This window comes from Allorhodopirellula solitaria, from assembly GCF_007859855.1.
In the GTDB taxonomy this organism is placed as follows: Bacteria; Planctomycetota; Planctomycetia; order Pirellulales; family Pirellulaceae; genus Rhodopirellula; species Rhodopirellula solitaria.
This window is the reverse complement of the sequence record NZ_SJPK01000004.1, coordinates 1-57671: the sequence shown is the minus strand read 5'-3', so window position 1 is coordinate 57671 and position 57671 is coordinate 1. Positions and strand designations below refer to the sequence as shown.

The 57671-nt window shown below is 58.5% G+C and carries 42 protein-coding genes (1 of these 42 running past the window's edge); 18 read left to right on the top strand and 24 right to left on the bottom strand.

All coding sequences use genetic code 11. The features are described 5' to 3' along the window. Together CA85_RS09090 and CA85_RS09085 are read right to left on the bottom strand one after the other, a co-directional pair. Positions 1-480 carry the 5' portion of a DNA adenine methylase gene (locus CA85_RS09090; protein ID WP_146391039.1) on the bottom strand. Its footprint begins 390 nt before the window's first position, so only the first 480 of its 870 coding nucleotides appear in the window; it begins with the start codon at positions 478-480; its stop codon lies off the left edge, out of view. Positions 481-859: 379 nt separating this feature from the next. Further along, a complete protein-coding gene (locus CA85_RS09085) occupies positions 860-1492 on the bottom strand; it encodes a hypothetical protein (RefSeq protein WP_146391038.1) in 633 nt (210 codons plus the stop codon). A 227-nt stretch (positions 1493-1719) separates the two neighbouring features. On the opposite strand from CA85_RS09085, the gene ppnP reads away from it, so the two are divergent. The 5 genes from ppnP to CA85_RS09060 all read left to right on the top strand — a co-directional run bounded on the left by ppnP (position 1720) and on the right by CA85_RS09060 (position 7069). Beyond that, positions 1720-1998, top strand: coding sequence for a pyrimidine/purine nucleoside phosphorylase (gene ppnP, locus CA85_RS09080; RefSeq protein ID WP_146391037.1), 279 nt, complete (start codon positions 1720-1722; stop codon positions 1996-1998). A gap of 43 nt (positions 1999-2041) precedes the next feature. Beyond that, positions 2042-3526, top strand: a complete 1485-nt coding sequence (gene hemG, locus CA85_RS09075) for a protoporphyrinogen oxidase (protein WP_146391036.1) — start codon at positions 2042-2044, stop codon at positions 3524-3526. A 70-nt stretch (positions 3527-3596) separates the two neighbouring features. Continuing rightward, entirely contained in the window at positions 3597-4676 is a 1080-nt protein-coding gene (locus tag CA85_RS09070) for an NADH:flavin oxidoreductase/NADH oxidase (protein WP_146391035.1), read from the top strand. A 99-nt stretch (positions 4677-4775) separates the two neighbouring features. Continuing rightward, positions 4776-5150, top strand: coding sequence for a DUF488 domain-containing protein (locus CA85_RS09065; RefSeq protein ID WP_146391034.1), 375 nt, complete (start codon positions 4776-4778; stop codon positions 5148-5150). 104 nt (positions 5151-5254) lie between these two features. Further along, a complete protein-coding gene (locus CA85_RS09060; RefSeq protein ID WP_146391033.1) occupies positions 5255-7069 on the top strand; it encodes a rhamnogalacturonan lyase in 1815 nt (604 codons plus the stop codon). A gap of 128 nt (positions 7070-7197) precedes the next feature. Here CA85_RS09060 and mutY read toward each other — a convergent pair whose 3' ends face one another. Together mutY and CA85_RS09050 are read right to left on the bottom strand one after the other, a co-directional pair. Then, complete coding sequence (gene mutY / locus CA85_RS09055) at positions 7198-8388, bottom strand: A/G-specific adenine glycosylase (RefSeq protein ID WP_246112633.1); 1191 nt, start codon at positions 8386-8388, stop codon at positions 7198-7200. Beyond that, positions 8385-9644, bottom strand: coding sequence for a PDZ domain-containing protein (locus CA85_RS09050; RefSeq protein WP_246112632.1), 1260 nt, complete (start codon positions 9642-9644; stop codon positions 8385-8387). Before CA85_RS09050 ends, mutY begins: the two co-directional genes overlap by 4 nt. 162 nt (positions 9645-9806) lie before the next feature. Between CA85_RS09050 and CA85_RS09045 the strand changes: the two genes are divergently transcribed. Both CA85_RS09045 and CA85_RS09040 read left to right on the top strand, forming a co-directional pair. Then, positions 9807-11318: an ammonium transporter gene (locus tag CA85_RS09045; protein WP_246112631.1), complete on the top strand. Its 1512-nt coding sequence runs from the start codon at positions 9807-9809 to the stop codon at positions 11316-11318. 62 nt (positions 11319-11380) lie between these two features. Next, complete coding sequence (locus CA85_RS09040; RefSeq protein WP_222435422.1) at positions 11381-11827, top strand: hypothetical protein; 447 nt, start codon at positions 11381-11383, stop codon at positions 11825-11827. Positions 11828-12133: 306 nt separating this feature from the next. Here CA85_RS09040 and fusA read toward each other — a convergent pair whose 3' ends face one another. Continuing rightward, positions 12134-14221, bottom strand: a complete 2088-nt coding sequence (gene fusA / locus CA85_RS09035) for an elongation factor G (protein WP_146391031.1) — start codon at positions 14219-14221, stop codon at positions 12134-12136. Positions 14222-14288: 67 nt separating this feature from the next. After that, positions 14289-14498 carry a hypothetical protein gene (locus tag CA85_RS09030; RefSeq protein WP_146391030.1) on the bottom strand — a complete coding sequence of 70 codons (210 nt, stop codon included), beginning with the start codon at positions 14496-14498 and terminating at the stop codon, positions 14289-14291. 253 nt (positions 14499-14751) lie between these two features. Between CA85_RS09030 and CA85_RS09025 the strand changes: the two genes are divergently transcribed. The 3 genes from CA85_RS09025 to CA85_RS09015 all read left to right on the top strand — a co-directional run bounded on the left by CA85_RS09025 (position 14752) and on the right by CA85_RS09015 (position 18459). Further along, positions 14752-15618, top strand: a complete 867-nt coding sequence (locus CA85_RS09025; RefSeq protein WP_146391029.1) for a purine-nucleoside phosphorylase — start codon at positions 14752-14754, stop codon at positions 15616-15618. Then, a complete protein-coding gene (locus CA85_RS09020; RefSeq protein ID WP_146391028.1) occupies positions 15615-16367 on the top strand; it encodes a tributyrin esterase in 753 nt (250 codons plus the stop codon). The genes CA85_RS09025 and CA85_RS09020 overlap by 4 nt, the downstream gene beginning before the upstream one ends. Before the next feature lie 553 nt (positions 16368-16920). After that, the gene (locus tag CA85_RS09015) at positions 16921-18459 is read left to right on the top strand and encodes a trypsin-like peptidase domain-containing protein (protein WP_246112630.1); all 1539 of its coding nucleotides are present in this window, start codon (positions 16921-16923) and stop codon (positions 18457-18459) included. Between the two features lie 223 nt (positions 18460-18682). Here the strand turns inward: CA85_RS09015 and CA85_RS09010 are convergent, their stop codons facing one another. The 3 genes from CA85_RS09010 to CA85_RS09000 all read right to left on the bottom strand — a co-directional run bounded on the left by CA85_RS09010 (position 18683) and on the right by CA85_RS09000 (position 22484). Further along, complete coding sequence (locus tag CA85_RS09010) at positions 18683-19285, bottom strand: lipopolysaccharide kinase InaA family protein (protein WP_186774830.1); 603 nt, start codon at positions 19283-19285, stop codon at positions 18683-18685. A 452-nt stretch (positions 19286-19737) separates the two neighbouring features. Further along, entirely contained in the window at positions 19738-20616 is an 879-nt protein-coding gene (locus CA85_RS09005; protein ID WP_246112629.1) for a DMT family transporter, read from the bottom strand. Positions 20617-20696: 80 nt separating this feature from the next. Next, positions 20697-22484 (bottom strand): SulP family inorganic anion transporter, encoded by a 1788-nt coding sequence (locus CA85_RS09000; RefSeq protein WP_146391025.1) that lies wholly within the window; start codon positions 22482-22484, stop codon positions 20697-20699. Positions 22485-23003: 519 nt separating this feature from the next. Here CA85_RS09000 and hemQ point away from each other — a divergent pair. From hemQ to CA85_RS08985, 3 genes are all read left to right on the top strand, one after another. Further along, positions 23004-23930 carry a hydrogen peroxide-dependent heme synthase gene (hemQ, locus tag CA85_RS08995; protein ID WP_146391024.1) on the top strand — a complete coding sequence of 309 codons (927 nt, stop codon included), beginning with the start codon at positions 23004-23006 and terminating at the stop codon, positions 23928-23930. Between the two features lie 336 nt (positions 23931-24266). Further along, positions 24267-25133 (top strand): transporter, encoded by an 867-nt coding sequence (locus CA85_RS08990; protein ID WP_246112628.1) that lies wholly within the window; start codon positions 24267-24269, stop codon positions 25131-25133. Positions 25134-25398: 265 nt separating this feature from the next. Continuing rightward, positions 25399-27048 carry a DcaP family trimeric outer membrane transporter gene (locus tag CA85_RS08985; protein WP_146391023.1) on the top strand — a complete coding sequence of 550 codons (1650 nt, stop codon included), beginning with the start codon at positions 25399-25401 and terminating at the stop codon, positions 27046-27048. 30 nt (positions 27049-27078) lie between these two features. Here CA85_RS08985 and CA85_RS08980 read toward each other — a convergent pair whose 3' ends face one another. Together CA85_RS08980 and CA85_RS08975 are read right to left on the bottom strand one after the other, a co-directional pair. Beyond that, on the bottom strand, positions 27079-28743 hold the full coding sequence (locus tag CA85_RS08980; protein ID WP_146391022.1) for an ABC1 kinase family protein: 1665 nt from the start codon (positions 28741-28743) through the stop codon (positions 27079-27081). A gap of 38 nt (positions 28744-28781) precedes the next feature. Then, positions 28782-29060 (bottom strand): hypothetical protein, encoded by a 279-nt coding sequence (locus CA85_RS08975; RefSeq protein WP_146391021.1) that lies wholly within the window; start codon positions 29058-29060, stop codon positions 28782-28784. A 458-nt stretch (positions 29061-29518) separates the two neighbouring features. Between CA85_RS08975 and glsA the strand changes: the two genes are divergently transcribed. After that, complete coding sequence (gene glsA / locus CA85_RS08970; protein ID WP_146391020.1) at positions 29519-30622, top strand: glutaminase A; 1104 nt, start codon at positions 29519-29521, stop codon at positions 30620-30622. A gap of 109 nt (positions 30623-30731) precedes the next feature. On the opposite strand, the gene CA85_RS08965 is transcribed toward glsA, so the two are convergent. Further along, on the bottom strand, positions 30732-31856 hold the full coding sequence (locus CA85_RS08965) for an HlyD family secretion protein (RefSeq protein ID WP_146391019.1): 1125 nt from the start codon (positions 31854-31856) through the stop codon (positions 30732-30734). Then, positions 31853-32107, bottom strand: coding sequence for a DUF3302 domain-containing protein (locus CA85_RS08960; protein ID WP_146391018.1), 255 nt, complete (start codon positions 32105-32107; stop codon positions 31853-31855). Before CA85_RS08960 ends, CA85_RS08965 begins: the two co-directional genes overlap by 4 nt. A gap of 263 nt (positions 32108-32370) precedes the next feature. Between CA85_RS08960 and CA85_RS08955 the strand changes: the two genes are divergently transcribed. Then, positions 32371-33696, top strand: coding sequence for an SAM-dependent methyltransferase (locus CA85_RS08955; protein ID WP_146391017.1), 1326 nt, complete (start codon positions 32371-32373; stop codon positions 33694-33696). A 286-nt stretch (positions 33697-33982) separates the two neighbouring features. Here the strand turns inward: CA85_RS08955 and CA85_RS24805 are convergent, their stop codons facing one another. Both CA85_RS24805 and CA85_RS08950 read right to left on the bottom strand, forming a co-directional pair. After that, positions 33983-34144, bottom strand: a complete 162-nt coding sequence (locus tag CA85_RS24805) for a hypothetical protein (protein WP_186774829.1) — start codon at positions 34142-34144, stop codon at positions 33983-33985. A gap of 289 nt (positions 34145-34433) precedes the next feature. Continuing rightward, the gene (locus CA85_RS08950) at positions 34434-34709 is read right to left on the bottom strand and encodes a hypothetical protein (RefSeq protein ID WP_146391016.1); all 276 of its coding nucleotides are present in this window, start codon (positions 34707-34709) and stop codon (positions 34434-34436) included. A 351-nt stretch (positions 34710-35060) separates the two neighbouring features. On the opposite strand from CA85_RS08950, the gene CA85_RS08945 reads away from it, so the two are divergent. Then, complete coding sequence (locus tag CA85_RS08945; RefSeq protein ID WP_146391015.1) at positions 35061-38003, top strand: FAD-binding and (Fe-S)-binding domain-containing protein; 2943 nt, start codon at positions 35061-35063, stop codon at positions 38001-38003. Positions 38004-38115: 112 nt separating this feature from the next. Here the strand turns inward: CA85_RS08945 and CA85_RS08940 are convergent, their stop codons facing one another. From CA85_RS08940 to CA85_RS08910, 7 genes are all read right to left on the bottom strand, one after another. Beyond that, entirely contained in the window at positions 38116-40125 is a 2010-nt protein-coding gene (locus CA85_RS08940; protein WP_146391014.1) for a c-type cytochrome domain-containing protein, read from the bottom strand. Between the two features lie 11 nt (positions 40126-40136). Beyond that, complete coding sequence (locus CA85_RS08935; RefSeq protein ID WP_146391419.1) at positions 40137-42599, bottom strand: DUF1549 and DUF1553 domain-containing protein; 2463 nt, start codon at positions 42597-42599, stop codon at positions 40137-40139. Positions 42600-42700: 101 nt separating this feature from the next. Further along, on the bottom strand, positions 42701-45208 hold the full coding sequence (locus tag CA85_RS08930) for a PPC domain-containing protein (RefSeq protein ID WP_146391013.1): 2508 nt from the start codon (positions 45206-45208) through the stop codon (positions 42701-42703). A 49-nt stretch (positions 45209-45257) separates the two neighbouring features. Further along, complete coding sequence (locus tag CA85_RS08925; protein ID WP_146391012.1) at positions 45258-46577, bottom strand: DUF1501 domain-containing protein; 1320 nt, start codon at positions 46575-46577, stop codon at positions 45258-45260. 364 nt (positions 46578-46941) lie between these two features. Then, positions 46942-49164 (bottom strand): cation:dicarboxylate symporter family transporter, encoded by a 2223-nt coding sequence (locus tag CA85_RS08920; RefSeq protein ID WP_146391011.1) that lies wholly within the window; start codon positions 49162-49164, stop codon positions 46942-46944. A gap of 26 nt (positions 49165-49190) precedes the next feature. Continuing rightward, entirely contained in the window at positions 49191-49781 is a 591-nt protein-coding gene (locus CA85_RS08915; RefSeq protein ID WP_146391010.1) for a hypothetical protein, read from the bottom strand. 52 nt (positions 49782-49833) lie between these two features. Continuing rightward, positions 49834-51465: an OprO/OprP family phosphate-selective porin gene (locus tag CA85_RS08910; RefSeq protein WP_246112627.1), complete on the bottom strand. Its 1632-nt coding sequence runs from the start codon at positions 51463-51465 to the stop codon at positions 49834-49836. A gap of 535 nt (positions 51466-52000) precedes the next feature. Between CA85_RS08910 and CA85_RS08905 the strand changes: the two genes are divergently transcribed. Further along, entirely contained in the window at positions 52001-53992 is a 1992-nt protein-coding gene (locus CA85_RS08905) for an ABC transporter ATP-binding protein (protein WP_146391009.1), read from the top strand. A 7-nt stretch (positions 53993-53999) separates the two neighbouring features. On the opposite strand, the gene CA85_RS08900 is transcribed toward CA85_RS08905, so the two are convergent. Both CA85_RS08900 and CA85_RS08895 read right to left on the bottom strand, forming a co-directional pair. Then, complete coding sequence (locus CA85_RS08900) at positions 54000-55823, bottom strand: DNA polymerase Y family protein (protein WP_246112626.1); 1824 nt, start codon at positions 55821-55823, stop codon at positions 54000-54002. Next, a complete protein-coding gene (locus tag CA85_RS08895) occupies positions 55771-57099 on the bottom strand; it encodes a cell division inhibitor SulA (protein ID WP_146391008.1) in 1329 nt (442 codons plus the stop codon). Before CA85_RS08895 ends, CA85_RS08900 begins: the two co-directional genes overlap by 53 nt. 119 nt (positions 57100-57218) lie before the next feature. Here CA85_RS08895 and CA85_RS08890 point away from each other — a divergent pair, with 119 nt between their 5' ends. Continuing rightward, positions 57219-57533: a lipopolysaccharide assembly protein LapA domain-containing protein gene (locus CA85_RS08890; RefSeq protein WP_246112625.1), complete on the top strand. Its 315-nt coding sequence runs from the start codon at positions 57219-57221 to the stop codon at positions 57531-57533. Positions 57534-57671: the final 138 nt, after the last annotated feature.

Below are 57671 nucleotides of genomic sequence, written 5' to 3'. Positions count from 1 at the left end.
CTGCTCGTTGATCCGGCTCCGGGTGCGATTTCTCGACAGGGTCGCAAAATCCTTCATCAGCCCCTGGCGGGATTGACGGGCGAGAATGAAGAACTGGATCGCGCGATCCAGTGCCGTGGCATCGCTACTGTCAGTTTTCGAGAGTTCCAGAGCCCGTTCAAACTCGGCTTCACTAAACGGCGTCATCTCCATCCGCTGCCGGAACGCATCGAAGTCCGCAGGGTCTTGGAGCACTCGCCAGAAATTGATCAGCTCGCCATGCAGATCGTTAACAACCTCGCTGCTGCCCTTGAGGGCGGAGGGCAATTTCTCATCGCCAGTGGCCATCCAGTCGCGGCTCGGATCGCGGGCCAAGAAAATTCCGCCACCGCCGAAGAAAGGCTCGACATAGTGCAGATGCGGCGGCATCAATCCCACGATCCATTTCCGCAGGTAGTACTTCCCGCCGTGCCACTTTAAAGGCTGAGTCAATCTCGCCATCTATCCTTTTCGCCCGCAAAAATCCAGTGTGTCTCAATCGCTTCAGGAAAACGTTCCCAGTGGTACGCGGCCCACTCAATCCACGGGCTATTCTCTGAAACCGCTACGCGGTAGGAGAACCACTGCGAGGATCCCGACGGGGATCAGCAAAGAATAGCTGCAGGCAACCGAAACGCCATCCCCAGACACCGATTTCCAGACACCGATTTCCAGACACCGATTTCCAGACACCCGCGCCTCAACGGGCAACGCTGTGAAGCATTTTTTTCTGGGGAGAAAGGCCCCGCAGGTTGTCTAGCACAATAGATCGTCTAGGTCCGAGGCCGATGCTGCCAGAGAGAAGGATGAAGATCTCAGCACCTATCTGCTCCGGCGCTACTTAGCGAACCGGAGCTGGGGTCTCTTCTTCGGGCGTGGCGGCAGTCTGCTCGGCAGGTTCCCCGCCCAGAATTTTCGCCATTTGCTCACCATTCTCGAAATCGAGGACCATCGGTGGTTCTTCAGGGCTCATTTCCAGTACGAGCCCGGAGATTTTCCAACCATCAGATTGCTTCATTACCGACCACACGACCTGGTAGGTCTGCGGTCCGCTGGCGGTTTCGTCTGTCTCCTCAGCCGCTGCCGGTTCGGTCCAGATACAGTGTACCAATCGACCGGTGACAGGTTCTCCCGCGTCATTCGTGTCGATCGGCATCGGTGTGCTCCGCGTGACCTCAAACTGAGCATCGGGAGATCCGATCGGTTGGACAACCTGGCCGATTCGCTGAAGTTCCGACTGAGCCCGGTCGGTTAGCAGAGACATGGCATTGTGATTTTCACCGCCGCGGCGGATTCGGTCGAGAAAATGGCTCACCACGGCTTCGGCCTCGGATGCCTGCTCGGGGGACTGTTCGACCGCGACGGTTGCAGTCGGAGCTGGCGTGCTGGCGGTTTCCTGTTTGCTGCAACCTGCTTGCCCAGCGGCAATGGCGATCACGAACAAACATCCGCAATGGAAGAATTGACGCTTCATTTGATTGGCTACCGTCGAGAATCCAGTGGTGGGTCGGGGGAATTTTGCGATCGATCCCATCGATCTCACCAGTCGTTTACGGCATGGTTGGCGTCGCGGTCAAGATCGAATCGGCCGATCCCTTCGACGCCCCCCTCCGAGGGAGTGGCTGGTGCTCGCGGATTGACCTGTCGCCTGTTACGTTGTTTCATGGTTCCCGTTAATCGAACTCTGTTAGGAAAATCAGCATGAACGTCAACGAATATTTCGACGGAAAAGTCAAGTCAATCGGCTTTGAGAACAGCGAAGGACGCGTCACCTCCGGTGTGATGTCGGCCGGCGAGTATGAGTTTGCCACGAGCGAACATGAGCTGATGAAAGTTGTCTCGGGCACGATGTCGGCCAAGCTGCCAGGCAAGGATGACTACGAGGACTTCACCAGCGGCCAAGAATTCAAGATTGCTGCCGACATGAAGTTTCAGGTGCGTGTGAGCGAGCCGACGGCGTACCTCTGCTTCTATCGGTAAAGCAACGTTCGTGTCTGCGGCCTCGTCTGCCCAAGGATCTGGTGTGATTCCCACGCGTATTGCGATTGTAGGCGGAGGCCTGTCCGGCTTAGCAACGGGCGTGCATCTGCGATTGCTGGCCGATTCGGAGGGCGTCCCGCTCGAAATCACCTTGTTCGAGTCGTCCGGTAGAACGGGTGGTGTGATCCAGAGCGAGCACCTGGTCGGCCGCGGCGGCACTGAATTTGTCATCGACCATGGCGCCGACATGTTCGCCACGGAGCCCCCTGCGGCCATCGATCTCTGCCAACGACTCGATGTAGCCGCCCAACTCATTCGGCCTCAACTCGAGGGCCGTGGCGCGATGATCGCCTGTGGGCGCCGCTTAGTGCCTATCCCCGATGGGTTTGTGTTGATGCGGGCGACTAAGTTGATGTCGATGCTGACCACGCCGCTGCTCTCGCCCGGTGGCAAACTGCGTCTGCTCGCCGAGCGATTTGTGGCCCCGCGAGATCCATCGCTCGAAGATGAGAGCGTCGGTTCGTTCGTCGCCCGGCGACTGGGCCGCGAATGCCTCGACAATATCGTCGCTCCGCTCGTCGCGGGTATCTACACCGCTGACGTGGATCGGCTGAGCATGGCGGCAACAATGAAACCGCTGTGGGACATGGAGACGCGCGACGGCTCACTCGCTCGAGCAACGCTGCGCCGCAAACGCTCCGGCGACGATGCGACAGAGCGAAATAGCAGCGGGGCCCGATACGAGCGATTCCGCGCTTTTCCCGGCGGCATGATCGAGCTAACCCATGCACTAGCAGCACGCCTCGGGCACGAAAACATCCGCCTGAACAGTCCCGTGGACTCACTAGAAAACACCGCCAACGGAATTCAAGTCGGTCCGACGGGCGAGCTTTTCGATCATCTCATTTTGGCGTCGCCCGCACCGGTATCGGCCAACCTGCTCAGCTCGCTGATGGCGTCGACAGCCGATCCACTCCAGTCCAACGCGTTGGATACGGCGGCGACACAGCTCCGGTCGATCCGCTACGCATCGACCGCCATCGTCGTCTTGGCGGTGCCCCGCGAAGCCATCGCTAGAATGCCGCAGACGTTCGGCTTCGTCGTGCCGCCGAGTGAACAGCGAGAGATTCTGGCAGGCAGTTTCGCCAGTGAAAAATTCAGTGGCCGAGCGCCTCGCGATCATGTGATCGTACGGGCCTTCGTCGGCGGTGCTTTGCATCCGGAAATCCTGCAAAAACAGGACGACGAGATCGTCGAGATCGTCGCCCAAGAACTCGGCGAGATCATCGGCTTGGATCAATCGAGAGGCGTGCACGAGGTTGCCGCCTTGGTGAAAGTCATCCGTTGGAATCATGCGATGCCGCAATACGAAGTGGGGCATCTCAAAAAAGCTACTGAGATTGAGTCCGCCATCAGCCAAATCACCAACGTGGACCTAGCGACTAACGCCTACGGAGGCGTGGGAATCGCGCCAGTGATCGCGGCAGCCCAAGCACGTGCGCGACGGATCATCGAGTCGCTTAAATAAGAACGTGCTCGGTCGCTTCTTCGTCCACTCTGATCCTCTCTACTTCTCGACAACCACACAGGATTCATCCATGTCGCACTCGATGTTTGACAATTATCCACTCAAGGACGTGACGCTGCGAAATCGAATCGCGGTGTCGCCGATGTGCATGTATTCATCGGAGGACGGTTTCCCCACAGATTGGCACTTGGTTCACTTGGGGTCTCGCGCTGTCGGCGGTGCGGGACTGGTAATCATGGAAGCGACCGCGGTATCGCCAGATGGTCGCATCAGCCCCGGCGACAGCGGCATCTACACCGACGCTCATGTCGAGCCGTTTGCGCGGATCGCAGATTTCATGAAACAGCAAGGAGCAGTGCCCGGGATCCAAATCGCACATGCTGGCCGCAAAGCAAGTGCGCAGAAATCTTGGGAAGGTGGTGCACACATCGGGGCAAGCGAGGGCGGTTGGGAGACCATCGCACCTTCAGCGATTTGCTTCGGCGACAAGCTGGACAAGGTTCCTGCCGCTATGACACTCGACGACATCGCGCGGGTGAAGGCGGACTTCGTCGCGGCAGCCCAGCGTTCTCTGGCAGCAGGTTTTCAATGGCTGCAAGTGCACTTTGCTCACGGCTATCTGGCACACGAATTCTATTCGCCGCTATCAAATCAACGCACCGATCAATATGGTGGCAGCTTCGACAACCGCATTCGCTTCCTCATGGAAACCTTTGCAGCGGTTCGCGAGGTGTGGCCTGAGCGATTGCCCATCACCGTTCGCCTATCCGTCACGGACTGGGTGGACGGAGGCGTTACGCTGGAGGAGTCAATCGACCTGATCGGCCGCTTGAAATCCGCTGGGCTGGATATGATTGACGTCAGTCACGGGATGAACACCCCTGATATTGCCAACATCCCCAGCGAACCTGGGTTCATGATCCCGTACGCAGGAAGAATCCGCCGAGAGGTCGATATCCCGACAACGGCGAGCTGGTTGATCACACAAGCAGAACAGGCCGAAGCCGCGATCCAACGCGAGCAATTGGACGTGGTAACCTTGGCACGTGAGATGTTGCGCGACCCCTACTGGCCCTACCACGCCGCTGAAGAACTGGGAGTGGACGTTGCCCAGGATCTCCTACCCATCCAATATGCTCGGGCGGTCTGAGGATCGATCGGCTGAACGAATACCCATGTCTGATATGATCGCCACAGCACTCGGACGCGGGTGCCGTGACGACGCTCACTCATTTGATTGAGGAATAAGATGCCGCGGAAGATTCGTCCGATGAGGGCCTATGACACTATCCCTCATGACAACGGTCACTACCGAGTGTTAGTGGATCGAATATGGCCTCGCGGCGTCAGTAAAGAGGCTCTTGAACTGGACGAGTGGTTAAAAGTTCTCGCGCCGAGCACAGAGCTGCGCAAGTGGTTCGATCACGATCCCGAACGCTGGGATGAATTTCGCCAGCGTTATTTCGATGAACTCAAAGACGCTCAAGACCATGTTTCCCAAATGATCGAGGATGCAGGCAAGCGGACAATTTTGCTGCTCTACGGGGCCAAGGATGAGGACCACAATCAAGCGGTAGCTCTGAAGGAGTGGATCGAGAACCATGATGCGAAATGGGATTCATGACTCCATTTGATTCAGTTCCAAACCCGGCACAACGGATGAAAGCAATGATGGGAACACGCACGAGACTAAACCTCATCGGGGTAGTGACGTTCTTATCGCTCGCAATGGCCCCACCCCTGCCGGACTCGGCGGTCGCCCAGACGACCACTCGTCAAGTTGAGGTTCTCACGCGAGGCGTGGTTGCGGTTCCTGACGAAACGGGTGGGGTCTTGATCAGTTGGCGACTGCGAATTGACGACCCAGAAGACATTGCATTTGACGTCTACCGACAGAGCGATGGTGAGCCCGAGCGAATCAACGACGTACCGATCACGGAGGCCACCTGCCTGATGATCCCTCCGGACGAGGTTTTATCGGACTCACGTTACTTTGTCCGCCCCGTTGTCGAGGGCGTCGAGGGCGAGTCATCGCAGGCGGCCGCGGTGTGGCAGGACGGCTTTCTTGAGATTCCGCTGCAGCCGCTCGCGGGCTACCGCCCGGGCGACGCATCGGTGGGTGACCTCGATGGCGATGGTCAATACGAGATCGTTGTCCATCGCCAGGGACGGACTCACGACAATTCACACTCGGGGATCACCGACCCAGCAATCCTGGAGGCCTACGAACTGGATGGAACCCGTTTGTGGCGGATCGATCTCGGCCGCAACATCCGAGACGGCGAACACTACACCCAGTTCATGGTCTATGACCTCGATGGTGACGGTCGCGCCGAAGTCGCGTGCAATACCGCCGACGCAACCCGCGATGGGACCGGAAAGGTCATCGGCGATGCAGATGCCGATTGGCGGACGGTCGATCCCCAGTCGCGCTCCTACGGTCGGATCCTCCAAAGTCCGGAATTCTTGACCGTCTTCGACGGGCAGACTGGCAAGGCGATGCAAACAGTAGACTATTTTCCGACTCGTGATCCCATCGATGGTTGGGGAGGCATCGGCGGCAATGGCGGGAACGATGATTACGGAAACCGCTGCGACCGGTTTCTGGCTTGTGTCGCCTATCTGGATGGCGTCCGGCCCAGTCTCGTGATGTGTCGCGGTGTGTACGGGCGCACGGTTCTAGCCGCGTGGGATTGGCGAGACGGAGAATTGACACAGCGTTGGGTATTCGATTCCGGGATCAGCTATCCACCATATACCGACGCGTCGCCGTATTCCGGGATGGGTGGCCATTCGCTGTCGGTGGCGGATGTGGACGATGACGGATGCGATGAAATTGTTTATCAAGCCATGGTGATCGACGATGATGGCCAGGGTCTGTATTCGACCGGTTTGCGGCACGGGGACGCGGCTCATGTGGGCGATTGGATCCCCGACCGTCCTGGGTTGGAAGTATTTACCGTTCAAGAGAATGAAGAATCGACGGTTCGGTTCCAGACGCCCGGCGCGGCGATGCGTGACGCACGGACAGGGGAGATTTTATGGAGCCACAGCCCCGCCATCGACGTCGGCTCGGGACTGGTTGCCGATATCGATCCACGTTACCGAGGAAGTGAAGCTTGGGGCGGCCCGGGCGGATTGAGAACCTGTCGCGGCGAAGTGATCGGCCGCGCCCCGAGAGCGTCGCGTTTCGCGATCTGGTGGGACGGCGATCCACTGCGTGAACTGCTCGAAGGCTCACGCGTCCGTCGCTGGGACTGGCAAGCGGAACGGGAGTTCACGATCGCTGAGTTTCCAGCCCGAGGCGGACGCTACCCTTGCTTGATGGGCGACATCCTCGGTGATTGGCGAGAAGAGGTTCTCTTGCCGAGTCCCAATGGCCGCGCCTTGCGACTCTTCTCAACCAACATCCCAACCTCCCACCGCATACCGACACTTATGCAGAATCCGCAGTACCGACTCGGCATCACCTGGCAGAACGTTGTTTACAACAAGCCACCGCACCCGAGTTTTGACATGGCGGACGCGTTGGGCGAAAAGTGATCGCCCGGGCGTTTTCGGTCTGCCGGCAAATCAAGCATAATTCCAGCGGAAAGTTGAGAGCCTATTGGAGCGAAGCCCTACGCCTGCGAGGGTGAGTCGATTTCCCCGCTCGATGTTGGCCAGCGTGTTCATTCTTCCGGTGCGACGCCCCCTTTTCCAGTACGTACAGTACCTTGATTTCGCAGGCGGTTGAGCAGGCGACGGCCGGTGGTGCTCATCGGCAGATGCGTCAGTTCATCGGCAGTGTGGAATGACCATGGCGCAGGCGGCTTGGGACCGTGGCGCACCGCCTGATGAACCTGAAGCGTGATGCGGTACTTGGTAACCGCATGCTTCATGCTCAACAAGTGTTGACCGATTTTTAAACTGCCACCGACTTGATCGGATAACCATCCTGTGAACTCGGTAAGGTCCTGAGCTTCGGGAGGACCGGCTTTGGGAAAATCCCACATCCCCGCGAATCGTGCTCCCGGGGGAATCTGACGGACCAACCAGCGGCCTGCTGAATCGCGAATCACAGCCGCGTACTCGGTGCGTGACTCGTAAATGATCTTGGCGGATTTAACAGGGATCTCCGATTGCCATCCCCGAGCGTAGGCCACACAAGACTTCGCCAGCGGACAGATCAAGCATTTGGGGTCGCGCGGGGTGCAGATGAGAGCGCCGAGTTCCATGGCGGCCTGATTGACGGCGGCCGGTCCGGTTTGGCGATCGCTGACTGCCGTTTTCCGCGGCAAGAGTTTTTCTGCGAACGACCACAGCAGAGCTTGTGACTGTTTTTCATCGACGGGAGCTTTCAAACCGATCAGTCGGCTGAAGACGCGTAGCGTGTTGCCCTCGAGGATCGGCAACCGCTGATTCGACGAGATCGAAAGGATCGCGCCAGCGGTATAGCGTCCAATTCCCGGCAGGCTCAGGGCGTCCTCATACTGCAGCGGGAACTCTCCACCATGCTCGGCAACGATGTGCTTGGCGGCCGCCTGCATGCTGCGGGCACGGCGGTAGTAGCCGAGCCCTTCCCACATCCGCATTAGCTCATTTTCATTGGCCTCAGCGAGAGCAGTGGCGTCGGGGTACTTTTCGATGAAACGCTGAAAGTAGGGCAGGACCGTGGCAATTTGTGTCTGCTGGCACATGATTTCGCTAACCCACACTCGATAGGGAGTGGGCTGTTCTCGCCACGGCAGGTCGCGGGCAGCGGAGGCGAACCAGTCAACCAATCGCGCACGCATCCGCGACCGCCGGCGGGCATCTGGGATCAGATCCGTTATCAGCGGCGGGCTTCGATCTTGCTCGGACGCTCCAGCCGCTCGGCTCACGACAGGTCGAGCTTCCCGAGCTCGGCAGTGGTCTCATGCGCGACACCACGGCGTTGGTAACGAATGTTGATTTCCGTGCCCGGCAGGTGAGCGTCGATGGCCTTTTGTAGATCCTTGAACTTCTTCACCGTCGTGCCATCGATCTCAACGACGACATCGCCGGGCATCAAGCCAGCTCTCTCCGCCGCTTGGCCCGGGACGACCTCCAGGATCAAACATTCGCTTAGATTATTGTCGCATTTAACACCGAGGAATCCACCTTGTTTGAATACGATCTCAAGCCCTGGAACCGCTTGCTGCAACGCCGTCACGCGCTCGACGGGAGCCGAGGTACCGTTGAGAGTGAGCGAAACACGGATCGGCAAGGTCGCGAGCTGATCGATCAGCTCACCATTCATCGGCACGTAGCGCAGTTCGAGGTGGCGAAGTTCGGCGATGTCGCCGAGCTGGGCGAGTTCGCTAGCGTCGAGCTCGCCCTCGAGCAACAGGAGCGTTCTGAGATCGGGCATCTGCACGACCCCCGACAATACGTTCTTCTGGATCGACGTCCCTTTGACACGCACGTAGTCGATATTGTCGACCCACTGCAGCAGGCCCAATACCGCCGGGTCGCCTTGAAACCCATCGTCGACTTCGACGATTCGCCGCTGTTGACTGATCGAGCCGATGGTTGTGTCGGCAATGCCAATGAACACTCCTTCGGCGCCGAGTAACTCGACCGCCTGAGCGCGACGAACATCGCGGACTTCGTTGATGGCCACTTTAGCGCGCGTTCCGCGACTCCCCCCATCGTCGGAGATCTGCAGCAATTCCTCCCAGGCGTCGCCACCCGCCGAGGGGGGAGCTCCATCCTGCTGTTGTGATTGGGTCGCCGCGAGGATCGGTGCCCGCGCGGCAATCTCCTGGAGGATACCGAGTACCCGCTCGGTGGACTCGAGATCCCCTGAATCCAGTTCGGAAGCAAGTTGTTTCACGGCGGGCTCGCCCACTTTGGTCAGCCGCGTCGTGGCTCGTTTGCGTCGCAGGTAGGAATCGCTGGAGAGATCGTCGACCCATCTCGCGATTTCGGCGGCAGGGGGAGCGGCCGACACGCCCTCGGGATCCGATTCGCTCTCGGATGAGGTCGCTGCAGACGAGGCCGGAGCGTCTTCGCCACAGGCAGGCGCCAGCCATGCGTTTCCGCTGCACAGGCCCAAGATGCTCCAGCACGCCACGGTAAAAATGACTCGCGGCGAGGGGTTAAGAACGGCTATCACAAGATTTTCGCTGGAGTGGAGGCAGGCGGGCGGACACGGGAGGAAGGGGAGTGCGTTCGCGCCGTGCTAATCGATTCCTCGGGTATCAGCAACGGCACCGCCATACTATTCTAACGCATACTCAGGTCTGACCAACATCACCTCTCACGCGTCGCTAGGTCCATGAATTCGATCCTTCGCCAAAACCTCTCGCTCGGTATGATTATCGCGCTGCTCGCGGGAGCCAGCCTTCTCGCCATGACATCGGTTACGGCACAGGACATACCTTCGGGCTCAGCAGAAGTTTCTTCAACGGACAATCAGACGGCCGAGACCACCATTGGGCTGGGATCCGACATCGCGGTGGCCCAGGACGAGCTAACGCCGGAGACCCTCAAACGCGAGATTGACGCTGCTGCTCTGGCGGGACACAACGCCTGGATGCTGGTCTCCTGTGCTCTCGTCTTGTTCATGACCGCCCCCGGCCTGGCGATGTTTTATGGTGGTTTGGTAAGGCGAAAAAACGTGCTCAGCGTCATGATGCAGTGCATCTTCCTGATGGGCATGATGACCGTACTATGGGCACTCTATGGATACTCACTCGCCTTCGGCGGCTCAGGTGGCTGGATCGGCAATACGGACTATTTGTTCATGAATGGGGTCCAGCGGAGTTGGGACGAAGCAGCCGGAGCGGCCTTCACACCGATGGAAGGTGCGATTCCCCGCATCACTCACATGCTTTTCCAAGGGATGTTTTTCATCATCACACCTGCTCTGATCTGCGGCGCCTTTGCCGAGCGAATGAAATTCAGTGCGATGGTGATTTTCTCCATTCTCTGGGGCACATTCATCTATTGCCCCCTCTGTCACTGGGTCTGGGACGAAGGGCCACTGGCCTATGGCGCCGGCGGCATCGCCGGTGGTGCGTTAGATTTCGCCGGCGGCACGGTCGTTCACATCAGCAGTGGGATCTCGGCTCTCGTCGCTGCACTGCTGATCGGCCCCCGGATGGGATACCCCAGCGAACCGCTGCAGCCGCACAATTTGACCTACACGGTTCTCGGGGCGGCGATGTTGTGGGTGGGATGGTTCGGTTTCAATGCGGGCAGCGGTCTGCTGTCCGATGAGATGTCCAGCAGCGCGTTCATGGTGACTCACTTTTCAGCTGCCGCAGGAGCGGTTGCCTGGGCGGTCGCCGAATGGATCTCACTCGGAAAACCCACCGTTCTCGGCGCCAGCAGCGGTGCTGTGGCAGGCTTGGTCTGCATCACTCCCGCCGCTGGATTCGTGCTAGCGATGCCAGCTCTCATCATGGGCGCCGCAGCCGGTTTGACGTGCTTCTACTCGTGTTCACGGCTCAAGCACATGTTCGGTTATGACGACGCGCTCGATGCCTTTGGCGTGCACGGTGTCGGAGGCACGCTCGGGGCCGTGCTGACCGGGGTCTTCGCTTCTCGCGCGGCCGTTGACGTCAGCGGCGGCACACCGATTGGACTGATCGAATCGGGCGGCAATCCCGCCCTCTTGATCGGACAGATCGTGGCCGTTGTGATCACTTTCATTTTTGCCGCCATCGGCAGCCTGATCTTGCTCAAGGGGATCGACATCGTTGTCGGTTTGCGAGTACCCGCAGAGAGCGAACAACGGGGCCTCGACATCACCGACCATGGCGAGGAAGGCTACCAGTTCGCGTGAGCGACGCCCGGGCATTCGATCCCCCTGGTTTGCCAACAACCGGGGGCGATCAGAACGGCCGAGTGAACGGTACGGTGCCCAGCGGCAAACGGTCTGGCTGCTTCTGGCTGTTCTTGATTGGGCCGCTCGCACTGATCGCAATCTTGGTGATCGCCGGAAAGCCTCAGTCAGGTACCGCAAAAACGGCGGCTGAGGCTCCGATGGACCTTCCCGCCGACGCGACCGACATCACGTATTACCTGGGAAACGCGTGGCCACTTCGCTGCTACGACTTCCAGACCTCCGAGGCTGCGTTCTTGCAGTGGGCGTCCGACTCGAGCATGGTGCCCGCAGGGCGATCTGGCCATCAGATCGTCGCGCCCGTGCTGGGACCTTCCGGCGAGATTCAGTTTGAGCCGATCCCGCCGGGAAACTACATCTACTTTTCCTGGTCGGAAGATGATCGCGGTGAGCACGCGGCCTACGACACCGAGACAGGACATGCGTACTACCTCGCTCACAGCCGCTGACGGCAGAGCGTGCCGTCATGGTGTCGTGTCCGCCACACGGGCCGTCGATTGAGTGAGCCGAGACGCGTCAGGAACGCCGGAGTAATAGGTGTCGTATTGGACGAAGCAACGAGCTGTTGAATCCCCAGAAGCATCCCGTCAGGGATGATAGAGAATAGCCGTAGGACAGCGCAGCGCCATCTACGGTGTCTCGTTGGTCGTGGAACGTCGACCCGAAGTGGGTCGCAGATCCCGTCGGATGAACCCAAAAAAAGCCGGAAACTTGCGTTTCCGGCTTTCGCTGTTTCGCTTGCTAGAAGCTCGTGATTAACGGGCTCCGGCGAGCTCTTCTTTCTTCCGTTCGGCGATGATGTCCTCTTGGATGTTGCTCGGTGTTTGAGCGTACTTGGCGAGTTCCATCGTGAACGTCCCTTGACCTTGCGTCATGCTGCGAAGGTCGGTCGCGTAACCGAAGGTTTCCGCCAAGGGGACTTCAGCGATGATCACCGTCATGCCTTCGTTGGTGTCGTTGCTGATCATGATTCCTCGTCGACGAATAACGTCACCGGTGACGGTACCTTGGAAGTCCTCGGGGACTTCGATTTCGACCTTCATGATCGGCTCGAGCAGTTTCGGAGCGGCTTGCTTAAAGTACTCCCGGAAGCAACCTTGAGCGGCGGTATAGAACGCCTTTTCGCTCGAGTCAACTTCGTGGTAGCTACCGTCGGTTAGCTCGATCCGTGTTCCCACCACGGGGAACTCGGCCACAGGACCTTTGCCGAGGCTATCTCGGAAGCCTTTTTCCACAGCAGGGATGTACTGCTTAGGAATCCGGCCACCGACAATTTTCTCTTCAAACTCGAAGCTGTCTTCGCTGTCGGACTCGATCGGGGTCAAGGAACCCTTGATATGAGCGAACTGGCCCGAACCACCGGTTTGCTTCTTGTGCTTGTAATCGAAAGTGACGGCCTTGGTCGGGCTCTCGCGGTAGGACACCTTCGGTGCCCCCACTTCGATTTCGACGCCGTATTCACGGCGAATGCGTTCGATGTAGATATCCAGGTGCAACTCGCCCATGCCCGAGATCAGGATCTCGTTGGTTTCGTCGTCCGTGTAGACGCTGAAGGTAGGGTCTTCCTTGCGGAAACGCTGCAGTGCTTTGCCCATCTTGTCGCCATCGCCGCGGTTGAGCGGATTGACAGCGATCTTGATGACGGGCTCGGGAACGAACATGGACTCGAGCGTGCAGTAGTCACGTTCGGTGCAGTAGGTATCACCCGAGGCACAATCGATACCCATGACGGCGACGATGTCACCGGCCGAGGCGGAATCGATTTCCTCGCGTTTCTCACTATGCATCCGCACGATCCGGCTGAAGCGTTCCTTCTTGCCGGTCCGTTGGTTGGTGTAAGCTTCGCCCTTCTTGATCGTGCCCTGATAGACACGCATGAACGTCAACTGACCGAAGGGATCTTCGACAATCTTGAACGCCATGCCCACGAAGGGTTTCTCTGGATCAGGAAGCAGTTCAATCCGCTTGGCCTCATCAGCGGGATCGCGGCCGTGAATCTCACGATCCAGTGGGCTGGGCAGGTACTGCGTGATAGCGTCGAGCAGGGGTTGGACACCCTTGTTCTTGTAAGCACTACCCATGTACACGGGGGTGGCACCGTTGAGCACAGCCTGCCGCATGGTCTTGTAGATCATGTCTTTGGAGACTTCTTCTTCGCTGAGCAGCAACTCCATGACTTCGTCGCTGTAGTTCGACAGCGAATCGAGCATGTTGATGCGAGCGTCGGCGGCTTCGTCCTGCAGATCATCGGGGATGTCCGAGGTGATGACTTTCTCGCCCTGCTCGCCATCGAAGGTGTACGCTTTCATTTCGATCAAATCGACAACGCCGCGGAAGTTTTCTTCCGCCCCGATGGGGAGTTGAGCCAAGAACGCATCGGCGCCGAGTTTTTCACGGAGCTGCTCAACGACGCGGCGCGGGTTCGCACCGGTGCGGTCCATCTTATTGATGAATGCCAAGCGGGGGATTTGGTAGCGTTTCATTTGCCGGTCGACGGTGATCGATTGGCTTTGCACGCCACCGACACTGCAGAGCACGAGAATGGCTCCGTCGAGAACGCGCAGGCTACGCTCGACTTCGACGGTAAAGTCGACGTGACCGGGCGTGTCGATCAGGTTGATATGGAAGCCTTGGTACTGGACCGTCGTGGCAGCACTGGTGATCGTGATCCCACGCTCTTTTTCCAGTTCCATATGATCCATCGTCGCGCCGTCGCCGCCACCGCGAACGTCTTCGATTTTGTGAATCCGGCCGGTGTAGAACAGGATCCGTTCGCTCAGGGTCGTCTTGCCCGAATCGATGTGGGCACTGATACCAAGATTTCTGACTTTCTCCAACTTCATGCTACATTCACCTAGGCTGACGCACACACTCGATCGCTGAAACCCCGGGATGCAACAAACGGCTGCATCAAGAAAAAAACCGGCGGCTTGCGAGGCTGAACGCCTCGATCGTCGTGGTGTGGAAGGTTAAAATTCGATTCACCGTTTTAGGTGCGCGCGAAGCAGAAATATCGCAAAGGTGGGGCGGATCGAAAAGCCCAAAACCAACAAATCGGTTGCAGATTGTCAGCAATTGGCGGGCCACCGGTTGATTCTTATCCGCTAGGAATGTCTTCATCAGGGTTGGTTTCGTTCGGTTCGCAACCACGGCGGTGCCGGCAACGAGGCGACTGCGGTAGATTCTACGACACAGACGCACCCGCAAGACTGAATCGGGGCCCTTGGCGAACTTTTGCGTGGTATCCCCCGTCCCCCCAGCACGCAAAAGATTCGCCGCGCGAAAGTTGCCGAAAAATTTTAGTCAGCAGTCCGTTTCTTGTCCGCATACTGCCCCCCTGACCCGAGGTGAGTTTATCAACCCAGTTCAAAGAATGGCGCCGGATTGGTTTGCCAGCTCCGATGCACCGCTGATGGCGGTCGTCTTGGGTAGTGGCCTGGGCGGCCTGGCGGACTCGATCGAAGCGGCGACAGCGATCCCCTTTGACGAAGTTCCTGGTCTGCCTGCAGCCACCGCCTCGGGACATCGAGGCGAATTTCTGCTGGGCCGTTTCGCTGGCGCACGCATTGTCGCGATGGCGGGCCGGCTGCATGCCTACGAAGGACACGACGCCGCAACACTTGGTCGAGGAATGGCCCTGATGGCTGGCCTGGCCCCGGACGCAGTAATTCTGAGCTGCGCCGCCGGTGGGCTGAACCCACGTTACCAGACCGGTGATCTGGTGATTGTCGACGACCACATCCATCTCATCCACGGACAGATGGGAATCGCCGCGTTGACACCCGGAGACGACTCGGGCCTGCGTTGCGGTCGCTGGACCTGCGACGCGACTTTTGCAGATATTGCAGAGCGGATCGGCCGGACGGATACCGCTCGCGTGCACCGTGGCACGTATCTCGCCGTCAGCGGTCCCAACTACGAAACTCGCGCGGAGTGCCGGATGATGAGAAATTGGGGCGCCGACCTGGTCGGCATGAGCACCGTTCCGGAAGTCGTGTTGTCCAGTCGCATGGGATTGCGGACAATCGCGATTGCTGTCGTCACCAACATGGCCGTCCCCGATGCTCCGATTGCCGCCAGCCACGATGACGTGCTGACGGTTTCCTCCGACGCCGGGACACGACTCCAAGAAATCGTCGCTGCGATCGCTGAGTCACTGCCCCCCCAACAAGCCAATCGCCAAGACACTCGCCAATCGCACAGTGCCGACACACATCACCCCAGGAAAGGATTGGCATGAACGTAGACGAAAAACCGGATTACACATTTGATTTCAGCAAGATGTCCCCGATCGAGATGCGGCAGGCGATCTCGGCGATCAACGTGGATCCTCCCACAGCGAAATCGGACTCCTCGGCCGAAGAGGAACTCTTTCCCTTGGTCCGCTTGACTGGACTGGACGGCCAAAACGCGGCGTGCATGCGTTGGGCCAATTGGGTCCGCGTGCATGGGGTTGGCAACCTCGGTGACTTTGCCTTCGCTGGCTTTGCCGGCATGGATGCCCAGATCGATGGTGATGTGGGCGATGGAGCCTGCGAGGGGATGCGTCGAGGAGTGGTGCGAATCACGGGCAACGCGGGGTGCGGATTCGGTGCTGCCATGATCGGTGGGACGCTGGCGGTCTACGGTTCGGCTGGGGCCAGGGTCGGCGCGGCGATGCGGGGCGGCAGTATCTTCGTGCGCGGTGATGTGGGCGATGATACCGGTGCCGGGGCATTGGCGGGCACGATCGTCGTCGGCGGTGATGCGGGCGTGAACCTGGGCGATGGGCTCAATAATGTCACCGTGTTTCTGCGTGGACAGGCCGCATCGCTCGCCCCCGGCGTGATCGACGTCCCCATTCGCAAACGCGAAGAGGTGCGGTTGGGGCTGCTCTTGATGAGCGCCTCGATCCGGGGCAAGCCCAGTGAATTTCGCCGGATCATCCCCGAGGCTCGCTGGAAGGCCGAAGAGGCTGGCGCGGGCGAGGTTCGCCCGAACTGGCGCTGAGCCCCCAGGTTTTTCGGCTCATCCGACGGGAGCGTGCGTCCGAGGTTTTCAAGGCATGGCTCCCGTATCGAAGGATTTATTTGTGGGATGTGATTATCAATGTTAGACTGGCACTGCCGGGAGAAACGGAGCCGAGCTCTGCAGAGGTGCTGGCTTGGCAAGGGATATCTCGGTTGACAGCGTTTCCCTGCAAAAGCGGTACGCCAATGGTGTTGTCGGTCCCTGGCGAGCGTTTGTTCGTCAGGGACGCATTTTTGAACGATCATTGGATACGAGAGCCATGCCTCAAAAAACCTTCCGCTGTGCTCTGCGCACGCTTCCGTCGGGTGAACCGGTTTTTTGTGCTTTTTTGGCGTGAAACACAAAAATGTCTCAAGTTTACGATCCCTTGCTTTCTTTGGGGTTGTGATCGACCCGACGCATTGCCGACGATCCCGACTCGCCACGGCGGAGGCCCGGTTGCTCGAATGTGAAGGATCACACTCGCGCTTCCACCACGGAATCTCGCCTGCCGGCGACACGCCTTTTCTCAGCGTCCAAGGAGGGACGAACTGTGCTGATTCGCTCATTGATTCAACGCCTATTGCCAACACGCTGCATCGCGGGTGTGTGCGTTTTTCTGCTCACGATCTGCAGCTTTGCTGGACCGGTTGCTGCGGATTCCATCCTGCTCGAATTCAGTTCCAGCAACTGCCCACCCTGCCGGGCCATGCAGCCGATCGTGTCCGAGCTCATCGCCCGCGGCGTCCCCGTCCGTCAGGTCGACGTCCAAGCAGAGCCTCAGCTCGTTCAGCGGTATCAAATCCGCAGCACGCCGACTTACGTCGTCGTCCAGGATGGACGTGAAGTCACTCGACTGGTCGGTGCACAAACCGCCGCTCAACTCTACACTGCCCTGAAACAGAACCCCGGCGGTGAACTCGTTCCCACCCGCAGCGAATTGGCTGGCCCCACGCCAACGATCCAGGACCCGCAAACGCGGTTGGCTCCGATGACCTCGCCCTCGCGGTCCCTGGCACAATCATCGGACCGGTCGATCCGAAGCGAGCTCGGCCCCTCGAGTCAGCCCGGCAGCAGCAACGCTGCCAGCGGCGATCAGTGGCAATCCTTGGCGTCACTGCCGTCGACCGATGCAGCCCCCCCTGCACGCACAGCGAGTGTTCGATCCGAAGCCATGCCCAACGCCACTTTGGCCAATGCGGTCGAACGGGCCCAAGCAGCCACGGTTCGGTTGCGAGTCCATGATGGTCGCGGCTACGGGGCTGGCACCGGTACAATCATCGATGTTCACGGAGAAGAAGCGCTCGTGCTCACCTGCGGTCACCTGTTTCGAGATGGCGATGGCAAAGGAAAGATCGAGGTCGACCTGTTCGTCGCCGGACAGCCGCGAACGGTGATCGGGCAGTTGATCGACTACGATGCTGGCGACCGTGATATCGGTCTGGTAGCGATCCGTCCGGACATGCCGGTCCAACCCGTGGAAGTCGTTCAGGCGAGCGATGTCCTGAAGGTCGGCCAACCCGCATTCAGTTTCGGTTGCGACCGCGGGGATCCCCCTTCCCGACGCGATACTCGCATCACGGGAGTCAACAAATACAACCAGAACATTGGCGGTTCCAACCTTGAAATCTCCGGCGCACCAATCGACGGTCGCAGCGGTGGTGGACTGTTCGATGAACGCGGGCGACTGGTCGGCGTCTGCAACGCGGCTGACTACAAATCCGATATCGGCATCTACACCGGCCCGGGAGCCATCCACTGGCAGCTCGATCGCGTGCAACTCGAAAGACTCTACCAAGACGCCCCAGCCGAATCACTGGCAAGCAACGAAACGGAACCCCTCAGCCCTGCTGCTGCTACGTCGTCATCGGGTTCCTTACCAACAAACATGAACCAGTTCGCGGGCGTCGAAGCGACCGGTTCAGCAGCGGCCGCGCCCCAGGGCACCAGCGATTTGGCAGCCGCGACTGCCGACACTGAAATGATCGTGATCATCCGGGACCGCAACGGCAACAGCCATGAACAAGTCCTGACGCTCCACGAGCCAGACGCACACCTCGTGCAGCAAATCCGCCAAGCCGCACACCGCTAGCCATAGTCGACCGACGGCTCCGCCCGTCGTGAGCCATAGTCACCCGACGGCTCCGCCCATCGGGAGTCATAGTCGACCGACGGCTCCGCCCGTCGTGAGCCCCAAGCCAAAACACACCTCCCGCCAGACATCTGCTGCTCCACCCTATCACAAGGTGAAGATAGCAATAATCAGCGATTCGCAACTTGACTACCCGGCCCGCGAACGCCGCCTTCCAATCGCGTCAGGGCACCAACTGTTGAAACTGCAGGCGGGATCGGAACAACCGGTAACGCTTTCGCGTCGGACGGAGCGAATCGAGATCGAGCAAACTGATCGATTGATTCTGATCCACTAGGAAGTTTCCTTGGTGGACGTCGGTGTGAGCGAGTCCGATGCGAGCGAGCCTCTCTCCAAGAGATGCGAGTTGCTCCCGAATCTCAGCCATTTTGTGATACCGTTGCTCGGGAAGTACATTCTCATCATCAGCGATCGATTGCAGGTACATGCGCAGAGTCTGCCCGGAGGCATAGCGATACACCACGCAGGAGTTGCCGATCAACCCAGCAAAATTTTCAGCAACGGTCGCGACAGGGACAGGCGTGGGAATACCGGCGGCAGCCAACTGCCGCGCACGTTTGGTATAGATCGTTGCCCGAGAACACAGAAACTTGCGTTTGATCGAGTGACGCCAACACCGCTCGACGAACATCTTAACGACCATCGGCCCGTCGGCCGTCTCAACCTTGCTGATCCAGCGCCACTCACTGCGTTGCAGGGTGGTGCCTTGAGCAAGGACCGATTCGACGTTGGCTTGCAAGTTGCTTTGGAAATGAGAATCCCGCAAACTTCCATCGTTTGCAAACGTGGTCGGCGTTCGCCATCGAAACCGTCGTTCCCTAACATCAGATACTGGGCTGTGGAGTAGCGGAAGCAAAATTGGCATGGATATAGAATCCCTGTAAATCTCGGAAAACGACAGTCATCTCATCGCGACACCCCTCCAATCGGTACAACACGCCCCCTTTGCCGAGGAAAACTCAATCCAAATTCTTAATCTTATGAAAAAGCAGCTAAGGATTCGTGAAATTTAGTGAACAAATTTCCCGCATACATGCACTCGCGTTCACCAGCAACGCGTGGAGCCCGCTGCGACTCACATGGGCACGTTCCATCGCTCACGACTGAGAGACGGATCCTTCACAAATCACTTTCGCAAAGATCGGGCCGACGGTTACGCTCTCAGATTGACGCTGCTCAGCTCTCGCGAGCTGCCACTGTCGACATGCGGTTCGGGCTTCAGTCGCCCGCGACGATCACCACCACGACGGCGGCGGTGAGGACGGCGGCCCCCAGGAATCGTGTTAACAGGGTTGAGCGGCTCAGGTTCGCTTCCCTCCCGCCCCAGATTCGAGCCGCCAGCCACGCCAGGCCCACGCCCCACAAACCGCGCAGGGCATAGACTACGTTGACGCGAGCAGCGTCGCCGAACATCCCCACAGCGAGAACGATGCAAACGGCTTGCAATGCCACCAACATCGCCCCCGGGAAGACCAGCTTTTGAATCTCAACGCGTCTCAGATCCGACCACTGCACCCAAGGCACCAGCACGAGCGACGCCACGCCAACGGTCCAATAGATCGCGGGCAACAATCGACCAGCGCCCCACACCGGCGCACAACGCTGTACCGAAATATCGAAAGTCGCAAAGGATGTCGCTGACAAGACCGCAAAGACAATCGTCAGCACAAGGTGATGGCGTTCGCCCTCCCCAGTCCACTGGATCAACGCGATACCGAGCGTCGCGAGCAAGGCTGCCAGCCAGATCGAAACCCCGGGCGGGTTGACCTCCACGGCGGTCAGTAGCAAGGCGACCAAAATGACCTTGATGCCGAAAACGGGTGTGGCAACCGACACGTCGCCCATCTGGATCGCCAGAAACGTGAACGTCAGTCCGATCAGGTAGAGACCAGCAATCACGACAGGCTGCCACCACATATCGGCGCTGGGCAGCTCACCACCGAGCATCCATAGGAAGGAGAAAGCCCCGCACGCACAGAGGTTGGACACAAATAAAAACGTCAGCGGGCCGATCCCAGCCAGACTCGCTCGCTTGGCAAAGATCATGCCACCCACAAACAGTAGGCTGGCGAGCAGCGGTAGCAAAAGATGGGTCATGCCAGGGAACATACCCGCTACATCCACTCGATGTCAGCCGGCCCCGACCGGCCATCCTGCAGCAGCTCGACAGGCCAACATCACCCCAACCGATCCGTGGCAATGTGGTAGTGCGGGTCTTCACTCACATTGACCTCGACAAGGTCACCGGCCTTGTCGAGCAGTTCGCGGCACTCTTTGCTCAAGTGAGTCAAGTGCACCCGCTTGCCAGCCGCCAAATACTTCTCGGTGACGGTGTTGATGGCTTCGATTGCCGACTGATCGTAAACCCGCGTGTAGTAGAAATCGATGACGATATCCTCGGGATCATCAGCCACATTGAACATGTCTTTGAAAGACGATACCGAGGCGAAGAAGAGCGGTCCATGAAGTTGGTAGATTTTACTGCCGAACTCATTGAGCTTCACGTCGGCAGCGATGTGGGTGGCGTGTTGCCATGCGAAGACCAAGGCCGACACGATCACTCCAATGATCACTGCCGAGGCGAGATCGTGCATGAACACGGTATAGCCTGCGACCAACACCATCACAAACATGTCGCTCCGGGGCATCCGGCGGAACATTTTTAGTGAGGCCCATTCGAACGTACCGATCACGACCATAAACATCACACCGACCAGCGCCGCCATGGGGATCTGCTCGATCCAACGTGCGAAGAAGAGAACGAAGGCGAGCAAGCAAACTGCTGCGGTGATTCCCGAGAGCCGCCCCCGGCCTCCGGAATTGACGTTGATCAGAGACTGACCAATCATCGCACACCCGCCCATGCCTCCGAAGAATCCGCAAACCAAATTGGCCACCCCTTGCCCGATACACTCGCGGTTGCCTTGACCACGGGTTTCCGTGATCTCGTCGATCAGGGTCAGTGTCATCAAGGATTCGATCAAACCAACGCCGCAGAGAATGATGGCGTAGGGAAAAATGATTTTCAGGGTTTCCAAATTCAGGGGCGCCAAGACGTTCTCACCCATGAAGAAGGGCACTGGCAATCCGCCACTGATCCCCGATTCGACTTCGGGGAGCTTGCCCTCGGGGAGAACCTCTGCGGGCGGCGTGAGTCGATCCACCCCAGCACGCATGGCGTCATCGATGTCGGCTGCTTGGGCACTCACGAGCGTCATGGTCTCGCGGGAAGCCGTATCGCCGACTGCGGCAGTGGCGGTGGCGGTGGCGGTTGATTCACGCGCTTCTTCGATGATGGCTGCTTGCGTGTTGGTCTTGAGCATGTCGCCCACCGTCGCCAGCACGTTCTTCCCGTCGTCTGTTGCCATTGACCCGTTGATGGCAACGGCGAGGAAGGTCACCGTCAAAATCGCTGCCAAAGACGCCGGGACAGCCGTGGTCAGTTTGGGCAGCAGATAAATAATCGCCATCGTCAGACCCACCAATGCCAACATAATCAGCAGCGGGAAACCGCTTAAGTAAACCAGGTCGCCGCCGGGCGAAAGCGTTTTGAAACTCCCCAGTTGCGCCATGCCGATCACGATCGCGAGGCCATTGACGAAACCCAACATCACGCTGTGCGGCACCATCCGGATCAGCTTCCCAAGTCTCCCCACGCCAACCGCGATCTGTAGCAGACCGCACAGCATCACAGCGGGGAACAAGTACTGCAGTCCGTTCTCATGAACCAGGGCTACGACAACAACAGCCATCGCGCCCGTGGCACCGGAGATCATGCCTGGCCGCCCTCCCACCACTGCGGTGATCAGGCCAAGGAAAAATGCGGAATAGAGACCAATCAGAGGAGACACTCCTGCCACAAACGCAAATGCGATCGCTTCAGGGACGAGAGCCAAAGCAACCGTCAGACCGGAAAGGATGTCGTTCTTAAAAGAGTTGGATTGATGGCGGAAAAAATTCAGCATAAGGATTCAGCGTGAAATCATGAAAAGAGTGAGTCTCGAGGCGGATATTAGCCGCCCTTGACGATCGGTCAACGTCGCGGGGGCTTCAAAACATGGGTCAAAAATCAGCGGCGTCTGAATGAGACCATCCTAGCGTGACAAGCTCCACCGCTATCACGCACCAGCGTGCCTGAGGGCACCGCCCGGGCAACAGAGGGGCTGTGTGCCAGATAACAGAGCCGCTCGGATGTTTTTCCGAGAATTTCCGCGACTTCGCCAAGTTCCCACGACGTGGCCAAGAGGCCCCCGGGCGACTCGGACGGCTTGCGCTGCAGCGTCTGAGAGGGTACAAACAACCCAGTGGAAGTAGGTTCGAGCAATGGTTCGCTCAGACGAACCGGTGGGCATCTGCCCCGGTTCTGAAAACGCTTCGCGTCTTGGCGAAGGATGTGGAGCTAGCGGCTCATTGAACGACACCGAAAAACTACCCCTCATACCGACTTCACCCCGCCCTCAAACGCTACCTGCGGAGCCAGCACGATGACCGATCGCCCCACGCCCTCAGCTCCCTCGGGACGCCCCGCCTCTTCCCACGGCCCCAGCACAGGCAGCCCCAGCACAGGCGGCCCACCCCCGGGCGTCCGACCGCAGGCATCGCTGCCTGAGCCATCGGTGATTCCAGAGCAGGGGTGGCACGTGGGACACTTCTTCTATCGCTTCCGCCGAGATCAACTCGATGCACCGCTGTCAGCCGAGGTGTGCCAGCAATTCTGCGCAGCCCTCGCACCGAGCGATGAGCTCATGCCCGAACGACTCGCCTCGTACTGGACGAGCGGCCATGAGGCCGACTTCGGCGTGATCGTGATGGACCCCCACCCCGGAAAAGTCAACGCCATCCATCAGGCTCTACTCGCCCCAGGGATCGGCCGTTGGATCGAACCGGCGTGGTCGTTCACCTCCGTCAGCGAGGTCAGCGAATATGTACCTTCGGTCGAATCCTACCGAGAGCGGCTCATTCGCCAGGGCGACGCCCCCGATTCTCCTGAACTCGCTGCCAAGGTCAGCGCCTACGAGCGTCGCCTACCGATGATGAATCGCAATCGCCTTCAGCCCGACATTCCCGACTGGCCTGCGGCGTGCTTCTATCCGATGAACAAGAGCCGGGTGCCCGGAGCGAACTGGTTCACGGAACCGTTCAGCTTGCGCAACCAAATGATGGCCGAACATGCTCAGAGCGGGATGGCTTTCGCTGGTAAAGTCAGCCAATTGATCTCAGTCGGCGTGGGTCTGGACGATTGGGAATGGATGGTCACGCTTTGGGGACGCAATCCTGAATACCTGAAAGAGATCGTGTACAAGATGCGGTTTGACGAAGCCAGTGCCAAGTATGGCGAATTCGGGCCCTTCTATGTCGGTTATCGAGCCGACGGCCGAGAAATCCTCGACCACTGCCGAATGACCGGCTGAGCTGCCTTGAACGGCTTGCCTGCTTTTCGCGGTTCTGTTTCGCGGCGCTTCCCCTACAATCCTTGTACCTGGAAAGGGCAAGGTCTCGCCGATGATCGACCTGCCTAGCAACCGATCAAGCCCGATAAGCAGCTGCGGGAAACCATTGCGTGTTACCCGGTGCGCCGGTGGGCGTTAGCCGAACTACCGCTTACTTTGGCTCCGTTTGGGGCACGACGAGGTTGGTAACCCGATGCGTCAGCGAGGAAAATGCACCAGCTTCGCGTAATAGCCATGATTGCGTCGTGTCGATGGCGACGCTGCGATAGAAATCAAAATGCCGTGTCAGGGACGACCATGCCTACTGTTGAGCGAACCACGATAGCACTTGCCGTTTTGATGCTCCTGGCTTGCTCGCCCACAGCGGCGGAGGACGTCTTCGGCCTCTTTCCCGAGTGCCGTTTCGCCGCACCGGAGAGCCCGGAAGGTGGCGAAGAGGAGGACGAAATCGAAACCGATCGTGATTCGTTCACGCTCGCGACCGGTGTTGTCGGAGACCGGCATCTCGTATTGGAAGCCGCGTATTCCTTCGTCGACAATCGCAGAGTGCCTGAGACCCATAGTCTGCCCGAACTGATTGCCAGATATGGAATCGGCGATCGCTTCGAACTGCGATTCGGCTACAACTACGAGGTCGGTGGTGCAGGCAACCCCATATCAGGAAACGTGCCCGATGAATTCGAAGAAACAACGGATCTCGAGCGAGGATCCCGCGTGATCTATGGCGCGAAGTGGCAGGTCAGTCACCAACGCGGTTGGAAGCCCGAGAGCTCTGTTGCGATCGACGCGTACACGCCCCTCACCGGGATCGATACGGCGACGCAACTGTCGACGACCTACGTCTTTGGTTGGGCCAATCGAACTGACTGGAAATGGGACTCGGCCATTCGCTTCGGCACGGGGGCGTTCGAAGACGACTCGTTCAATATCTGGTCCCCCTCGACGGTCGTCAAATTTCCATTGGGCGAAAACTGGGAAGGGCACGTCGAATATTTCAGCGTGAACACAGATGGCCGCGTCTCGGAAAGCTCACAACACTTCATCAGTCCGGGGACGCACTATCTGATCAACCCGAATTTGGAAGTTGGGATCCGGGTCGGTTGGGGACTGAATCAGCAGGCTCCCGGATTCTTCAGCAACATCGGTACCGGACTGCGGTTCTAGCGGTCGACCTTTGGGACCAGGCGGCGACAAGGCTGCAGAATCGGCACAACCCGAACGGACGCTCACATTGGCGCCAAATCGCCGTAAAAACCGGGCGATCCACCCGGCCATCGCGAATAAATGGTGAACTGGTATAGATATTGTATCCGAGTAAAAGGGGTGGACAGGTGATCGCCATGGGGGGCGATTTGCGGTGTCCTCCCTGGTCACCGCATGGACGCGGGCCAGTCAGGATTTATGTATTTTTTTAAGATGGATCTTAAACATGGACCGCGACATTGTCAGCCGGAACGGCTTGAAATTGAAATTGCTAGCCGTCGCAGCGCTAGCAGGAGGCGCTTCGGCAATATGCCAGCCGGCGATGAGCCAGGACGTTAACCAGCCCGTCTACGTGCCCAGCCCGCTTTCGGACCCGGCGGTCACCGGTTCGCTGAACGCTCACGACTACATGTATGACGACGACGGGCTGCTCATCATCGACAGCCCCGGGACGACGAGTCCAACTGCCACCGCTCCATCTGCCACCAACAGTCCCTCGACGACGACCAGCAGTCTGCCGCTGCCTGTCCAGGACAATCGTGGCCAGTACGGTGGGGCGTTTCCACGGACGGCTGCTGAGTACGGCCCCCCCGGATACGTCCGACGGCGCCAAGGGGGTGGCCCAGCCTCTCCGATTCTCGTTCCCAGCACCAATCCAGTTCATGCGGACACCGGAGGCCAGGTCGATGGTGACAAGAAATATGTGACGGCGGGTAGCTTTCCAAACTCCACCAAAGTCCCAGGCTCCAACATCTCCTATCGCTGGGGCGGATTGATTCACTTGGACGGCATGTTCACGTTCGATCCGATGGATTCCACGGACGACTTCGTCACCAGCTCCATTCCCGTCCCCGCCGAACGCGGGCAAAACGCCAACTTCACACCACGTTGGTCACGGCTGGATTTCGAAACGCATGCCGATACGCATTTCGGCGACGTGAAATCGTACCTGCAGGTCGACTTTTTTAACGGCAATACCCAAGGTGCCTTCGGGTCCTACCCCTTACGGCTTCGCTTTGCCTATGTCGATATCGAGAACTGGCGTTTTGGCCAGGACGCTTCGGTGTTCATGGATTACGACGTCTTTCCCAATGTGATTGACTACGAAGGTCCCGGTGGGATCATGTTGGTTCGTCAATCACTGATCCGGTACACACTCCCGGTAACGCAGCGATTCAAGATCGCGGTCGCTGCCGAGCAACCGTTCACCGACATGACGTTAGTCGACAACGCGGGCAACTCTCTCGACGGTACCAACATCCAAGACATGCCCGACTTCACGGGCCACCTACGGTATGACAACCACTATGGTCACACTCAGCTCGCCGGGATTGTTCGCAAGCTCACCTACCAACCGCTCGTCGGCGAGAAATTGGATGCGACCGGCTATGGCATTAACTTCACTGCTGATGTGCACCCCTGGGCATGCCTGATGGGAGTCGCTCCTGCGGATGCGAACAAATGCTCTCCCTGGGAGGTGGCATTGACCAAGTCTCGGATCATCGGCCAGTACGCAGCCGGCTATGGGATTGCGCGTTACGTCGAGGATGCCAACGGGTTGGGGCTCGATGCGGCGGTCGACGCCAATGGCGACCTCGAGGCCCTCTATGCCAATGGCTGGTTCGCTGGGTATGAACATTGGTGGTCGCCCAAGTGGAGTTCCAACTTCATTTACGGCGAGAACTCGAACGACTCGACAAGCACGCAGCCGGATTCGACGTATGCGGGATCAAAGTATCTCGCCGCGAACGTCATGTGGGTCCCGATCGCAAACACGTACGTGGGCATGGAATACCTCTGGGGTGAACGCGAGAACATCGATGGTCAATCGGCTCGCGCTCGCCGCATTCAACTCGGTATCCAGTACGCGTTCTAACCTCAGGCGGACGACCGCAGCGCGCCGAAGCTAATGGCGATCTCGGAGGTCCCCGGACCTCTTGATCGCGCGGATCACTTGGCTTCCCAAATAAATGGCGATCGCTGTGCCCAGGATCCCTGGCACCGATACGCCATGGAACCGGGGCGCGACATTGCTGCTCCAAAGTTGAGTCGATCCCACGAACAACGCCGCGGCCAAGATACCCATGACGAGTCGATTGACAATCGTGCCTAGGTTTCGGTGGTCTAAATGAACATCGAAACTACCAACGCGCATGCGACCGATAATGTCCGCAGCATCGTCGGGCAGGGATTGAATCAGATGCGTCCAATCTCGATGCGTCGCGACAAGCTGCTTCCACAACCGCTGCGGCGACAACCGATTCCGGATCGCTTCGATGCGGTACGGTTCCAACAATTCTTCCAAGCTGAACTGTGGGCTGAGCTGGGTGGCGGTTCCTTTGAGCATCGCCACCATCTTGAGCAGCAGCGTGACTTCCGATGGCAGGATGATCTGATAGCTGCGGATGATGTCGGTGAAATCATTGATGACAGCAGTGGTGTCGATCTCATCGACCGAACGAGAACCATAGTCATCGAGGAACCGTTCTAGGTCTCGCAGCAATGCGCGTTTGTCGAGATCAGCAGGCGGTTGACCGATGGCGATCACGGCATCGACCATCCGTTTCGAATCACGGTCGAAGGCAGCGATCAGGAGATCTTCGATCTGCTCGACCATCGTGTCACTGAGATGGCCGACCATGCCACCATCGAGCACGCCGATCACACCGCCATCGAGCACCATCAAATTGCCCGGATGGGGATCGGCATGATAAAAGCGGTGGCGGAATACCATCTTCAGAAACAGTTCAGCGCCACGCCGTGCTACTTCCGCGAGATCGTAACCCGATGCCACCAGATCTGCTCGACAAGAAACACTGATCCCTTCGAGTTTCTCCATGGTCAGCACGCGTTGCGACGATTCGCTCGCGTAGGGCATTGGAAAATGAGCGGTCGCATCGTCGGCGAAGTTGCTGCGGAAACGCTCGAGGCTTCGTTGCTCGATACGAAAGTCCAGTTCATTCTCGAGCGTCTGACGGAACTCCTTGGTGGTAGCAACAGGTTGGTACTGAGCCAGGTACGACGAGTTCGATTCTGCAATTTTTGCCAGCTCCACCAAGATCTCGAGATCATTGCGAATCTTGGTCTCGATCCCCGCGTGCTGGACCTTCACAACCACGCTCTGACCACTGCGCAGACGGGCTTCATGGACCTGACCGATCGACGCCGAGGCGATCGCATGTTCGTCGAAACTTTGGAAGATCTCAGCGGGTGACCCACCGAGTTCCTGTGCGATCATGCCGACGACCACCTCCGGAGGATCCGGCGGCGTTTCGGATTGCAGCTTGGCTAGCTCAGCGGCCAGGTCCGGACCGATGAGGTCGGCGCGCGTGCTGAGCATCTGACCGAGCTTGACAAAAGTCGTGCCGAGCTCGACCAACGCCATGCGAATCCTCACCGGCTCTTCGAGCTCACTGATCGATTCACCGCCGCTGGTGCGAAGCAGTTTCTGCACCCATTGAGCCGGCACATCGCGGAGCCATGGCGCGAGACCATAGCGGAGCAGGACCGAGACAACTTCGTTGAGACGCTCGGCGTTGCGCACCAACTGTGGAAGGTTCGCTACGTCCATCTGCGGTCGTCTGGGTTAAAACGCAAAATGGCGATGGCCTAGGATTTCGATTCTTGGATCTTGGTCACAACTCGCTGCAAACCATTGCCCATCTCTTCAGCAGCCAACATCAACGCCGCCACCACCTCGCCCGCCGACTCCGTCGCAGCATCGCGGACCGGTTCGTACTGACTATTCAGCTTGTCCAACTGCTCCGATAGACGATTGTACTCCTGCTTGGCCTCCATCTCCACCAAATGCATACGAACCCGTAGATGATCTCGTTGCTGCTTCAGTCCCGTGACCAGATCATCGAGCTTCTCTTGTTCTGTCGCCATCGTTGGTCTCGTGTACGTAGTAGATAAAGTGAGGTCGAAGAGTGATGCACGCGCCCCTGTTGCCGCGCTGGCGCGTGACGGCAATCTGCTGGAAGACGGCTGGATTTCGTGCCACCGCACGATACCAGTGTACTATCGCTGGATCGCCGCTGCGTCGCTATCTAGTTTCCAGGCTGTTTGATCAGAACTTAACGCTGGCAGTGTGGAAAACAGGTGCACAAGTGACTAGTCTAAAGCCTGACGCGGACGCTGGAAAGACGCGTAAAACTGTTTTCGATCGGGGAACAGTCAGAACGTGAACGGAAGCGAACGGCAAACGCCCTTTTCTGCTATCGCCCTGCTCGTCCGAGCGGGGCCCCACCTGATGGGTGACCCTTCGCGTTCAACCTTTCCATGCCGCTCGTTACTTCTCAATCCTCGTCCCTTGTTGTCCCCTCATCACCAGGAATCTCTTTGTCATGTTGAGCAAACTAAGAAGTCGTCTTTTGGTAGCATCGCTTGCCACGTCGCTATCGTGGACAGCGGCCAATTGCGCCGTCGCACAACCGCCAGCGACTGCCGACTCGTCCACTCCCACACAGGCAACGACCACTCAAGAACAAGCCGCCGATAAGACAGTCGATATTGGCGTCAGTCTGGAAAAGCTACAAAGCCTCGCCGATGCCGCTCATCAAAAATTCAAAGATGACACCGATGGCAAGAATGCGGATTACATTCCTGAGCTCGCCAAGATCCCGTCGGAACTGTTCGGTGTGTGCATCATGACCGTCAACGGTGACGTCATCACCGTGGGCGACGTTGACTACAGTTTTGCCATCGAATCGGTTTCCAAACCCTTCACGCTGAGCATGCTGCTTCGAGACGATGGCTACGAAGCGGTCCTAGAGAAAATCGGGGTCGAACCGACGGGACTGCCGTTCAACTCCGTCGCTGCCGTGGAACTGCACAAGAGCGCTGTCAATCCGTTGGTCAACGCCGGGGCGATGGCCTCGGTCAGCATGGTCGATGCGGACTCGCCCAAAGCACGCTTCGAAAAAATCCTCTCCTACTTTGAAGAGTTTGCTGATGATGACCTGACGGTGATCGATTCGATCTACGAATCCGAAGCGGCAACGAACTGGCACAACAAGGGCATCGCCTGGTTGCTCGACTCGTACGGCAAGCTGTACGCCGACCCCGACGAAGTTTGCGACGTGTACACCAAACAATGCTCGATCGGAGTGACCGCACGGCAACTCGCGACGATGGGAGCCACTTTGGCCAACGGCGGCCAGAACCCGAAGTCGGGCAAACGACTGCTGCCCACCGACCAGGTGCCAAAGCTGTTGGCAATCATGCTGTCATGCGGTTTCTATGACGGATCCGGCCAATGGGCCTGCGAAGCGGGATTGCCTTCGAAGACCGGAGTCGGTGGTGGGATCGTCTCGGTCGTGCCAGGTCGTTTTGCTATCGTCGGTTTCTCGCCACCACTCGACGAGCACGGCAACAGCGTTCGAGCTCAAAATGCGATCAAGTACATCGCTGAAGAACTCGAACTCAGCCTCTTCAACGGACGCAACTAAGGTTTCCGGTGGTGTTCGCCCTGCTTAAACCACCGGCTATTGTCTACAACCACGTCGCGGTACGAGAACGCCCGCGAATAGCCCGACGGGATATTCGCGGTTCCATTCTCTACATCGGCAAGAGGTAGTACATCCACGCTTTGATGCGAACGGTGACTGTGCTGATGATTTGGAACGGTTTCCCCGAATCGGTGTAGATAGTTGCCATGCCCGTCGTTCCCATCGCCATCTCCGGTCCGAGCGAATCATCGTCGAGTTTGAAACTCACGGCGAATTGCCCTGTCGATCGGACCGATGATGTGGTGATCAGTTGCCCCGAAGTGGTGAATTGACCATCACCGGTAGCAGGGATCACGGTAATCACTGAAGCAGAAAATATTTGACCCGGGTGGGACTTGAAGGCGATTTCAGCACGGTCGCCCGGCTTTACGTTCTTGACGACGTTCTGACCGTACGTTGCCACGATATTGGCCGACGAGGTGTCAATGAAAGTTCCCATCGGCGCAAACGGCAGCGGAACGGCCATGGAACCCTCGCGAACCTGCCAATTCGTGACAAAACCGTCTGCGGGCGCGTAGACCGTGCATCGATCGAGGTTGAACAGCGCCGTATCGAGACTCGCTTTGGTAGCTTCGACGGTACTCTTTGCTGCCGCAAGAGCTGCAATCGCGGACTGCTTGGACGCCTTGGCCTGCTCGATACCCGATTCTGCTCCGAGCAGCTCTTGTTTGTACTTCTCGAGCTGAACCACACCGATACTCCCCGCAAGCGAATCCTCCGCTTCCTTGGCAGACCGGTACTGCGCCTCCGAAGCGGCTTCCTTCGCGATCGCTACGTTGATCGCGGCATCGGCCACGGCAATATTGGAGGTCAATTGCTCGACGGTCTGCTTGGCCGCCTCGAGGGACGCGGTGAGCTGGTTGACGGTGTATTGAAAGGTTGTCTTTTGTATCTCGAAAAGCTTGCTCTTCCCTTTCTCGAGCGGAGCATTGGGCTCGGCATAGATTTTCTCGATGGGGCCGCGGACCTGCGGAACGATCTGAACCGTATAACGACTGACTACCAATGCTCTCGAAATGGGGGCTGAAAACTGCCAGCAGATGGTGATCAAACCAATTGCTAGGAATCCGATCGTGGCAGAAACGGCCACATTGGTCGGCGTTGGCTTGATCTTCATCTTGATGTAGAAGAGCCAGATGCCAAGAACATATACAATCGTGAATATCGCTATCACTGATCATTCTCCTTCGGCGGATGCCCAACATTTCCAGCATGCAGAAACGCCCACACGAATGCGATCGGCCAGCCGATTCCGCCGCATGCCAAGCCGATCCAGCTCGCAGCATTGATCGCATCAACCTGGGGGTGGTTCCGTTTCATGGCGATTTTCTTGGGCAACGACCCAAGCGCAATAATGATAATCACCGCGACAAAAAACAATACCGCGATCACAAACCACGCGAAAACAGTGGCGAAATCAATCATAAGCCGTCCCTCCTGGGCAATGCCCTCATGCAAGATGCTGGAATGGCGTCAATCCTATCCCGCTGCTAGTTTCAAGTAAACGGCAGGATTCAGCCTCTCAGGCAAGCGAGCGAGTCTTCGAAAAATCAGTGGTATTCGAAGCACCGGTCGCTCTTTCGTTGCATTTTGACCTAACGGCCGATGGGACCAATGTGCTATCGAGTGATCCAAGTGGCATCGCTCGTCCGCCGATTCGCCGTCCAGCTCCTCCTAGAGAAAAACCGATGGGTGCACCCTTCTCCGCCAAAACGCAACTGGCCTCGATCACAGATGTCCTGCAGGCGGTCGCGGGACCGCTCGATCTCAATGTCTCTGTCCGCTTATGGGACGGCAACGTCGTTCCTTTGGGTCCCCATGTCGACGGGCCACTCGTGATCGCGATTTCAGGGCCGGGCGTGATCGGGTCACTGCTGCGTCGGCCAACGCTCGAGACACTCGTTCGACTCTATGCGACCGGACATATCGAGTTCGAAGGTGGCGACCTGATCGAATTCACCAAGGCCCTCCGCACCGAGCGATCCAACCGGGCGGAATTGAAGAAAATTAGCAAGGCGATGGTAGCCCGCAAGACGCTTCCGTTCCTGTTCGCCAAAACCAATGCAGGCGACCTCGATCACGGTTACAGCGACGACATGGTCGGCCGCAAGGAGTCGGCGCGGAACAACACCGACTACATCCAGTTCCACTATGACGTGGGCAACGAGTTCTACAAACTGTTTCTGGGGGAAGAGATGCAGTACACCTGCGGATACTTCACCGATTGGTCAAACTCGCTCGACCAAGCCCAGCATGACAAACTCAACATGATCTGCCGCAAACTCCGACTCGAACCGGGCGAGCAAATGCTCGATATCGGTTGCGGTTGGGGTGGGTTGATCTGTCACGCTGCCCAGCATTTCGGCGTGAAGGCTCACGGTGTGACGTTGTCGCAAGAGCAGCATGACTTCGCCAAAGCGAAGATCGAGCGACTCGGACTGCAAGACCAAGTCTCTGTGGAAATTTGCGATTACGCCGACCACCAAGGCACCTACGATAAGATCAGCAGCATCGGAATGTCCGAGCATATCGGCGCAGCCAATTACGCTCGCTACTTCGGCAAAATCAACTCGATGCTCCGTGATCGCGGTGTGGTGCTCAACCACGCGATCGCCCGACGAGCAAAGACGAGCAAGAAGGCGGCCCAGCGAATCCGCCCCGAACGCCAGTTCATCCTGAAGTATATCTTCCCCGGTTCCGAACTGACGCCGGTCGGAGAAACAACTGAAAGTCTCGAACTGAGCGGCTTTGAGGTGCATGACGTCGAGTCGTGGCGCGAGCACTACGCACACACGACGCGGTTCTGGTGCCAGAACTTGTCGAGCAACCGCGAGCGAGCCATCGAATTGGTCGGCCGCGAAAAATACAACTTGTGGGTCGCCTATCTCGCGGGCGCCTCGGCCGGATTCACCGCAGGCTCGATCAAACTCTACCAGGTCGTGGCAACTAAGCGGGCAGGCAAAGGTCTGTCAGGAATGCCACCGACCCGCGAGCATCTCTATCGCGCCGCGTAGTTCACGAAGACTCGAACATCTGACAACACCTCCTCGTCGGTTTCGACGGGGTGTCTCGGCTGACTTATGCATCGTCGCTTCGCCGTCTGTTAATCCCTTCAAATATCTCATCCGGGATTTTAGAGAGCGTCCCTGGCCCAGGATCACCTAGGCGGGTTCGTTGGTTACGGGACGTTGACTCGGAAGCGGGTCGCAGGCTTCGTTGCAAACGGTCTTCGACCCCGCTCGGGATTGCACTGGGCTGCCTGTTGCGTCTCGCGTCGTGTCCCGTGGTGTCCGCTAGCGATCAAATGACGCGCATTTCAAAGACGCCTTGGCCACGCGAGAACTGGCCGACAGTCGACAGCGGTTCGCCATAGCCATCGGGTGATGAAGGCATCAGTGTTGCCCCCGTGTCGCGGCCAGCCCAACACGCACGCCCAATACGGCAGCCCGATGCGGTTTTCATCGGAGCCGATCCGCTGGATCGGCCCTAACGAGAAGTTCACGCGAGACATCGGGTGCCGGCGCGACGCATCCGGCTTCAGCTGAGAACGGGTTGTCGAAACTGCAGTTCTCCCTCCAGAGCGGGTCGCTAATCGACTAGCTGGAGCGACCACCGTACTGCTCGAGCAACACCCCGGCAATCTACCAAGGGCCCTCCTCTGTAAATGAACGCTCTCGGTCACCAGCCCTCGACTCCGCGAGATACTGCTGAAGCCCAGGGCCATGCCGGAACAGGAACCTGCCAAGAAGGCCTATTCGTCAGCAGGCAGGTCAATGTCCACGTTAGGGACTTCCATGGTCTTTTCCTCGGTGCTGATATCAACGTCGGGGACGGTGACCTGCTCCTCTTCGGTGGAGACGTCCACATCGGGCGCGTCGACATCGTAGCTCGGCACGGCACCGGGATCGCCACTGACATCCACATCAACGTCGGGCAAGCGGCCTTCGGAAGTCTTTTCAACATCGCAGCCGGTCGTCATGACAAAGAGGCCACCCGCGAACAAGATCGATAAAAATTGCTTGACCATTACGAAACTCTCTTTCGGTGGGGTTGCCCGTCTGCACTCGTGGCAAGCGGACAACAGGGAAATTGTTTTTGCTTTCGAGCGGCAAAGTCGCCGCCTGGGAAACCAGAAGCAACTCGCGTGCCAAAGATGCGAGACCGGGGATTGCTCAGCAGCGGGCTGGTTAAACTCTGCCGTGGGAAGTGTTTGCACCGCTGCCGAGCGTTTTTGTTAGGTTGCCAAGTGTAACAGCTCACGACGAGCACAGCCGTCGGTCGACTATGAATCGGAAGGCGTGATGTCGTGGCAGCAGTCGTGCGCTACAATGTCGCTCCAGAGACGCCCGCCCCTTGCCCACCAATATTTTGACAGTTCATGAGCACGACTGCCCGCGTTTCGATCGATGCAGCTGATTGGGATCAACTCGCTCAGTCCCTGGACGGAGAGCTTCATACCGGTGATCTGATGCGGCGGATCTACTCGACCGATGCATCGGCTTATCAGGAGATGCCTGCTGGGGTCGCCATCCCCGAATCTGAGCATGATCTTTCGGTATTGATCCGTTTCGCTCGAGAGCACCACATCGGCTTGATCCCACGCACTGCGGGCACGTCCCTAGCCGGTCAGGTCGTCGGCAGCGGTATCGTTGTGGATGTTTCGCGGCACTTCACCAAGATCCTCGAGGTGAACACGGATGAGGGTTGGGTCCGCGTGCAGCCAGGAGTGATTCGCAATGAATTGAATCAGCACCTCGCACCGCTGGGATATTGGTTCGCGCCGGAAACCTCGACCCAAAACCGAGCCATGGTGGGCGGGATGGTCGGCAACAACTCGTGCGGCAGCAACAGCGTCAAATTCGGTAGTACACGCGACCATCTGCTCGAAACCCGAGGGTTTTTGTCCGACGGCAGCGAGGTGACGTTCACAGAGCTGACGGCGGACCAGGTCGCTGAGAAGTGCTCCGCTGGTGACTCGCTCGAGACGCAGATCTATCAACATGCTCGCGACCGACTGAGTGATCCCACCGTTCGAGAAGAGATTACGCGAGAGTTCCCCAAATCCTCCATCCACCGTCGCAATACCGGCTATGCGATCGACTGCTTGATGGACACGAACCAGCCCTTCAACTTCTGCCGGCTTATCGCTGGTAGTGAGGGCACGCTGCTGCTCACGACGGAAATCAAGCTACGGATTCTTCCCCTGCCACCACCCCACAGTGGATTGCTGTGCGCGCACTTTGGCAGCGTCGCCGACGCGCTTCACGCGACGCTGATTGCGGTGCAATTCGACATCAATGCCTGCGAGCTCATCGACGATGTGATCCTTGGCTGCACTCAGCGCAGTACCGAGCATCGCCAAAATCGATTTTTCATCGAAGGTGAACCCGCCGCGATCCTCGTGACGGAAGTACGTGGAGGCAGCGACGAGGAAGTGCGTCAGTCCGCCGAGCAGATCGCGGCAGCCATGGCTGCCGCTGGTCTGGGTTACCATTTCCCAGTGCTACTGGGCGACGACTGCGAGCGGGTTTGGAATCTGCGCAAGGCGGGACTCGGCTTGCTCGGGAACATTCCCGGCGATGACAAAACTGTCCCTGTCATCGAAGACACGGCGGTCGATGTGCAGGATCTCCCCGCTTACATCACCGAGATCGGCGAAGTGCTGGATGCGGAGTTTGGCCTGCGCTGCGTCCACTACGCGCACGCTGGGTCGGGCGAAATCCATTTGCGGCCCATCATCAATTTGAAAACGGAGGATGGCAAGCGACTCTTCCGTGAAGTCGCTTCCACGGTGGCCAGGATCGTCAAGCGATACCGAGGCTCTCTTTCGGGCGAACACGGCGACGGACGACTGCGTGGCGAATTCCTGCAGCAAATGATTGGCCAGGCAAACTATGAACTGGTGCGGGAGTTCAAACGCGTGTGGGATCCCGCCGGTGTGTTCAACCCCAACAAAATCGTCAATACACCGCAGATGAACGAGTCACTGCGGTACCGGCCCGGCCAAAACTCAGGTGAGAACATTGCCACCATCTTTGATTTCTCCGCTGATCAGGGCATCCTGCGTGCAGCCGAGATGTGCAACGGTTCGGGCGACTGCCGGAAAACGCAGTTGGCCGGAGGTGTGATGTGTCCGAGCTACATGGCGACGCGGAACGAACAGGATACCACCCGGGCCCGCGCCAACACGCTGCGCCAAATCCTGACCTCGTCCACCAAAGCAAATCCGTTCGACAGTGAAGAGATCGCTGAGGTCATGGATCTATGCCTCTCCTGCAAGGGTTGCAAGTCGGAATGCCCCTCTACGGTCGACGTGGGCAAACTGAAGGCGGAGTTCCTGCAGCACTATTACGATGCCAACGGGGTACCGCTACGAAGTCGCATGATCGCAGGCTTCGCCCGGGCGCAGCGAATCATCAGCTATGCGCCATTCCTTTTCAATCTCTACGCCCGCACACCGCTGATCCGCCGCTGCATCAACCGCATGATCGGTTTTCACCCACAGCGGTCGATTCCGACTAGCGCCTCAACAACCTTCCTGCGGTGGTTTCGGAAGCGATCGGGGCGTTTCGAAGGATTGCCAGCGAACGGCCGAAAGGTGCTCCTGTTTGCCGATGAGTTCACGAACTACAACGAGCCCGAGGTCGGAATCGCTACCGTCGAACTACTCGAACGACTGGGCTATGAAGTGGAGATCCCCGAGCATATCGAGAGCGGGCGTAGTTCACTCTCGAAAGGGTTACTGCGGCAATCTCGCCAGATCGCTCGCGACAATGTCAATCTGCTCCGTGGGGTGGTCGATCGCGACACGCCGCTTCTCGGCATCGAACCCTCGGCCATCCTATCCTTCCGAGACGAATATCCTGAGTTGGTCGGTGAGGAGATGAAAGCGGACGCGGTCCAGATGTCGCAGCATTGCCTCCTGTTCGACGAATGGTTCGCAAGAGAGATCGAGGCGGGCCACATCCGCCGAGACGCCTTTGGAAACGATGAACGCCGCGTGATCGTCCATGGCCATTGTCATCAGAAAGCGCTCAGTACCATGCAGGCCACCATGCAGATACTGCAGTTCCCCAAGAACTTCCACGTCACGTTGATCCCCAGTGGATGCTGTGGCATGGCGGGTTCGTTTGGCTATGAACAGGAACACTACGAGGTGTCGATGAAGATCGGTGAACTCGTGCTGTTACCTGCGGTACGGCGAGCAAGTAGTGACACTATCATTGCGGCAGCGGGTACCTCCTGCCGCCATCAGATCGCAGACGGCACCGCACGCCGTGCACTTCACCCCGCCGTGATCCTGCGTGACGCACTGCGTTAGAAGCGACGTGGATCGCTCCGCCGATCCACTGACCAGCGTCCGCAATCTACGCCTCACTCGTTTCAGCTGGTTGAGTCGTGTACTCGCTTTGAATCGGCAGAGCGACCCACAACTATTGCACGGCCTCCGCGAGTGCTTCTTTCTTCCGATCCTGCTCACTCATCTGGGCAGCAACGGCGTCGTGAGCCAGTTTGGCTTGGCGATGCTCGTTCTGCGCGTCGAGGAGCGCGTCGCGTTTCTGCAAAGCCATTTCTTCGGCAGGCTTGATTTTGGCGATAAGATCGCCGCTGGCCACCTTCTCCGCATCGGCTTGCTTAGTCAACTCGATCACTGCACGGCGAGTTTCTGCGACTTCCGACAACTGCGCTGCGAGCTGGGCTTCCACGTTAGCAACGGCTTCCATCTGAGCCGCGTCGGAGGATTCACCGAGCCCGAGGCGAGCGGCGATAACGGCATCGTGTTGATCCCGTGATTTCGTGACCATAGCGGGAAGCTTTTCACGAGTCTGTTTGGACTGCTGGCGAAGGGAAGCCTCTTTTTCTTCGCTTTGCATAACCGCCGCAATGGCAGCGGCTTGAGCAGCCTGAGCGTCTTTGAACTGTTTCTCGGCGGCGTCGAACTTGGCCTTCGCGGCCTGCTGGGCCGCCGCAAGTGGTTTGAGCTTAGTCTGAATCGACGCGAGCGTAGCCTCAACGGCCTTGAGACGCTCAGCCGCCGGCGGGGGATTTGCGGCCAACGGAGTGGGGACCGGCGGATCGGCGATCGTGGTCAGTTGCACCTTGCCGGTCCAATCGCCATATACCACACGGCTAGAGTCGTGGGTGATTGCCGCTTCCAAGACCGCTTCGCTCATGGCGGGGAACTCTTTGATCTTGTTACCCGACGCATCGAACAGGCGAACGCGATGATCTCGTGATGCCGTCACCAACTGTCCCTTGTGGTCGAAGCGAACGGCGTTGACGGGTCCACCGCCCACATTGATCGACTTCACCGCCTTGCCCTGGATCATGTCCCATAGCTTCACCGTGCCATCATCGCTCGCACTGGCGAGCACATTGGAATCGTCTCGCCACGAGATCGAGTTGACCGCACCTTTGTGGTCGGTCAGGTCGAGGAACTGCCGTCCGGTCGCAGCCTCCCAAACGACCAATCCACCTGCGCGATCCGCCGAGGCGACAAGCACCCCATCCGGGCTGAAAGCGACCGCATAGATCCAGTCGGTGTGCTTCTTCAAATCGAACAGCAAGGTGCCGTCAGTCGCATCAAAGATTCGCAGCATCTTCTGCGGTCCGCCCAGGGCGATCTTCGACATATTGTCGTTGCAATCCGCATCAAACACGACATCGAGCTCATCGCCCACGGTGGCGACGCGCGAACCATTTTCGATGTCGTAGACAGCCGCGATCCCGAGCACACTGTGCTCACCACCGCCAGCGATCAAAAAACGACCATCGCGACTGAATCGCAGTGACTGAGCAATCCCCTCTTCGAAGGGTAAGACGCCAAGCAGTTCCGCAGTTTCGCCATGGTATAGCGAGATTTGTTTTTGGCCGGCGACAGCGATCAGAGGCGCCCACGGACTGACACCGATAGCGGTCACGGCTGCCGCGCGGTCACTCACGACCGGCACTTTCTGCGGCAACGTCGTTGGCATGGGGGGCGGGCCCTCTGGTTTCCCGCTCGATGGAGCGACAAAGGCGAGCGAGTTCTTCTTTTTCTTTTTCGCCTTGCTACCAGAATTCTCCAGGATGCCACCTGCGATCCAAGCCTTCAACGTCGCGAGCTGTTTGGCAGGGATCTTCGGTTGATCGGGCGGCATGGCCGGCGTGTCATCGTGATTGACGAGCTGCCACAATCGGCTGGCATCGATGTCACCATCGTCCCAGACGACTTCGCCACTGCCGCCGCCTTCGAGCAGCGCCCCATAGGAGTCGATCGCCAAGCCGCCGCGTTTATCGCTCTGGTTATGACAGGTCAAACAATGCTGCCGAAAAATCGGCTTCACGTCGTCGTCGAAGGTGACCTTCTTCGCCGCCTCGTCAGCCGGTGCAGCCAACGCGACCGGAGCCGCGAGAAACGTGAGACCTAGCGCGCCAGATGTCAAAAATCGAGAGAATTTCATGGTGGATAATCTTAGTGATTGAAAACAAACTCACGGCCGTTGAGCACCGCCCAGAAAACGTCCTCCAACACTTGCGTGGCATTGGCGCCTTCAGCGGCGAGCATCTCTTGAGTGGCTTCCCGCTCGGAATCGTCGGGCAGTCGACTGAGTGATCGCAGATAGATCCGGTCGAGAACTTCGTCGTGACTGAGCTTCTCTTCCTCGAGCCACTTCTGGATCACCTTGCTGCGGACGATCTTGCTGTGGACGGATTGTCCGTTGAGCAGATGCAGTGCCTGCGACAACGAGGGCGATGTGCTCGCTTCGGCGTCACAGACCGTCGTACGCGGTGAACGCCCAAAGGTCGTCAAGAAGTAATTCGAGACGGCTCCATCGGCAATTTGAACAGCTCGACTGCCCAGTGGCAGACCGCTGAACTTCTCGGGCGACTGCGTGACTTGGCAGAGACAATCGAGAAGACTCTCGGCAGGGACGCGGCGGATCACCGCGTGAGCGTAGTTGCGGGTGTCGTGAGCATTGGATTCATTAGCGTGACTACTGCGCGAGTACGCACGACTGAGACAAATATCACGCACCAGCTTCCGGAAGTCATAGTTGTACTCAACCAACTTCTCGCCGAGTCGGTCGAGCAACTCCGGGTTCGTCGCTGGATTGCTGACGCGAATATCGTCAACAGGAGCGATGATGCCGACACCCATGTAATGGGCCCACACCCGGTTGGCGATGCTGGAGGCAAAGTACGGGTTCTCCGTGGAAACTAACCAATCGGCCAGCACCTCGCGTCGATCCTTGCCTTTGGTTTCGGGCGTGGAACCACCGAGGAACTTCGGCGCCACCGTTTGGTTGGTAACAGGATGTTTGGTTTCGCCGCTAAAGCGGTTGTAGACGATCTTTTCGCGATAGTCCTCCGCCTGTTTGCGACCAACCTGTGCGAAGAACGCGGCGAAGCCGTAGTAGTCGTCCATCGTCCAGCGATCGAACGGATGATTGTGGCATTGAGTACACTGCGTTCGAATGCCCATGAAAACCTGCGCCACGTTCTCCGAGGTCTTCAGCGTGTCGCGTTCGATTTCGTAAAAATTCGTTGCGGGTTCGCCGAAAGTCCCCCCGGTGCTCGTGAGAATATCGTGCACCATCTCATTGATGGGTACGTTGCGGGCGAACTGATCCGTCAACCAACTGGCATACAGCAGAGCTGACTTTTTACTGACGACGTTGCTGCTCTTGATCATCAGCAGCTGCGCAAACTTCAATGCCCAGATCTCACTGAACTCTTTCTTCTCGAGCAGTTGATCAACAAGTGCCTCGCGTTTGTCCGGCGCTGGATCACTAGTAAAACGCAGAGTTTCCTCCTCGGTGGGCAGCAACCCTGTGATGTCGATGGTCACCCGCCGAATAAACTCATCGTCGGTGCATGGTCCACTGGGAACGAGCCGAAGTTGCTGCAGTTTCTTGTCGACGAGTTCATCGACGTAGTTTCCTGGCTGGGGTTCAGGCGGCGTGTACTTCAGATCGGCCGGCAGGGTGAGAATTTGGCTACCGACGGTGTGCGTATCAAAACGCGCCATCACGAACGCCTCGCCGCGAGCCCCGGCGGTGACGACGCCGTCCTGCTCGATCGAGGCAACGGGAGCGTTGTTTGTCGAAAAAGCTGCGAGTCGGCTGAGGTCACGTGTGGTCCCGTCGGCGTAAGTCGCGACGGCTACCATCCGCTGCGTCGCTGCGTCACCCTCGAGCACGGCTTGCGGTGGAAAGATCGCGACCGAACTAACAGCTGGTGGCGGTGAATCCTTCTTGTCATTGACAGCCCCTGCCTGCAACCACTTCAGCAGTGTCGCGTAGTAGTCGCTCTGCGTATCGAACAACTTGCCTCCGGTGTGCGGTACCGCACCGGTGGCTTTCTTGAGCAGCAAGCTCTCGGAGGGAACCGCTAGATTGATTCGCCGCACCCCGATCTCACGGGTGATGCGTTGATAGTCGCCCTGCGGATCGAATCCGAACAGACTCAAGCCAAAACCATCCTTGCCCCGAGCCGCTCCATGGCAGGACCCGGTATTGCATCCCGACCGCGTCAGGACTGGCATCACGTCTTTAGCGAAACTCACCGGTGGATGGGTCGCAGCATTCTCTACACTGACTTCGACTTCTACGAGTGCGTCCTCGTAGTGCCCCGCCAAGACGGTTTTGCCATCGGCGAGAGGACGCAGAGTGTGCCCGTCAATCTCTGCCAGCGACGCGTCTTTGAGCGACCAGCGGACTTGATCAGTGACGTCGAGCGTCACCCCATCATCACGCCTTAGAACGGCCACAATCGTCTGGAAATCATCGCCGGAATTCAGTGAAATCGCCTCGGGGTAGACATCCAACGCCACCGACTTGAGTGGGTCTGGATGGGCAACGGGCGCGTCCGGAGATGCGGCGTCCGCCGCGTGCGAAGCAAGGATGCAGGCACCGATGGCGACCACATACAGCATGCCCCACGTTGCCAGCGAACCTGCCCGATGAGCAGCGGTCACGACTGGCGTTCGCGAGAGGCGACCGGGGACTGGCTCGGCAAGGAGATGATGAGATCGGATCATGAGGATTCCTTTTCAAGGCGAAGCTGTTCGAGTCGGCTAAGCGGCTTTTCCGGTTTCTTGGCTGGCGGGGCAGCGGGCTCCGCCTTCTTCTCTGGCTGAGCAGTGGGTTCTTTCTTGACAATCGGTTTGTCAATCCGAATTTCCCCCGTCCCATCGGTCTGGATCATGGTCTCCCCGTCACGGCGGATGCGGGTCTGCACATTGAGCGTTTTGTGCTTGCCGGTCTTGGCGTCCGCAGCGATGGTCAACGGGAATATGACTGACGTGCTTTCCAAGCTCGCTTTCTGCACCGGGGCATCACAGGTGACTCCGTTGGGAAGCCCTACCAGCTGAACTTCGATTTCCCCGGCAATATCTCGGGTCTTTTCCAACGTGACAGCGAGGTCCATTTCCTGGCCCGTCTCAGCGGCAGCCCGCGGAAAGGAATAATCAAACACAGCATCCTCGACATCTAACATGATGGGTGCGGTCGCGACTGTTTGCGTACCCAATTTCGTGCCGTAACTGACCTGCATGATCATCGGCCAGGACCCCAAGGCGGCGTTGCTATTGGCAGTGATCGGGATACTCGTCTCGTTCGCTCCCTTATCGATCTTGCGACTATTATTGACGCCCACGCCCGGCGGGTTGTAAAGAGTTTTGAAAGAGACCGCACCTTCAAATCCTTCATCTCGCTTGATCCGAACCACGAGTTCCTTCGAACCGCGACGAAGGATAGGGGTCTTGGGTTGAACCAACTCGACCGAGAACGGCATCGCTTCACAGACAGCCATCGCGGCTTGAGAAGTCGTATGATCCAACATCGGACGTCGATTTTGACCGAGTACAATCTTGTGGTACTGCTCGAGGTTGGAAGTGAGCTCACCGTCGCCCAGCTTTCCCTTGCCGCGGACGTCGAAGAACGAACCGATCAACTTCGCATCGGTAGCGGCGCTGAGCACGACAGGAATCTCCACCCGGCCGGCTGGCATCGGATATGTTTGAGCGGTCACCCCTGCAGGCAAGCCGTCGAGTGCCAACTCAAACTCCTCATTGAATCGGTTTCGCTTAGCCTGGATGACCATCGCACCATGACCGCCAACAGGGACGGGCACCACCATCGCTTCGTCGCGACGAAGCTCCTTCAGGCCGAGCTGAAAACTGGGTTCGAGGTGGCTGACTTCGATTAGATAGTTATGCAGAGGACTGCCGCCCCGAAGGTGATCGTAGATTCGGATCGTGTGCTGGGAGTCGCTTGCGGCGGTGAAGTCAAAGACCCCATCGGGCTTACCGCCACTATCGTCACTGCTTTTAAGTGACTTCCCATTGGCATCGAACACATTCATCACACCGTCGAGCGGTGAACGCAGAGTCTCGCGGGCATACAGTCGGACACGAAACTGCTCACCCTTTTTGCAATCAAATGCAAAGCAATCGAAATCACCGGGCTCGTCAATAACACCGCACAGCAACGCGGGCACAGAACAGACAGGCGCTTTGCGATGGTCATTATTGGGCTCGGTCTCGTTCACAATGGGCAGATTGCCCACACGGATCCAGTTCGGCGACGGCGAAACGCCGGACTCATCCTCCGTGACCACCGAGTAGGGCTGCGTCGGTGTCGCGGACTTGTTTGCCGGATCGATGAGGTCGGTAGGCAACTGCAGCGACGCGTCGGTAACCGTCCCGTCGATGTCGATCAACTTCGCCTGCAGAACGTCGCCTTGAACACCGCCCGATGGAATCACCGTGGTGGGCCGGGGGAATGATCCCACATGCAAGCGATATCGGCAGACGTCGCGTTGCCCTAAGAACGAGCTATCCCGCACCAGCACCGTGTACTGACCATCTTCTTCTGGGGTGAACGAACAGACGCCGTCTTGCTGCAACAGCATCGAATCGTCGCTGACGGCAACTTCGAAACGCTGGTCATTGAGGATCGCGATGTAGGGATCGAGGATGTCGCGGTTGCGAAGGTCCGATCGCTGGCGAATACCCTCAATCTCGACCGTCAGCTTCTGGCCCGCCTTCAAGGAGACCCGAAAACAATCCACGTCTTCGCGGTCAACGTTACCTTCGACCGTACGGTCCATTTCAATGTCTTGAGGATCACTAAAGTCGTTATTTGGCTCGACCTCTTCGACGATCGGCATCGCACCGACACTGAGGAAACGAAGATTGCTCACACCGCTGCTGGTGACCAAGCGAAAGGAATATCGACCGGGCGCCAAACCGGCTTCGGTTTTGACGGTGAGCTCAACGGACTTGTCGTCGACGGGCTTCACCTCGACAACCTCTACCCCGGGCTGATCGAACAACACGCCACTCGCATCGGTGAGACGCGCGCCCTTGAGCACCACCGTGGCCTCGCCACCGCGGGTCACACCGAGCGGCTGATGGTAGGTCACGACGGGAAACGCTGCGTCAGCGGGAACCGCGACAGCCCACAAAGCAATGAAAGCAATCGCAGTGACTCGCCGCGCCCAGCGGTCCGAGCAGCGGTGCAGAACAGAAGATCGACGCATGACAAATGGCCTGTGTGGAAAGTGTGGCGGGGTGTCCGGCGGAAAGAAGCTAGCTAATGATGTCCTTGATCAGCTTGCCGCCATCAACGATTTCGATAGGCCGGCCACCGGGAGCCATCAGCTCTTTATCCGAGACGATGCCCAGCAGGTGGTACATCGTCGATGCCAAATCAGCGGGAGACACCGGATCAATCTCCGGTTCCGTTGCAGTGGCATCGGAGGCACCATGAATCATGCCGCCTTTGATTCCGCCCCCGGCCAGCATCACACTGAACACCTTCGGCCAGTGATCGCGACCGGCGTCGTTGTTGATCTTCGGCGTACGCCCGAACTCACTGGTGACCATCACGAGGGTCTCGTCGAGCATGCCTCGCTCCGTGAGATCCTCGAGCAGCACCGAGAGACCTTGATCGAGCGCCGGCATCGAGTTCTTGATGCCGCTAGTGATATTGGTATGCATATCCCAGCCGCCATAGGTCAGCGTGACCAAGCGCGACCCAGCTTCCACCAATCGCCGAGCCATCAGCATCCGCGCCCCGGCTTGATTGCGACCGTAGCGGTCACGCATCTTGTCATCTTCCTTCGAGAGATCGAAGGCTTCTTTGGCGGACGGCGTATCGAGCAGATCATAGGCCCGCTCGTAGAACGTATTCATGGCACCGACGTTGTCGGCCGTCGTCGACGAGACAAACCGCTGATTAATCCGCTCGAGAGCCTCCTTGCGGCGAGCAAAACGCTCCGCATCGACGCCGCCAGCGAGATTCAAATCACGCACTTGGAAATTGTCACGGGCCGGATCGGCGCCGAGCGCAAAACCACCGTAGCTACTGGGCAAATATCCAGTCCCAGCAAATTCGTTGGGCACGTTAGGGATGCAGATATAAGCGGGCATGTTGTTTCGCGGGCCATACTCATGGCTGACCACCGACCCGAAACAGGGATACTGCAACGCCGGGCTCGGCTTGTAGCCAGTGAACATATTGTGCGTACCCCGCTCATGGGCCGCCTCGCCGTGCGTCATACTGCGAATCACGCAATACTTATCTGCGTGCTGAGCCAACTTGGGTATCGAATTACAGAACACTTCGCCCGTATTCGTTTTCGTTGTCCCCAACTCCCCCCGGTATTCCAGCGGGCTATAGGGCTTCGGGTCAAACGACTCCTGCTGAGCCAAACCGCCCGGCAGGAAAATGTGAATCACGCTTTTGGCGCGGGCCTTGATGAAGTCATACTGCTTCATCTCCGCTGCAGCTTGCCTCATCAGCAAATCAGGCAGCGACAATCCCAGGCCTCCGGCCGCACCGGCCATTAAAAAACCGCGGCGTCCAAATTGACCTGACTGGGTCAATGGGTTTCCTTGACACAACATGGCTGTCGGCTCCTCAGAAAGAGCGTGAAGTGAAGTTTCCAGCGAAAACTGCCCAGCGAACACCAAGGACCGCTGCTATGAATTTTCGACTGAAACGCGAGGTGGGATTTGTCGGGACGCCCGCCTGTCGCTGGCGAGCAGCTCTTTGCGTAGGCGAGAAACAAATGATTGGGAGGTGGGGCGGGCCAGACTCGCACAACAGCGAACCTGAACCGGAAATGGGGGGTGGGGCCGGCATCTCCTTGCGACCCGTACGATCGCTGCATTATACCGATACCGGATTATCGTAGCAGGTCACGGGCGATTGTCAAACGTGGGATTTCAAAAAGCACGAACCCACGAAACCCAACGAATTCGATATCGCTCAGTCGATCCAGTGCAGCACGTCACGGATAATCGACCACCGGGGCTGGTGCTCTGTGGGCGTTTTACCGAGCACCCAGTGGTCGTAGTACTCCTTGGCCGTCCCATCGCGTTGCCGCAGTGTGATCCAGTGATCGAGTAACTCCCGCATCTCGGTGTCCTGATGGGCGATGCCATAAAACAGTGGCAGCTGAACCTTCAGCCCCTCGGGGATCACGACTTCATAGTGGGGATACATCAGCGTGAATGCGGAGCCACTCTCGGCGCTAATCAGCAACGCGTCGATGGATTCATCCTTGGCGGTGAAGAAATCTCGATAGCGTTTCACTTCGACCAACGTTGCGTTGGGGATTGTCGCCTGGACGCGATCAGCAAAATCGCGGCTCAGATCAACCACACCGATCCGAAAACCGCGGAGGGCTCGGACTGCCTTCAAACTGCTTATTTCTTGGGATCGATAGTCCGCGACGGCGAACGCCAGATTGACATCCAAATAGCTCTTGGAATGCTGCATGGTCTGGGCACGCTGAAAGGTTCCCACCAGACCGGACATCACGATATCGAAATGATCCGCGGCGAGTTGATCCGGAAGGGTGGGCCGGTGAAAGCGAACGAACTCCAGGGTCACACCTAGATCCCGTGCAAGCGAATGCGCCATGTTGATGTCGTACCCAACGAGTTGATGACGCATGTTGAAAAAGGCAAACGGTACTTTATCTTCGTTGTATCCAACGCGCAGGACCCCACGCCGTTGGATACGCTCCAACAGAGATTCATTGGGCAAAAGTGGCTCTGGATTGGGCCCAGGATCTCCAATGACAACATTCTCGACAGGTCTCTCAAGCAATTGAATGCGACCAAGCATGTCCGCGCGATCTTCGGCAGCTGCAACGAAATGCTTCAGCGCTGCGCCCGTGGCGAACAGGATCAAGATTCCCGAGACCGCCACCGCCAAGGCACCCTTACCCAAACGCAGTGGCTGGAACTGGATCGCGTGATTCAGACCCGCGATCGATAGCAGGCTTAGCGTACACAGATGCATCGCACCGACAGCGTCACCCACTCGCTCACCGTAGACCCCGGAGACCAAGAAGAGCTGGAACATGTCATGCGGCAAATGCATGCGGTCCAACAGGTAGGGGATCGCCACGATGGGACCGCCGAAATATGCGAACAGTCCGCTGCTTAAAAGGCTGGGATACGCGCTCGCTTTAATAGGCGTTCCCACAAACCACGCAGCGAAGAAGATGAACAGGAGGCTCAGCAGCTTCCCGACGTGAGGAAACGCATAGGCGACGCCATACAGAGCACTCGAGGGCGGCGACTGCCCAGAACCATTGTCGATTGGGTGGTGACGGAGCAATCGTTCTGTGTTGTCGATCAACATGGGCAAAACAATCATCAGCTTGCCCGTCGCGAACGCCGTCAGCATAGGTTCCTTCACCACATGCATGACATCCCGATAGGAAAACGGCGTCAGCGTGGAGACCAACAGTGGCATGACGAGGAAGGTCATGAACACCGCACCTCCCGTGTAGGCCACCAGATAAACCTGCAATCGGCTGACCTCGTTGAGCGACAACGTCCCCGCCGTACTCGCGGCAATGGCGAAAATGCCGATGGGGGCTAAACGTGTCACCAAACTGCTGATGCGAATCAACGCCGCTGCGCAAATATCGAGCAAATCGAGAAGTTTTTCTCGCTGGGGGACCTTCGAGAGAGTTAGCCCCACGCAGAGGCTAAAGAGCACGATCGCTGGGACATGATTGGCAGCCAGGGCAGAGAAAATGTTCGCAGGTATGAAGTACGATACCAGACCGACCTCTGCTGGCGTCTCGATCATCGCGGTACTGAAGAAGGATCCCGATCGCCAGTCAGGAAACACACTGGGCAGGATCGCGACCACGCCCAGCGTGATTGCCCAGAGCACCACCAGGACCGCGCCACCGATTTTCACCAAACGCTGGCTGTTCCCTAAAGACAATCGCCCGAGGCTGGCCACGAGTGACACGACGATGTAGGGCAGCACGGTCATCTGCAACAGCCCGACGAACGCGTCGCCCACAATCGATAGCGGCCCACACATCTCGCCAAAAAACAAGCCCGCCGAGACACCTAACAGCAGCCCTAGCAGGATCTGTGCCGACAAACTCCAACGCGTCCACCAGCGCGGCTCCAGCGAGACGGGAGGGTCGGTGTCGTGGGCGGGTCGCTTGCGGGGCATACGGGTTCCGTTGGATCGGTGATTCTTCAGCGTTTCGAGCTGCTGTCTGGCTGCTGATAGTAGTCAGAAAAACCGAGCGATCGTTTCGCGGTTCGTATCGTATTGGCCGAATTCCAAGGAGCGGGCGCCGGCAGCGTTGTGCCCGCAGGGCTGTCAGGGGTGGCGTCGAACTCACAGCAGCCGTTTTGGTCACAGCAATCGGCACCACAACCGCGGGGAACGTTCTTCTCAGCCGACCAACTGTATTGGCAGACAGGGCACTTGTACTTCTCCGATTTCAGAACACAGACTCGTCGCAGCCTTGCCCCGTTGTGCGAGCAGGTGGTGCAGCCTTGGCCATCACAGTCTTCACAGGATGACCAGGCCGGCTTATGACCGACTTGCCAGGGGAATACGACGCGGGGGATGCAGATCACCTTGGACTCCACCTCGAACCCCGACCGCTCTTCGTCCACCTGCTTGGCATCGAGCTTGCAGACATGGTCACATACAGGACAACAGACGCAGCCGGTCTGATCGAGCAATTTCCCGGACCCGGCGACGGCCGGACCAGGAGTCGCCAGCAGGACTGCGGCGGCGATCACCAGGACACGTTGGAGCGTTATTGGAATGAACATCGTTAACCTATCTTGATGGAAATGTTGGGTCGCAATGAAGGAATGATCGAGCCTAGAAGTCGATCATGTATCGGAAACCGAGGATGGTGAAGTCACCGCCGACACCCGCTGGCAATGGGCCAGCGGCTTGGCCTTGGCCGGCATCCTCGATGGACCCTGCGATGTAATTCATCTGCACTTTGGAATAGGCCGTCCAGTACCAATTCATGCCCGCCGTAACGGTATAACCTTGGCCACCGCGGATATCTGAATCCGAGAGATCGAGGTAGTCGCCGCGAAGCCCCATCGAGAGCGCCCCCCAACCGTTCCCCCGGCCACCACTCAACCGTTCGACCAAGAAGAAGTTCTCAAAGGGCTTCACCCGATCAATCGTTCCCGAGACACGATCCAGCGGCACATGTTCTCCGGTCAGAAAATAGTTGGCGAAAAGATACCCGCCGTGAAAGTGCAGCCCGCTGCCATTGAAACCGCCCAGCGGATCGCGTTGCATCCACGTGTTGATGTATTCCCCGGTCAACTGAAACGCGCCGATGTTCAACATCGACTCAAAGGCGAGCTGCTGATATCCCTCCGCCCCGAGGATGCGTCCCGTGTCCCACCAACGCGAGCTACTACGAGCCTCTGGGCGGGTCCGGAAACGGGCTTCGTTGTGATTACTGTCGGTATCGATCGTTCCATCACCATCAGTGTGGTTGGCCGACCCGGCAACGGCACAGTGCCAATAGCCTCGACCACCACTCGTCTCGTCATACCAGGGGCTGGCCGCTAAGCGGCCGTACAATCCGGCCTCAGTGGAGTCACCGCGATACCGCCCGTCATTGCTGATGTTCTCCAGCAAGAACGCCCCGTAACGCCAATTGATCATCTCATCATCGGTAAAACCGTACATGCAGAGGCCGAGACGACGAGCGTCCTCGTTGAATGCTTCGACCGCCAGCGGTCGCTCGATGAACAGGTTGTGACGGCTGCTGTTGAGGTGGTCCAACCCGATCGGCCGCTTTTGATTTCCCAACAGCAGCGTTTGGTTGTTAGGCAAATTGTTCCACCCCAGGTAGGCATCCTTTAACTCCGGCGAATTGGGATTATTGAAGTCAACCTGAATGCGATACAACATGTTGTGCGGCACTTCGCCGCTGAAGGACAGGCGGAGTCTGCGGAAATCCCAACGGTCCTGAGGGTTGACCGCTGGGTTGCCCGATTCGAGATAGTTGACCCCCGGATCACTGTCTAAGAAGTTCCAGTTGTCTAGGTGGACCCGGCCGTTGATTTTCATCGTCGGCTTTTTTTTCTTGGCAACGGATTCCTCCTCGAGCTTCTCCTGATGTTTCTGCCAGGATGACTCGAGGTCCCCCACTCGCTCGAGCAGTTTTTCATATTCCTCCGAGGGCACCATGTCATCCTGCGAGAGCATCACGTCACTTGACTGAGAATGCGCGTCCGACTCGACCAACCCGGACTCGGCAGAATCGGCGTCCGGATCCTCGGCTTCGATCGGCTCGTTGAGGACCACCGAGGTCGAAGGTCGGGTCTCGAGCATCGCCGCGTGAAAACGAGGTCCGAATAGCCCCGGCACGGGTTCGGGCAAGCCATTCTCATCGGCGAACGCTCGATTGCCACCCAAGCATGCCAGCAATGCCATCGCCAGTCTGGCGTGTCGGGAACACCCAAGAGATAAGCTCAACATGGAATCAAGATCGTCCGTGAATAGTTCAACGAGGACTACAACGCATCCATCCTTGGATGCTGTGGTGGTCGCAATGCTCGTGTAGTTCATGTGAAGGAACGTTCGGCAGGAGTTCTTCCCCCTCCACAACGATCGACCCCAGCGGGGCGCGCAAGGGTCTCAGAATCGTGATTTCAACGTTTATTAAGGTTGTACGAGCAGAATGTCTGGGATTTCCTGTAGGGGCAGCCCACCCGCTACCACCCGGACAATCGAACCAGCCTCCCATGCTGGCGAGAGCCGCTCGCGTTTGTGCCCCAATCGCCGCTCTCCGGGCCGGATCCCAGCGTTCTGCCGTGGCTGACGGCGGGGCTGGCGTCGCGACGGGACGAGAATCGGGACAATTCCATTTGATTCGCTCTCGTCGAGGTGACGATGGACTGCTCATAGCTCAAAGTCCATCCCGATCAGACTGGCGTCCTCCCGGCGGCACCTGATATGAAAGGATGATGATGTCTGCTCCCTGCACCTCCCCATTGTCTCGTTCCCGCGCGCCATGAAGTCCTTCCGCCGAGTTTTGAAGCTCGCTAGCCGCCGACGCCTCTCGTTTCTCGGGGTCGTTGCGACATCGTTGATCATTGCGGCAATGTGGGGGGGCAATATCGGCGTGCTCTATCCGATCACCGAAGTCGTCTTTGCAGGCGAGGATCTGGCATCCTACGTCCACCAGCAAGTCGAAGCGACGGACGAAGAACTGCGTGAAATCGACGACAGGATCGCCCAGATTGATGCCACCGCGGCCTCCGGAGCGGTCCGGGAGGACCAGCAAGCGGAGAAAGCGAAGTTGAGTTTTCGCCGAAAAGCGGCCGCCCACTCGTCGGACTGGTTGCACTGGGCCGAACCGCTGGTCGTCCGCTGGGCGCCGCCGGGACCATTCAACACATTGCTACTCGTCGTCGCGTTTCTGATCGCTTGCACCGCGATCAAACTGGTCGCCCTGACGATCAACTTGATCCTGGTACAGTACATCGCCGAGGGCACGGTGATGGAACTCCGCGAGAAATTCTTCCGCAAATCGCTCCATTTGGACTTGGATCACTTCGGCGAGAACGGCTCAGCCAATCTCACCAGCCGGCTGACCAATGACGTATCCCATGTCGGAATTGGATTGAGCACGCTGATTGGCCGCGTCATCCGCGAGCCGCTGAAGATGGCCGTGTGCTTGTTCGGCGCCTGTGCGGTCTGCCCCCGGTTGCTGTTGTTAGTGCTGGTGATCTCTCCACTTGTCGCGATCGTGATGCAGCGACTCAGCCGCGCGATTCGGCGTGCCAGCCGCCGGGTGATGGAGGAAATGAGTGGGCTCTACGGGATGCTCAACGATGCCTTCAATGGCATTCGTGTTGTACGATCCTTCAACACACAAGCCCACGAACGAGCCCGATTTCGCTCTCACGTCGATGGATATTTCCGCCGGTCAATGAAAGTCGCATTCTACAACTCCATGGCCCGGAGCACGAGCGAGTTGCTGGGGTTGATCATGGTCGGCATGGCGATCATTGCCGGCGGCTATCTGACGATCAACCAAGAAACACACCTACTCGGTATGCGGATGACCGAGCGACCATTGGACAGTTCCAAAATGCTACTGTTCTTCGCGTTCTTGATCGGGGCATCGGACCCGGCGAGGAAACTCACCGATGTATGGAGTGCGTTGCAGCGCGGGATCGTGGCGTCCTCTCGCATCTACGAAATCATCGATGCTCCCGTCCGTGTCACCGAGCCCGCCGTCGCCATCAAAACACCACGACCACATCGCGAAATCCGGATGGAGAACGTGCACTTCCAGTACCCCTCCGGTCCGCAGGTGCTACGGGGCATCGATCTGACGATCCCGCACGGCGAAACAATCGCCCTCGTCGGCCCCAACGGATGCGGCAAGAGCACCCTGATCAGTCTGCTGTGCCGTTTCGACGACCCGCTCGAGGGACGCCTCTGCCTGGATGATTGCTCGATTGATCAAATGGCGACACGAGACCTGCGGCGGCGGATCGCCTTGGTCACCCAGCGCACCGTGCTGTTCGACGATACGATCGAGAACAATATCCGCTATGGCAGCCCGAGTGCGGATCGGCATGCGGTCGTCCGCGCTGCCAAACTCGCCTTTGCCGATGACTTTATTCTCCGAAAGACCCCCCACGGCTACGAAACCCAACTCGGCAGCTCCGGCGTGCGGTTGTCCGGCGGTCAGATGCAGCGGATTGCCTTGGCCCGCGCGTTCCTGCGAAACCCCGACATTTTGATCCTCGATGAGGCCACCAGCCAAATCGATATCGAGAGCGAAATGCTGATCCATCGTGCCCTCGAGAATTTCTTGCAGGGGCGGACGGGGATCATGGTCACGCACCGCGCCAGCACCCTGGCGATGGCTGACCGTGTCGCGGTTCTGGACCAGGGCCTCGTTGCCGACGTGGGCACACACGACCAATTGATGGCGAGCAACGGGTTCTATCGCAATCTTTACGGAAGCGATCTCGCCGACGCTGCCTAGCACGGTGTCAGGCAAACCGCCCGTGCAAGAACCAACATTTTTCACCCTCCGGTTCTGTGGCTGTGTCATCGCCGAGGCGGTAGTAAATCCATAGCCGGGTGCCATCCTCGAGTTCGATGCGGAAGTAATCGCGGCGGATCAGAGGCCCGCTCCACCAGCGGGTTTCGATGCGTTCGGGCCCCCAGTGTTGTTCAACACACCGCACACGGCCCTGGATACGAAACCGGTCTGGAAACCCGCCGCCCGGACCCGATGGGAGATCGGCAATTGGAGTGATGGGAAGCGGTTCGGCCAGCAGTTCGATGGGGCGTCGGCCCAGATCGGTCCTCTGCGGGGCGTCCCCGAAGCCACCGCGGCGTTGGCGAGTGGAGTGCGGCGAGGCGTCAACCTGCTCGGCCGCTTTCGCCGCTCGCTGCCGCGCCGTCGTCCGCTGCCGCGGCGTGGGGCCGCGGGCAGCTCGCTCCGCTTTTCGAATCTCCCGATTCATGCGATGCGCCGTCATCGGGAACTCCACGATAGCATTCTCAGGCAAAGGATCGTCACTGACACGAACGCCCCGCACCGAGTCTTCGCCGAGCCGTCCCGCGAGTGCATCGATCAACCGAGCCGCCTCGGTTTGCCCAGTCCAGTCGTCGCGTGAAGTCGCGGCAAAGTCCGGACCAAATATCGATGGCTGGTGACTCGACAAAGCCGCGTGCTGAGTCACACCGACACTGATCCGGGTGACCAGCGACCCCAGACGATCCGACGGCATCGCCCCGAGCATCAATGTTGTCAGATGCGATTGATCGAGAGTCGGTGCAAACAACCCCGCTTGAAAAACCATCGGTGGATGTTCTTGCAATTCCAATCGACAGGTCATCCGCAAGACACCCCGGTGCAACTGATGGAGCCCCTCAGTGGCTTGACCGATCAGCCGTGAGAGTCGATCGGCGAGCAAGTCGATGGCGTCGGTAGGGTATTCAAGCTCGAGCGTCGCAGCGTGCTCGCACTGCGGGGTAATGGCAATCAGGGGTTCTTCGATCTCCCCGATGGCCTCGGCGATCCGAGCGCACAGATCGGAACCGAGACGGGTAGCGATTCCCTCGCGGGGCAGTCGCATCAAATTGCCAATCGTGGTGATCCCCAGTCGATCGAGTGTGGCGACGGTAAGAGGGGGCAAACGCAGCGCCGCACAGGGCAGCGTCTCCAGGGCCGCCTCGGTGCCGCCGGGTGGTGCGAGGAAGAATTGATGGGGATTTTTCCGTGGCCGATGCGACGGGCCGGTTTCGGAAACCGCATGGTTTGCCAACGCCCAGGCTGCACCGATCGTGTCGGCGATCGCTAAGCGTCCGCGCAGTTGATGCCGATTGAGAATTTTAGCAGCGGCAGCGAGTAACCCCAATTCCCCCGTCCGATCGGTACCAGCGGCGCGCCGGTGATCTGCCTGAGTCGATTCGTGGGAATCTTCAAAGAGATGGGTGACCCCTTGGATCTCGGACAAAATGGATTCTGGGTCGTGTCGAAATCGGCCCGCCCACTTGTACCGCTGGAGCGTTTCCACTGCCGTTTGGGGGCTGAGATGGGTTTGTAGTTCCAAAGCAAGCGACTGGAGAGCCCGGCAGTCCGCATCGCGGTCATAGGGTTCGATGAAGGCTCGGGCCATCGTTGCCAGATCGGTTGCCTGGGCAATCGACATCCCAGGGCGAACGCCTGCCCGAGACGCCAGCGGACAGAGCGCAGCGACGACGCGTCCACGCCGTGGATCGGTATGCCAGAGGATAACGGGACGCTCGAGTTCAACCGGCTCGGCTGGTTCCCGAGCGTCGCGTTGCTGCTTCGAGGGGGGCACGGGCATGCGTCGACGCTGGATTGGCCAATCGGGCAGCCAAAGGCACAGCAACCGCTTCATGGCGATGCTCCGCAGAAGTGTGGATTGTGGGAAGTGATCGCCGCTGCAGATCTGCCACCGCAGCTGGCGTGAGTGAGTGCAGACGGGCATCCGGGGCGACAGCTAAGAATATTTTTCGCTGCATGGATCCTGAAATGGCAGCCTGTGGTTGCAGCGGACCTTCGGCGTGATCCAGATTGCGGGCACGATCGAGCTGAACGCAGAGAATCCGCAGGTCCAGCGGCGGACGCAGCGGTAAGCCGGCGGCAACACGTTGATCAGCCGATAGCCGCGAGGCGTCGACAGGAACTGCTCGCACGTGCCAGCGGACGGCGGCGAAAGAGGGACGGGCGCGGGCTGAGGATGGCAATACAAACAGCCCTGGCGTGCGTCCTTGCTCGGCCGCTAATTGCAACCGCCGAGCATCGCGGTCATCCAAACTCCAAGGCAACGCGGACCATACCGCCGCTACCGAGGAACACCTCAAGGCTTGATCGATCGCCCACACACTCTCCCGCCGGCTACTCGGACGGCAAACCACCATCCGCTGGGGCGAGATCCCACAGGCAATCGCAGTGGCGGCATGAAACGTTCCGTTGGGATCGACAACAATGATTGGACCGCGGTGCGGAACCCCGGTCTGCTTCGAGCCGCCGCCGGTAGCCTCGCCAGCAGCCGGGGAGTGTCGGTCGATCATCGTCTCGGCAGCCGCTAGCATGGCGAGCGTCGACGCTCCGCTGGCGTCGTGCCCGGCGACCCATTCGCAGAGCCCCCCGCGTTTCAAACCGCCGCCGGGCAAACAAGCGTCCAAAGCCTGTGCCCCCGTGGAAAACCGGGCGGCGGAATCCAACGCCGGGTTGGACGCAATCGCCGCAGCTCGGCCTCGCAGTTCGGCCATCAAGGCACTGCGCTGCACAGGCAGGGACTGAGTCGGCAAAGTTTCCGTCGGCGGAGTTTCCGTCGGCGGCGGTTCAGCGGGAATCACTGACGGGGCGACCGGCGACGAGACGCGGCGGGTCGAAGCCGTCTCTCGCTGGAGCGGCTTTGCTTCCTGGGGGGGTGTGGCCCTGTGTCGTGGGCTTGTTACCTTAGCACCGCGTACCTTCGCAGCGGGTGCACCCTCTGCAACGGACGCACCCTTTGCCACAGGCGTATCCTCAGCCGGCTGCCAAAACGCGAACGTTTGCTGGGCGAACGATTTTCGTGCGGGGGGTGAAAGCGTTTTCGATACGGCCATGGCGTGTGCGTCCCAGCTACCTTGGAGTGGAGGGTCCGGTGTGCCGGATGATTCCCTGTCATTATGCTGGCAAAGTCATTTGCTAGCAAATCTTTTTTTGAATCCGATTCTATTCTGTCATGATGCAAAAAATCCGCTATTTCCTGTTTTTGGTCGCGGTCCTCGCCGTGATCGTGGTGGCGTTCCAAAACCAAGACCAGGTGGACGTCAAAATCCTATTTTTCAATGGCCGCTATCCGCTGACGCTGTTGTTATTGGGGACTTCGGGAGTCAGCTTTATCTTGGGGGCGATTTGCACGATGTGGCGGCGTCACCGCCGGGTGAAAGGAAAAACGCGAGTCAAAACGCAAGCGAAGAAAACGGCTCCCAAGGACCTGCCCCCTCGCAAAACGCCAGGGACTGACGCCCTCTTTATCCTACACATCTTTTTTTAGCCCGTTCCGAATGCAATATAGGCTTCGCGGTACGCCTGCAGTCGCCGCAGTCCACGCCAGATTACGGTGGAACCGGGCGGTCCTTGCCCTGTTTTGTTCAAGTAGCCGCCCAACTGCGCCAACACCAGCATGAACTCG

What these genes read in the sequence shown, in the direction of transcription:
- CA85_RS09085 (WP_146391038.1), bottom strand. Translation starts at nt 1,492, where the DNA reads ATGAAGCGTCAATTCTTCCATTGCGGATGTTTGTTCGTGATCGCCATT.
- ppnP (WP_146391037.1), top strand. Translation starts at nt 1,720, where the DNA reads ATGAACGTCAACGAATATTTCGACGGAAAAGTCAAGTCAATCGGCTTT.
- CA85_RS09070 (WP_146391035.1), top strand. Translation starts at nt 3,597, where the DNA reads ATGTCGCACTCGATGTTTGACAATTATCCACTCAAGGACGTGACGCTG.
- CA85_RS09065 (WP_146391034.1), top strand. Translation starts at nt 4,776, where the DNA reads ATGCCGCGGAAGATTCGTCCGATGAGGGCCTATGACACTATCCCTCAT.
- CA85_RS09060 (WP_146391033.1), top strand. Translation starts at nt 5,255, where the DNA reads ATGGCCCCACCCCTGCCGGACTCGGCGGTCGCCCAGACGACCACTCGT.
- CA85_RS09045 (WP_246112631.1), top strand. Translation starts at nt 9,807, where the DNA reads ATGAATTCGATCCTTCGCCAAAACCTCTCGCTCGGTATGATTATCGCG.
- fusA (WP_146391031.1), bottom strand. Translation starts at nt 14,221, where the DNA reads ATGAAGTTGGAGAAAGTCAGAAATCTTGGTATCAGTGCCCACATCGAT.
- CA85_RS09030 (WP_146391030.1), bottom strand. Translation starts at nt 14,498, where the DNA reads ATGAAGACATTCCTAGCGGATAAGAATCAACCGGTGGCCCGCCAATTG.
- CA85_RS09025 (WP_146391029.1), top strand. Translation starts at nt 14,752, where the DNA reads ATGGCGCCGGATTGGTTTGCCAGCTCCGATGCACCGCTGATGGCGGTC.
- CA85_RS09020 (WP_146391028.1), top strand. Translation starts at nt 15,615, where the DNA reads ATGAACGTAGACGAAAAACCGGATTACACATTTGATTTCAGCAAGATG.
- CA85_RS09005 (WP_246112629.1), bottom strand. Translation starts at nt 20,616, where the DNA reads ATGACCCATCTTTTGCTACCGCTGCTCGCCAGCCTACTGTTTGTGGGT.
- CA85_RS09000 (WP_146391025.1), bottom strand. Translation starts at nt 22,484, where the DNA reads ATGCTGAATTTTTTCCGCCATCAATCCAACTCTTTTAAGAACGACATC.
- hemQ (WP_146391024.1), top strand. Translation starts at nt 23,004, where the DNA reads ATGACCGATCGCCCCACGCCCTCAGCTCCCTCGGGACGCCCCGCCTCT.
- CA85_RS08990 (WP_246112628.1), top strand. Translation starts at nt 24,267, where the DNA reads ATGCCTACTGTTGAGCGAACCACGATAGCACTTGCCGTTTTGATGCTC.
- CA85_RS08985 (WP_146391023.1), top strand. Translation starts at nt 25,399, where the DNA reads ATGGACCGCGACATTGTCAGCCGGAACGGCTTGAAATTGAAATTGCTA.
- CA85_RS08980 (WP_146391022.1), bottom strand. Translation starts at nt 28,743, where the DNA reads ATGGACGTAGCGAACCTTCCACAGTTGGTGCGCAACGCCGAGCGTCTC.
- CA85_RS08975 (WP_146391021.1), bottom strand. Translation starts at nt 29,060, where the DNA reads ATGGCGACAGAACAAGAGAAGCTCGATGATCTGGTCACGGGACTGAAG.
- glsA (WP_146391020.1), top strand. Translation starts at nt 29,519, where the DNA reads ATGTTGAGCAAACTAAGAAGTCGTCTTTTGGTAGCATCGCTTGCCACG.
- CA85_RS08960 (WP_146391018.1), bottom strand. Translation starts at nt 32,107, where the DNA reads ATGATTGATTTCGCCACTGTTTTCGCGTGGTTTGTGATCGCGGTATTG.
- CA85_RS08955 (WP_146391017.1), top strand. Translation starts at nt 32,371, where the DNA reads ATGGGTGCACCCTTCTCCGCCAAAACGCAACTGGCCTCGATCACAGAT.
- CA85_RS24805 (WP_186774829.1), bottom strand. Translation starts at nt 34,144, where the DNA reads ATGAAAACCGCATCGGGCTGCCGTATTGGGCGTGCGTGTTGGGCTGGC.
- CA85_RS08950 (WP_146391016.1), bottom strand. Translation starts at nt 34,709, where the DNA reads ATGGTCAAGCAATTTTTATCGATCTTGTTCGCGGGTGGCCTCTTTGTC.
- CA85_RS08945 (WP_146391015.1), top strand. Translation starts at nt 35,061, where the DNA reads ATGAGCACGACTGCCCGCGTTTCGATCGATGCAGCTGATTGGGATCAA.
- CA85_RS08940 (WP_146391014.1), bottom strand. Translation starts at nt 40,125, where the DNA reads ATGAAATTCTCTCGATTTTTGACATCTGGCGCGCTAGGTCTCACGTTT.
- CA85_RS08935 (WP_146391419.1), bottom strand. Translation starts at nt 42,599, where the DNA reads ATGCTGTATGTGGTCGCCATCGGTGCCTGCATCCTTGCTTCGCACGCG.
- CA85_RS08930 (WP_146391013.1), bottom strand. Translation starts at nt 45,208, where the DNA reads ATGCGTCGATCTTCTGTTCTGCACCGCTGCTCGGACCGCTGGGCGCGG.
- CA85_RS08925 (WP_146391012.1), bottom strand. Translation starts at nt 46,577, where the DNA reads ATGTTGTGTCAAGGAAACCCATTGACCCAGTCAGGTCAATTTGGACGC.
- CA85_RS08920 (WP_146391011.1), bottom strand. Translation starts at nt 49,164, where the DNA reads ATGCCCCGCAAGCGACCCGCCCACGACACCGACCCTCCCGTCTCGCTG.
- CA85_RS08915 (WP_146391010.1), bottom strand. Translation starts at nt 49,781, where the DNA reads ATGTTCATTCCAATAACGCTCCAACGTGTCCTGGTGATCGCCGCCGCA.
- CA85_RS08910 (WP_246112627.1), bottom strand. Translation starts at nt 51,465, where the DNA reads ATGTTGAGCTTATCTCTTGGGTGTTCCCGACACGCCAGACTGGCGATG.
- CA85_RS08905 (WP_146391009.1), top strand. Translation starts at nt 52,001, where the DNA reads ATGAAGTCCTTCCGCCGAGTTTTGAAGCTCGCTAGCCGCCGACGCCTC.
- CA85_RS08895 (WP_146391008.1), bottom strand. Translation starts at nt 57,099, where the DNA reads ATGGCCGTATCGAAAACGCTTTCACCCCCCGCACGAAAATCGTTCGCC.
- CA85_RS08890 (WP_246112625.1), top strand. Translation starts at nt 57,219, where the DNA reads ATGATGCAAAAAATCCGCTATTTCCTGTTTTTGGTCGCGGTCCTCGCC.